The following is a 56412-nucleotide window of genomic DNA, read 5'->3' as shown; positions in this document are numbered from 1 at the left end:
AAAAGCTTAATTAAATTTGAGCTTACTTGAGCCCTGTCTAGTACAGGGCTTTTTTTATACAAGGAATCCCTTATGTTGAAGCCTCAAATAAAGGCTTTCTTTGAGCCAGAAACTTTTACTTACAGCTACTTAGTTTATGATCCACACACTAGACACTGCGCAATTATTGATTCAGTTCTAGACTTTGACCCAGCCTCGGGCAGCACCTCGACTAAAAGTGCTGACCTATTAATTGCAGCTATCAACGAAAAAAATTTAAAACTGGAATGGATTTTAGAAACCCACGTGCATGCCGATCATTTATCTGCTGCGCCCTACCTAAAGACTCAACTTGGTGGAAAAATAGGCATAGGATCAAAAATAGTCCAGGTACAGGAAGTGTTTAGTGAAGTCTTTAATGCTGATTCAAGCTTCGCTACAGATGGTAGTCAGTTTGATCGATTATTTGATGAAGGCGATAGCTTTCAGCTAGGTGAATTAAAAATTGAAGTGCTACATACACCTGGCCACACGCCAGCTTGCCTAACCTACTTAATAGCCGATACCGCTTTTGTTGGCGATACTTTGTTTATGCCAGATTACGGCACAGCCCGTTGTGATTTTCCTGGGGGCGATGCTGCTCTTCTTTACCAATCCATTCAAAAAATATTCGCTTTGCCGCCAGAAACCCGGCTTTTTATGTGCCACGACTACCTAGCCCCTGGGCGAGATGAATACTTAAATGAAACCACCGTAGCAGAGCAGCAACACAAAAATGTGCATGTAGGTGCAGGCAAAAGTGAAGCCGACTTTGTTGCACTCCGCACTAAACGAGATGCCACCTTAAAAATGCCACGACTAATTCTACCTTCTGTACAGGTGAATATGCGTGCAGGACAGTTTCCGCCAGCCGATGATAATGGTGTAAGCTATTTGAAGCTTCCTTTAAACCTATTTAATTAAGGTAATTGAATGATTGATCTCCCCTACAAACGTCAACTAGAAGACGACCTTATTACTTGCGGACAGTTGAATGCCGAGCAAATAAAAGCATTAGCAGAAGCGGGTATAAAAACACTAATATTCAATCGTCCTGATGCTGAAGAACTAGGTCAGCCAGCTACTGCTGAGTTACAAAAACAGGCTGAAGCACTTAATATGCAGTGGATTTTTCAGCCAGTTATCTCTGGTCAGGTAACTGATGAGGAAGGTGTGGAGTTTGGTCAGCTCTATGCAGCAGCAGCCAAGCCAGTGGTTGCTTTTTGTAGAACAGGGGCGCGTTGTGGCTGCTTGTGGGCGCTTAGCCAAAAACAGCACAAAACAGGTGAAGCAATCGTTAATACAATGAAGCAAGCAGGCTTTGATATGCCTGATTTTTTTAAACGCCTTACCGACTAACACTAGGCTTAAAAACTGAGAATGAAATTACCCACGAGTACCGCTCCTGAAAATACTGAGCTGCAAGGTAGAGCTATGCGGCAAGGCTTGTGGGGGCTACTAAAAAGTGGCACCTATAATGCTAGCCTGTTTAGGCAAGATGCAACAGCTGCCTTAATTGTTAGCCTACTGTTGATTCCGCAAAGCTTAGCCTATGCTTTGCTGGCTGGCTTACCCTTACAAACAGGCTTATACGCCAGTATTTTACCCGCCATAGTTTATGCTTTCTTTGGTACGAGCGGTGTACTTGCCGTTGGCCCTGTTGCTATTACTTCTTTATTAACCTTTAGTGCTTTAAGCCCCTTAGCATTGCCAGGTTCAAGCGAGTACCTTTTACTGGCTATTTTATTGGCACTTATGTCGGGTGTTTGTTTGCTATTTATGAGCGTGCTACGCATGGGTTTTTTAGCTAACTTTTTAAGCCACCCAGTGATGTCCGCTTTTGTGAGCGGTGCTGCCATAATGATTTTATTGGGCCAGTTAAAAGGTGTAACGGGTATTCCAGTTACGGGTGCTAACCTGCCAGATCAGTTAGTGAGCTTGTATCATGGCTTAAACCAGCTTCACCTAAAAACGCTCGGGTTAGGTGTGGTTTTTTTAATTTTCCTGTATTGGGCACGCCATTCTCTAGCTAGTTTGTTGGTTAAACTCCATGTCAAAACTTCTAATGCTGCTTTATTAGCACGCATGGCACCTTTAGTTTTGTTGGTTGTTGCCACCTTAGGGGTTATGTTTACTGGGCTAGATCAGCAAGGAATTAAAATTGTAGGCAAGCTACCCCTAGGTTTACCCAAGATAGAATGGCAAGCAATCCAGCTCACCAGCCTGTTAGCGCTCTTACCTATGGCAATGATGATTAGCCTAATAGGTTTTGCCGAGTCAGTGGCTATTGCTAGAACTTTTGCAGCCAAACGTCGTCAGCAAGTGAATAGTAATCGAGAGTTATTAGGCTTGGGTGCTGCTAACCTAGTGGCAGGTTTAAGCGCTAGCCTACCTGTGACTGGTGGGCTTTCACGCACTGTATTAAATAACGATGCTGGCGCTGTTACCCCCATGGCAAGCTTACTTACAGGCCTAGCTATGGGGCTTATCCTGCTCTTTTTCACTGGCTGGTTGCACTACCTGCCTCAAGCTATGTTGTCCGCCGTTATTATCGTTGCGGTTTTATCGCTTATTGAATGGCGACAGCTACCTTACCTTTGGCGCTATAGCCGAGAAGATGCCTGGTCTTGGCTAGTGACTCTTCTAGGAGTGCTCTTTTTGGGGTTAGAACTAGGCTTGTTGTTGGGGGTGCTAGTTTCTTTAGCAGCCTGGTTAGCTAAAAATAGCCGTCCCCACATGGCGGTGGTTGGCTTGGTGCCAGGTACAGAGCATTATCGTAATGTGCAGCGTTATGAGGTTGAAATTCACCCAGCAATACTTTCACTGCGTATAGATGAAAGCCTTATGTTTGCGAACGCACAAGAAGTAGAGCAGCAAATACTTAAAGAGGTAACTCTGCACAGTGAGCTGCGTCATGTCGTGCTTATGGGCTCGGGTATTAACCATATAGATGCTAGCGGTGTGCAAATGCTCGTGCAGTTGAATGACCTATTAAATGAGCAGGGCATTTATTTGCACTTATCAGAAATTAAAGGGCCTGTCTTAGATAAACTCAAGCTAGTGGAATTTATTGAAGCTTTATCTGGCGAGGTTTTTTTAACGCAGCATCAAGCAATGCAAACTTTAATACGTGCCGAGGAAAGTAAAAAAAGCCTGAACTAGGTTCAGGCAAAGTACAGCGGAAAAAAATAGAGTAGTAGAAACTTAATAAACAAATAAAACGTGGTACCAACCAACAACTGCAGTTAAGGCAGGCATAGCCAACAAAACAACTACGCCGGTTGGAATCCATAAAGGGCTACAAGTATCTTTAAATTCTTCATTGGAAGTTGACATAACCTACCTCTTAAAATGTTAATAAATTGACCTGGATCACAGTTATTTCATTCTAAGACTTATTGCAGAATTTGTCACCCATCTATATTAGTACATTAAGGTATAAAGCTTACGACGCGCCTTAACCACTAAAGGATTCCCTTCTCCCAACATGGCAAATACTTCTAGAAGGGTTTTATGGGCAATGCCCTCTTGGTAGCTTCTATCGTCACGTAAAAGATTCAGTAAGCGTTCTAAAGCTTGCTCATGCTCGCCTTGTAGTAAAGCAGCCATAGCTTTTAAATAATTGGCTTCACTGTCTTCACGCTCGCCCAAGGCTGCTAGTTGTTCTGCTGTGGGAGCAACTTCGCTAAATTTTAAGCCTGCCATTAAACCTTTAACATCGGGTCGGGCTTTTTCAGCTTCAGGCAGATTATCTAATACAGCTTTAGCTTCAGAGGCTAAGTTTTTTTGTAACAACACCCGCGCTAAATCAATTTGTAATTCTGTGTCTTCTGGAAGTTGGCTAATGGCCTGCTGGAGCATTTCTTGTGCTTGGTCGAGTTCACCCTCACCAATCAAAACTTTAATTTGTTCTTTAAAGGCTTCTACAGGATTAGTTAAGTGCTGTTTCAAAAAAGCACGTATTTCGCTTTCTGGCTTAACACCATTAAATTGATCAGCTAGTTGGCCTTCTTTAACCAGCATAACGGTTGGCACACTTTTGACCTGAAACTGCTGGGCAAGCTCTGGCTGTTCTTCAATATTGATTTTGGCAAGAATAAACTGCCCTTGAAACTCATCTGCTAATTTATGCAGGCTAGGCAGGAGTGCTTTACAAGGTGCGCACCAGTCAGCCCAAAAGTCGACTAGTACAGGCTGCTGCATGGAGCCTTCTAAAATAACCTGCTGAAAGTTTTCTAAAGTTATATCAATAATATACGGGGAGTTGCTCATGAGGGATCTGGCTCCAACCATTAAAAAGAGTTTGTACTAAGATGGGGTTGGGAGCTGCTAATATCAAGCCCTAGTTAGCTAGGCTATTAGCGCCGCTTCCAAGGTTTGGCGTTAAACTCGCGGGGTGGGGGCTGGTTAGAGTTAGCTGCAACATTGTCTCTAACATCACGAAAATCTTTACCAAAAGTGGCGGCAGGGCGTGGAGGTGCATTCTTTTCAGTGCTCGCCTCTTTATGTCTATCTTCACTACGTTTAGCTGCTGCTATAGCATTGTTAGCGCTGCTTGCGGTAATTCGTTTAGTCAGTGCATAGCCGTGGCTTTCTAATCTATCACAAACCCATTGTTGGCCTTGCATACCCGCCCATAAAGGCAGTACAGCAACCCCAGCAATGGCGCTGAGTGAAAGCATAGGGAATTTAAGAGCCACGCCACCCGCTGCAGCTGCACCCATAAGAATAAAGCCAAAGAATAACAAAAAGGCTTTACCCCATAAGCTATTAGAAGCTGCCCAAATAAAACTCGTAATAAAGGCACTAATACTGAAGCCCATAGGCACAGCTTTATAGCCTTTAACTTTATGTCGGTAAACTCGGAAAACCTGCATCCTTTGCCTTTACGCTCTAGTGGATAGGGCGCAATTATCTATAATTGCAGTCTAGTTATGCTAGTACACTTAAGTAACAGCTTGTAGCTAGCAACCTCCTTGTTGCAAGCTTAAGCATTTTTTAAGCATCTATACGCTTGTACTTCATACGCTTAGGTGTGTCGCTACCTACGCGCTTTTTGTAATCTTCTTCATACTCTTGATAGTTACCCTCAAAGAATACTACTTTTGAGTCACCTTCAAAAGCCATAATATGGGTAGCAATTCTGTCTAAGAACCAACGGTCATGCGATATAACCAGAGCACAACCAGGGAAAGCTAATAATGCTTCTTCAAGGGCTCGTAGGGTTTCAATATCTAAGTCGTTAGAAGGTTCGTCGAGCAATAATACGTTAGCGCCTTGTTTAAGTGTTAAAGCCAAATGCAAACGGCCTCTTTCACCACCCGACAAGTCACCTACACGTTTCTGCTGATCGTTCCCTTTAAAGTTAAAGCGACCTACATAAGCCCGCGAAGGTGTTTCTACATTGCCGACTTTGAGTATATCAGAACCGCCAGAAACAGCTTCCCATACGGTTTTATTATCTTCCAAACCTTCACGCGATTGGTCTACAGTTGCTAATTCTACTGTTTCACCAATAACAACTTCACCACTATCAGGCTGTTCTTTGCCGCTAATCAATTTAAACAGGGTAGATTTACCGGCACCGTTACCACCGACAATACCCACGATCGCACCTTTAGGTACTGAGAAATCTAGGTTTTCGAATAAAACCTTATCGCCAAAAGCTTTGCTCACCTGATTAAATTCAATCACCTTATCGCCTAAGCGTGGGCCAGGTGGAATATAAATTTCATTGGTTTCGTTGCGTGACTGAAATTCTTGACTAGACAGCTCTTCAAACTGCTTTAAGCGTGCCTTAGATTTAGACTGACGACCTTTAGTCCCTTGGCGAACCCACTCTAATTCCTGCTGCACGGCTTTTTGGTGTGAGCTTTCTTGTTTAGACTCTTGCTCTAAACGGGTGTTTTTAGCTTCTAGCCAGCCAGAATAGTTACCCTCAAAAGGAATACCCATGCCACGGTCGAGTTCTAAAATCCAACCCGCTACGTTGTCTAAGAAGTAACGGTCATGTGTGATAGCAACCACTGTGCCTGGGTAATCGTGTAAAAAGCGCTCTAACCAAGCCACCGATTCGGCGTCTAAGTGGTTAGTGGGTTCATCTAGCAGTAGCATATCTGGGTTAGCTAAGAGTAAACGGCACAGGGCAACACGGCGTTTTTCACCCCCTGATAAATGCTCAACCTTGGCATCCCACTCTGGCAAGCGTAGTGCTTCAGCAGCCACTTCTAACTTACGCTCTAGATTGTGCGCGTCAGCGGCTTGAATAATGTTTTCTAAACGGCCTTGTTCCGCCGCAAGCGCATCAAAGTCTGCGTCAGGTTCAGCATAGGCAGCATAAACAGCTTCAAGTTTTTCTTGCGCTTCCTTAACAACCGCTAAAGACTCTTCAACTATTTCACGTACTGTTTTACTAGCATCTAGCTCAGGCTCTTGTGGAAGGTAGCCAATGTTAATGCCTGGCATGGGGCGAGCTTCACCATTAATTTCAGTGTCTACGCCCGCCATAATGCGTAGTAGTGTGGATTTCCCTGAACCATTTAAGCCCAGTACACCAATTTTTGCGCCAGGGAAAAAAGACAGTGAAATGTCTTTTAAAATTTCACGCTTAGGAGGAACGATTTTACCAACCCGGTGCATACTATAAACGTAAGAACCAGTTTGTCCGCTTTTGTTACCTTTAGACATATTTAATACTACCTATAAGTCATATATTGTGTGACTTTAAGTGGCTGACACACAATAAAAAATTGAAAAAGTTATATATTTATGAAGAGGTTAGCTTTGGAGTATTAGCTTATTAAAATTTAGTGCTATGGTGCTAGAAATAAGGCGTTAGTGCAAGAGAACCAAGCTGTTGTACTTTTCATTAAATTACAGCCTGAATAATGTGGCTGCTAGTGAATAAAAATTTTCATGTGAACTGCTTGGCAGACTAAGGTAGAATGCTAGGCTAAATTTTACTTCATTTATTCCCTCTCACCTTTGCCGGGGTAACTATGTTTAGCCGTAAAACCAAACTTGCACAATTTGATGCTGATATCTGGGCTGCTATGCAAGCTGAAGATCAGCGCCAGGAAGAACACATTGAACTGATCGCTTCTGAAAACTATGCCAGCCCAGCTGTTATGGAAGCACAAGGTTCGCAGCTAACCAATAAGTACGCTGAAGGTTATCCGGGCAAGCGCTACTATGGTGGTTGTGAACACGTTGATGTTATTGAACAACTAGCCATTGATCGTGCTTGCGAATTGTTTGGTGCTACCTATGCCAACGTTCAGCCTCACTCAGGTTCACAGGCAAATGCTGCGGTATTCTTAGCTTTAGTCGAGCCAGGTGCCACTGTTTTAGGTATGAGTTTGGCAGAAGGCGGTCACTTAACTCACGGTGCTAAGCCTAACTTTTCGGGTAAACTTTACAATGCTGTTCAGTACGGTCTAAATCCTGAAACAGGTGAAATTGACTATGCCGAAGTTGAGCGTTTAGCAGTAGAGCACAAACCACAAATGATTATTGCGGGCTTCTCTGCTTATTCCAAAATTGTTGACTGGGCTAAGTTCCGTGAAATTGCCGATAAGGTAGGTGCTTACCTCTTTGTTGATATGGCACACGTTGCTGGGCTAGTGGCTGCGGGTGTTTACCCTAACCCTATGAAGCATGCTCACGTTGTTACTACAACTACCCACAAAACCTTGCGCGGCCCACGCGGTGGTTTGATTCTGTCTGCCATTAATGATGAAGCTATTTACAAAAAGCTAAATTCGGCAGTTTTCCCTGGTGGTCAGGGTGGTCCTTTAATGCAGGTGATTGCTGCTAAAGCTGTGTGCTTTAAAGAAGCTATGCTGCCAGAGTTTAAAGAATACCAAGCCCAAGTGGTTAAAAATGCCCAGGCTATGGCTAAAGTAGTGATGGATCGTGGCTATGATGTGGTTTCTAACGGTACTGAAGATCACCTAATTTTAATTAGCTTAATCAGCAAAGGCCTAACGGGTAAAGATGCGGATGCCGCTTTAGGTTTAGCTAACATTACCGTTAATAAAAATGCGGTACCTAAAGACCCACAAAGCCCCTTTGTTACTTCTGGCTTGCGTGTAGGTACCCCTGCTGTTACTACGCGTGGCTTTAAAGAAGCCGAATGTATCGAGTTAGCTGGTTGGATTTGCGACATTCTTGATGATATGAATAACACGCAAGTTATAGAAGATGTTAAACAGAAGGTAACGGCGCTTTGTGCACGTTTCCCTGTTTACCTAGACTAAAACTAACCTTTTAGTTTGAATTAACCGGAGTAAGTTTCTTGCTCCGGTTTTTTTGGTTTCAAGCTAGAGAAGTTAGCGCCTAGGTTATTTTGCAGGTAGAATAACGCACTATTAGACTAAAGATCAGGTTCGGTTGCGATTATGCATTGTCCCTTCTGTAATGCCCAGGAAACGAAAGTAAATGACTCGCGCTTGGTTGCCAATGGTGATCAGGTTAGGCGACGCCGTGAATGTTTAACTTGTGGTGAGCGTTTTACTACCTATGAAACCGTTGAGCTAGTTATGCCAAGGGTGGTTAAGCGTGATGGCTCGCGTGAAGTGTTTGAAGACGATAAGTTACGCGCAGGTTTGCAACAAGCTTTACAAAAACGCCCTGTCGATACTGAAGCTTTAGAAGCTGCTTTAGCCAATATTAGACAACAGTGCCGCGCCAGTGGCGAAAGAGAAGTCGATTCTTTGTTTATTGGTGAACTGGTGATGCAGCAGTTAAAAAAGTTAGATCAAGTTGCCTATATACGTTTTGCTTCTGTCTATCGTCAGTTTAAAGACTTGGAAGAGTTCCGAGCAGAAATTGATCAGTTGGCAAGCGATCCTGCTGCAGCCAAGAAATCAATTTAAGATTTTTATCAGGAGTTTTTCTTGACCCTTCCTGCCACCTCAAGCTCTGCTGCTGAACACATGGCAAGAGCTATCCAGCTTGCTAAACAAGGTTGGTACACTACTCGCACTAATCCGCGGGTAGGCTGTGTGCTGGTGAATGCAGGCCAGCGGGTAGGCGAAGGCGCACATTTAAAACCGGGTGAACCCCACGCTGAAATTCATGCCCTTAACCAAGCAGGCGCATTAGCTAAAGGCGCAGATGCTTACGTTACCCTAGAGCCCTGTAGTCATCAGGGTAAAACACCTCCCTGTGCCGATGCGTTAATTCAAGCTGGCGTTAAACGAGTGTTTGTTGCTCAGCTAGATGCCAACCCTTTAGTGGCTGGGCAGGGTATTAAAAAGCTACAAGCAGCGGGTATTAAAGTGGTGCAAGGCTTGTTAGAGGACGATGCTAAAAACCTTAACTTAGGTTTTAACCAGCGCATGCTAACCGGAATGCCCAGAGTAACGGTTAAGCTAGCCATGAGCATCGATGGTCGCACGGCTATGGCATCGGGCGAGTCGCAATGGATCACTGGTCCAGAAGCTAGGGCCGATGTGCAAAAACTACGCGCTGCAAGTTGCGCTATTATTACCGGTGTTGATTCAGTGCTTATAGACGACAGTCGTTTAACTGTTCGTACTGCTGAGTTCACTAGCCTGTATGGCTTTCAACAGCCGTTAAGAGTTATTACCGATTCACGTTTAAGAATTGAATTAAACCAGTCTATTTTGCAGCAAGAAGGGCAAACTTTACTAGCCACCAGTCAAACCGCTGCTACTGCTAATCCACAAAAAATTGAAGCACTGAAAGCTAAAGGGGTAGAGGTTCTAATTGCACCTTTGTTGAATAACTTTCTAGATTTAACGCAATTACTAAAATTGTTAGCAGACAAAGGCTGTAATCAAATTCTGGTAGAGGCAGGTGCTAGTTTAGCAGGTGCATTTATTCAGGCTAATTTAGTGCAAGAGTTACAGCTTTATATCGCACCCTTATTATTAGGAGATGCTGCTAAGGGTTTAGTGAGTTTACCTAACCTAACTCAGCTAGCCGCAGCACCTCATTGGCAAGTTAATGATCTACGCGCAGTCGGTAAAGATTGGCGCTTTCTACTTAAGCCACTAGCCAGCAGCTAGCGGCAAACTTTATCGAGTTTGAGCAGAGGACAGTATGAATTTAAATAGCATTGAAGAAATTATTGAAGATATACGTCAGGGTAAAATGGTTATTCTGATGGATGACGAAGACCGTGAAAATGAAGGCGACTTAATTATTGCTGCAGAAAAAGTGCGCCCTGAAGACATTAACTTTATGGCGCGTCATGCTTGCGGGTTAATTTGTTTAACGCTGACTTCAGAGCGTTGCGACCAATTAGATTTACCCTTAATGGTTGATAAAAATGGGGCGCAATTTTCAACGAATTTTACTCTTTCAATTGAAGCTACCGAAGGTGTAACTACGGGTATTTCTGCAGCAGACAGAGCGCGTACTGTTCAGGCAGCCGTTGCTCGAAATGCTAAATCAACCGACATAGTTCAGCCTGGGCATATTTTCCCTTTACGTGCCTTAAGTGGTGGTGTTTTACAACGTGCAGGGCATACCGAAGCAGGTTGTGATTTAGCCTGGTTAGCCGGTTATGAGCCAGCATCTGTCATAGTCGAAATTATGAATGAAGATGGCACCATGGCTCGCCGTCCAGATTTAGAAAAATTCGCTAAAAAACATCAAATTAAAATTGGAACCATTGCCGATTTAATTCACTACCGTGTGGTTAATGAAGCCACTGTTCGCCGTGGTGATAGCCATCAGTTATCAACAGACTATGGTGAGTTTACTGCTGTTTCATTCCATGATGATGTTCAGGGTGGTACACACCTAGCGTTAGTTAAGGGGCAACCCAAAAAAGAAACACCTACTCTAGTAAGAGTACACCAGGCTGATACCTTCCGTGACTTAATGGATGCCCGTTCTGAAGATAAAACTAGCTGGAGCCTTCGTAAGGCTATGCAAAAAATAGCTGAAGCAGGTGAGGGAGTGGTCGTATTTTTAGATAACACTCAAGCCAAGCAAAACCTAGATAACCAGTTACGTCAGTTTCTTGGGTTAGAAAGAGAAGTGCGCACCAATGCAACGGATGGCTCGGGTACTTATTTAACCATAGGTACGGGTGCACAAATTTTACGTGATGTAGGCGTAGGTAAAATGCGTCTGCTATCTTCACCTTTAAAGTTTGGTGCTTTATCAGGTTTCGATTTAGAAATTGTTGAAACCTTAACCGCAGAAGACTAATTAATAGATTAAAGAGATAAGTTAACATGCAAGCAATTAAACAAACCGAAGGTTTGCTCCACGCAGCTAAAGGCCAATTTGTATTAGTGGTAGGCCGCTTTAATAGCTTTGTAGTAGAAAGCCTAGTGGCTGGCGCAGTTGATACCTTGCGCCGTCATGGTGTGAGCGCTGAGCAAATAGAAATTGTACGCGCGCCTGGTGCTTGGGAATTACCCCTAGCAGTACAGAAGGTTCTAAAAACTCGCCAGCCAGCTGCTGTTATAGTGCTAGGTGCGGTAATTCGTGGTGGCACACCTCACTTTGAATACATTTCAGGTGAGTGTAATTCAGCTCTAAGCCGTTTAATGATGGAATATGAAATACCTGTAGCTAATGGTGTATTAACAGTGAATACCATTGAGCAAGCCGTTGAGCGCTCTGGTACTAAAATGGGTAATAAGGGTGTTGAAGCAGCCGATGCAGCACTAGAAATGGTTAACCTGCTGACTACTCTGGGGAACTAAAATGAGCTCTGGTCGAACTGGCAAACCTTCTCGAAGTGTTGCCCGCAGCGCTGCTCGACAATTAACGATGCAGGCGCTTTATCAATGGCAGGTAAGCGGTAACGATATGCAGCAAGTAGAGCTACACATACGAGCTGCCTTGCCGGATGATAATTTAGAGCCTTATGAAGACATTACTGAAGTTCTAAAATTAGCAGATTTAGCTTACTTCCATGAAATAACACAGGCGGTGCCCCGCCAAGCCGAAGAGCTAGATGCAAGTTTTGCACCTTTTTTAGACAGGCGTGTTAACGAGCTAGACCCTATAGAGCTAGCTATCTTGCGCCTAGGTGCTTATGAGCTGAGTCAGCGCTTAGATGTGCCCTACCGAGTTATTATTAACGAAGCCGTAGAGCTAGCTAAGCGTTTCGGTGGAACTGCTAGCCATAAATACATCAACGGTATTTTAGACAAGCTTGCACAAAGAGCACGTATTGTTGAAATACAAGCTAGACGAGAAAAACGGACTTAAAATCATGGATGAGTTTGCAATTATTAACAGCTACTTCACTGGCTTAGGGCCAGACTTACCCGAAGTACTTGAAGCGCAGGGTGATGACTGCGCGCTTTTGCAAATAAAACCGGGCGAGTTACTTGCGCTATCGGTTGATACTTCCGTTGTTGACCGTCATTTTCCTGCTCAAGCCGACCCTTGGGCAATTGGCTGGCGCTGTTTAGCTATCGCTCTATCAGACCTAGCCGCTATGGCAGCGCGTCCTTTAGGTTTTACCCTAGCCATAACCCTGCCCGAAGCCGAAGATGCTTGGTTAGCTGAATTTAGTCGCGGTATGCGAGCGCTAGCCGATAAAGCTGCTTGTCCCTTGATAGGTGGCGATACCACACGTGGCTCTTTAAGTATGAGTGTGCAAGTACACGGAGCAGTTAAATCGCAACACCACTGGCGCCGTTCTGGTGCTAGACCTGGGCAAATAATTGTACTACTAGGCAATTTAGGCTTAGCTCACTTAGGGTTGCTTGCCATGCAGGCTGATCCTACCAAAGCACAAGATCGTCAAACGTGGAATCGAGCTGAACAAGCCTATATGTTGCCAGAGCCTTTGGTCACCGAAGCTTTACGACTAGCACAGGGTGTGAAAATTCATGCAGCTATTGATGTGTCTGATGGTTTGTTAGCCGATCTACAACACCTCTTAGCCTCCTCAGCGGTGGGTGCCAAAATAGATTTAAACCGTTTACCTGTTCAAGCGGAATTAAAAGAAAAACTAGGGGCAGAAGCTGCTTTACAAGCAACTCTGCAAGGTGGTGACGATTACGCCCTACTAATGACGCTTGAAGAAAAAGACTTTGAGCTAGCTAGAAGCTTGTGCCCCAACCTGGTTAGTATCGGCGAGTGTGTTGCTGGTGCTGGCATTCGTACTTTAGAAGGCAAGGTGCTAGATCCGCAGGGTTTTAACCATTTCTTACCTCAGGCATTCAATGAATAAAGCTCCTGCCAGTATTTGGCGTAACCCCGTTCACTTTTTAGCCTTTGGTTTAGGTAGTGGCGCCTCACCTTGGGCACCTGGTACTGCTGGTACCCTTGCAGCTGTACCCATTTATTTTTTATTAGCCCAGTTACCCTTAGCCTACTACCTAGCAATGCTGTTATTAACTTTTGTTATGGGTTGTTGGTTGTGTGGTAAAACCTCGAGTGATCTGGGTGTGCATGATCATGGCGGTATTGTTTGGGATGAGTTTGTTGGCTACTGGCTAACCATGTTAGCTTTACCGGTCAGCTGGAGTTGGGCTTTAGCAGGTTTTGTATTGTTTAGGATTTTTGACATTCTAAAACCCTGGCCTATTCGTTGGATAGATAAAAAAGTAGAGGGTGGCTTTGGCATAATGCTAGATGATGTCTTGGCAGCAGTTTATGCTGGTGGACTACTTCACTTGGCCTACTACTGGTTAAACTAAAGGAAATGTTTGCATGAAAAAACTATTAATAATTGGCCTGATTGTACTTTTGGCTGCTGCAGGTGCCAGTGTTATGACGGGTCGTGTATTTGAAGAGCAGCTAGCTAATTTTGAAGCTGAAATGAATAAAGATCCACGCCTAGATGCAGTTAGTCATAGTGTGGATACAGGTTTGTTTAGCTCTTCTGGTTCTATGACTGTTTCTATGTATTTAGAAGATAATCAGCAGCTAATTATAGAAAGCCCTTGGCAAGCCAGTTATTTACCTGGTTGGGTTAACTATCAAGGGGAAACTCTAGTCACTTTGGCAGCAGAGGGTGAGGTAATTAATCTGCTAGAAGAACTAGACCTAGGTGAATTAAAATACCAAGGCAAGGCTGGCTGGAAAAAAGCTACCTTCTCTATGGCTGTACAACCCTTCTTGTTTGAAGATAAGTATGCAAAGCTTGATTTGTCAGGTTTAGACCTAGCCGCTACCTACCACTATTCAGGTCAGCAAGAGGGTAAGCTAATTGCTAAAAACCTAATCTTAGTAGAAAAAAACCAGCAGGTGACTGAGTTAGCGTTTAAAGACTTAGCTTTAACTTGGGATCAGCAAGGTAGCTATCCTTTTGTGCAGGGTGATGCTGAGTTAAAAGCTGATGAGATCAACTTCTCTAGCCCGCAAGGCGTTGTAAATTTAGCTAAGTCTACTTGGAGTCAACAGCTAGTATTTAATGAACAGAATTTTGACTACTCTATGTCGTTAGATTTAGGTGAAATACAAAGTCAGGGTGAAAACCTAGGTACGGGTAAACTCAGCTTAAAAACGGCTAATTTTAATGGCCAAGCAATGGCAGACTTGTTAGAGCTATTAGCTACTAACCCTAACTATGATCAGGGTGAAGAAGCGACCAACCAAGCTGTTATGGCTGCTTTAGATCAGCTATTAGGTGGTTCACCAGCAATAGAGCTAGAAGAGCTTAGCTTGAATATACAAATGCCCTTTGTTTTAGAACAAGATGCTTGGGGTGAACTAAGCTTCGATGGTACTAACCTTCCGGTTAACTATGTACAGCAGCTTGAGATAGGGCGTATAGATTCTGATGATGCGCTTGGGCGTACACGCTTAGAGTTAAACTTCAGCAAAATTGAACCCGGGTTATTGATGCTGATTGGTATTCCACCTTCTATGCTAAATTCAGAAGCCGATGAGCAAAAGCTAGTATTCGAAGCTGGTGTACTTGAACTCAATGGTAACCCTCTACCCTTTTAATGAATTGTTTTTTAAGCTTTTAGGCTTGTAAGTTAAAAGCAAAAAGCCGCCCAGCTATTAAAAAAGTTGGGCGGCTTTTTTGTTAATAAGGTTTAGAAATCCTCATCGTCAATAAAGTCTAAGTCATCTTCTAGTTGTTTACGTAAACGGCGCTCTTCCAGTTTCGCTTCTATCATACGACGCTTAGCAATTGGCGAACCATCACGGTTGGTCATGCTTTCTTTCGTAATCAAATCTTCCTCGTATTCATCGTCATTACTAGCAACATCAAAGACATCGTCATCATCGTAATTGGCTTCTTCACGACTCATATATAAGGCAACTCCAGTAAGTGAATAACTACAGTTGCTATATAGGACTTTTTTGTAGCTTAGACAAGCACTTTTTTAAAAAATGAACAAAAAAAAGAACAGCAGTGGCAAGCTGCTGTTCTTTAGAGTTATTGGCTTGCTTGTTAAGAAACAGCCATCACCTGTAAGGGAAGTTCCTCAGTTTCATCTATTCCTAATAAGGACCTTAAATCGACTGGGTTAGTAATTAAGTTTTGTAAGGTGTACTCATCTATTACCGCCAAAAAAGCTTCTTGGGCTTTTTGCATAATAGGCTTTAAGTCACATGAGCCAGTGACTGGGCAGGTTAACTTTTTACAGTCAATCACATCGAGGGTTGTTTCAAAATCTCTGACTAGGTCACCCAGCTTTACAGTTGAAGGATCACGCTCTAAACGTAGCCCGCCGTATTTTCCTCTAACAGTCTGAATGTATTCTTTTTGTCCTAACCGATGAACAATTTTCATTAGATGGTTACGAGAAATATCGAAGTGGTGGGCAATATCACTAATGGTTACTAGGCGATCATCTTTTTGAATACCTAAAAACATCATGACTCTGATTGCGTAATCAGTTTGACGGGTTAGCTGCATTTTACTTCCTCCGTGGATAAACAGACCCAAAACCTAGATTCCTTTGGTGTTCAGATCAAAAATACACTTGTTGGTACGAAGAACATAATAGCAAGTTAATTACATTTTCTTGTTAGGAATTGGTGGTAAAAGGTTCTTGCTCTTTACACCATGTAACCAACTTGCGGTTATTAATTTTTAAAGTTGATCTAAATTAGAGTTTACTTTACCAGATTGGGCTAATAATGCTAAATATTTGGATTACTCAATACCTCTGCTGCACTACTGACGATGAGTGGATCTGGTTGTGCTACCACATCAGTATTTTTGTTGGTATAGGGCAGGGAGTTAAGTATGAGCTGCATAGAAGCTAAACGGGCTCTTTTTTTGTCATCAGATTTAATGACTGTCCAAGGTGTTAAGCTTTTATGCGTGTGCATCAGCATGGCTTCTTTGGCTCGGCTGTAGTCTTCCCACTTATCTAAGGAAGCTAAGTCAACGGGCGAAAGTTTCCATTGCTTAAGCGGATCATCTTGCCTAGAAGTAAAGCGATGAAACTGCTCTTTACGTGAAACAGAAAACCAGAACTTATATAAACGTATTCCGCTATCGACTAGCATTTGTTCAAAAACAGGGGTTTGATGTAAAAACTGCACGTATTCTTCTTGGCTACAAAAGCCCATAACACGTTCAACGCCAGCGCGGTTATACCAAGAACGGTCGAACAAAACCATTTCACCCGCTGAAGGTAGGTGTTGAATATAGCGTTGAAAGTACCATTGGGTACGCTCTCTTTCAGAAGGTTTTTCTAGTGCTACTACGTGTGCTCCACGTGGATTAAGGTGTTCCATCATGCGCTTAATAGCACCCCCTTTACCCGCAGCATCTCGCCCTTCAAAAATAATGATTATTCGTTCGCCTTCGTCTTTTATCCAGCGCTGAAGCTTCAAAAACTCAATTTGTAACAGGCGTTTTTGAGATTCATATTCCTTACGTGTCATTTTCTTTTTATAAGGATAATTAGGATCACTGAAGCTGTCAGTAGATTTGCTTAGGGGGTTATTGCTGGGGTTATCAATTACAGGCTCAAGATTATCAACGATATTTTCTTGCTGCATGCCGACCTCCAAATGTCATGAGTAATCATTACACCTTAATTCAATAGGGGTTTTAACTCAACCCATAGGTTTTCAAGAATTTTAGGTTGGGCTTCGGCTGTTGGATGCAGCCCATCCTCTTGCATCAAACTGGGTTGGTCGGCCACACCTTCTAATAAAAAGGGCAGTAAAGGCAGCTGGTGTTTTTTAGCTAGTTGGGGATAAGTTTGTTCAAATTTAGCTAGGTAGGCTGGGCCATAATTAGGTGGCAGCAAAATACCAATTAGCATAACCTTAGCACCACTTTCTTCACTTAATGTCAGCATCTTTTCCAGGTTGTTGGTAATCAACTGAGGTGGTAAACCGCGCAAACCATCATTGGCACCTAGTTCAAGAAGAACCAAGCTGGGTTGATGCTGTCTGAGTAGCGCTGGCAAGCGAGTTAGCCCACCGCTGGTTGTTTCTCCGCTAATCGAGGCATTGATAACCTGCCAGTCGGTTCGCTTTTTTAAACGCTCTTCTAGCAAGCTAACCCAGCCAGCAGAGGTGGGAATATTATAGGCAGCACTTAAGCTGTCACCCATGACCAAAATAACGGGTCGTTCAGCTGCCACTAGCGAACTAGAATTTATTATTAACAGAAGCAAAAAAGCAGCCAATTTGCTGATTACTTTGTTTTTCCATGGATAGAACATGACGTCAAACCCCTTAGCAACCAATGTATCTGAGTCTTCTACTGAAACAGCTAGTCTGCTTCAGGCTAAAAACCTAGGTTACAGCGTGGCACAAGATGAGTCACCACTGGTCATTATTCGTAACCTAAATTTAAACATTCATTCGGGTGAGCAGCTTGCCATTTTAGGTCCTTCAGGTGCAGGTAAATCAACGCTTTTAGCTTTGTTGGCTGGCTTAGATACACCCACAGAAGGCGAGCTTTTATGGCGGGGTAAGCCATTTAGCACCTTAGATGAAGATGCTCGTGCTGCTATTAGAGCCCAAGAAGTTGGCTTTATTTTTCAATCCTTTCAGCTTTTGCCAGAACTCAGCGCGTTAGAGAATGTGATGCTGCCTTTAGAATTAAAAGGCGACCCTAAAGCTAAGCAGCAGGCAAGCGAATGGCTAGCTAAGGTGGGGTTAAGTCAAAGAGCCAAGCATAGGCCTAGTCAGCTATCGGGTGGTGAGCAGCAAAGAGTAGCGATTGCTCGGGCATTTGTTGCCCAACCGCAAGTGCTTTTTGCTGATGAGCCAACCGGTAATTTAGACGAAGAAAATGGCCATAAGGTAGCGGATTTACTTTTCGAACTAAAAGCCAATACAGCCCAAGCCATGACACTTATTTTAGTGACTCACGATCGTCAACTGGCTCAGCGTTGCCAGCGCATTTTGCAGCTAGAAGCAGGTCAGCTAGTTGCCGAGACAAGCACATGATGGGGGATTTAAAACTAACCGCTCAGCAAACTTGGCGTAGTGTAAAAGCAGGTGAATACCGTGTACTGCTTGCCGCACTTATTTTAGCCGTTGCCTGTGCCACCTTATTAGGGGTGGTAGGTGAACGTATTCAAGGCGCTTTAACTCAAGAAACCGCCAGAATTTCAGGTGGTGATCTAGTCATTAGTGGTCGTAAGCCTGCTAGTTCTGAATTAAAACAGCGCTTTACCCAAGCAGAATTAAGCTGGTCAGAAAAAGTACAGCTCACCAGCATGGCAAGTTTTGCAGACGAATTTTTGTTAGTTAGTCTTCATGCCGTTGATGAATACTACCCTCTCCTAGGCGAAGTGCGTTTACAAGGTTTAGATAAGCAGGTTTGGAGCCAAGCTAAACCGCCTGCCCTAGATGAAATTTGGATGGAACCAGGTTTGGCCTTGCGTTTGGGTGTAACTATAGGTGATGAGTTAAATGTAGGTGGTGTAAATTTTAAGCTAACAGCCTTGCTATTAGAAACACCCGACCAAACGGGCGGCTTTTCTAGCTTCTCACCCAAAGCTTTGGTGAGCCTAGCTAGTTTAGAAGGTAGCCCACTATTAGGTCCTTTAAGTAGAGCTAGCTGGCGTTTAGGTGTAACGGGTGATGCGTCCCAGCTAAAGCAATTAGCCTTAACCCTGCCAGAAGAATTAGAAGGTCATCAGCGTTTAAGGGACTTTGAAGAAAGTCAGCCAGGTATTGCTAAAGCCATGAACGAAGGTCAGCGCTATTTAGCCATGGCAGGCTTGGTTGCAGTTTTATTGGCAGCACTGGCTGTGGCCTTAGCTACTCAGCGGCAAACTAAACGCCAAGCTAAAGAAGTTGCTCTACTCCGCTGCCTTGGGCAAACCCGAGCTAGAGTCAGAAAATTAATGCTTTTACAATTATTTTGGCTGGGTTTAGCTGCTGGGTTAATAGGCGGTGTATTAGGTTATTTAGGTCATTGGGGCTTAATAGAGTTACTTAGCCCAGTGCTGCCCTTGGCGTTACCCGCTGCAAGTTTAAAACCTATGTTGGCTGCTTTTCTCTTAGCCTTGTGGCTCTTGCTAGGTTTTTCTTTAGCACCTTTATTAAGCCTTGGGCAGGTAAGCCCTTTAGCAGTCTTGCAGGCGCGCCCATGGAAGCTAACAACTTCTGCTTGGCTGGCTTACGGTTTAGCAGCTATAGCAACGCTAGGTTTGGGTTGGTGGTTGTCTGGAGATTGGTTACTAACACTTTGGACCTTGCTCGGGCTAGGTAGCATAGGTTTGCTAGTTGCAGGCATAGGTTGGCTAATTTTGCGCTTAGTTAGAAATAAGCTGGAACGCTTTCCTTGGTATTGGCGACAAGGTTTACGTCGTTTAGGACGCAACTCAACAGAAACCCTCTTGCAGCTCAGCACTTTTACCCTGGCTTTTACAGCTGTGTTATTAGTGGCAAGAGGTGGCGATCAGCTAATGAATGATTGGCAAAACCAGCTACCAGACGAAAGGCCCAATCAGTTTGCAATTGATATTCAACCCTATGAAAAACAAGCTTTTGAAGCTGTGTTAGATGAACAAGGCTTAGACCATAGTCAGCTTTATCCACTTTTAAGAGCACGTTTAACCCAGATAAATGAACAACAAGCGACTGACTATGTGCCAGCTGAAGCAAAAAGTGATAATGCCCTAAGCCGTGAGTTGAATTTAACCTGGAGCGCAGAGCTACCCGAAGGCAATAAACTGGAATCGGGTGTTTGGTGGTCAGACCTACCGCCAGCCGAAAATGCGCTTTTACCTGTTTCAGTTGAATCCAGTGTAGCCAAGCGCCTGGGTTTAAAGCTGGGTGACCAGCTGACCTTTAATCTTGCAGGCAGCCCTTTGCAAACACGCATTGTTAGTTTGCGGGAAGTGCGCTGGGAAAGTTTTAATCCAAATTTTTATGTGATTTTTCCACCCAAGGTGCTAGAAGATAAAGCGCATACTTTTTTAGCTAGTTTTGTTCTACCTAAAGATGAAGCCAGTTTTATGCGCAACTTAACGCAGCAATTTCCAAGCGTGGCCTTTTTAGATGTACGTGCTTTGCTGGCGCAAGCAGAAGGTATTTTAAGACAGCTCAGTTTGGGTGTGCAGTATTTACTTGGGTTTGTTTTGCTAGCTGGTTTATTAGTGACTTGGGCGCTAATGATGGCAAGCCTAGATGCTAGAAAAAGAGAGCAGGTGCTACTTAAAGTGTTGGGAGCATCAAGGCGGAGTTTAGCCAAGCGCCAAGCTTTGGAGTTTATGCTCTTAGGTGGTTTGGCAGGTGTTTTAGCTGCTGTATTGGGCGAGCTACTTTATAGCTTAGTTGCCGGTAAGTTATTAAACCTTCCTTGGTCGCCAGCGCCTTTGTTTTGGTTGCTACCACCCGCTTTTGGTGCATTACTTTTAGCAGGTTTTGCTCACTTAGCTCTTAGGGAATCATTAGAAACACCGCCGCATCAACTACTTAAAGAGCTAAGTTAAAAGCTGTGGTTTAGCGTCTCAGGCACTTGCGGTTCGCCTGTCTGCGTTGCATTATGCAATTCTACTAATGCAACGCAGGTGAACCCTTGTCTCTTATCACTTCATCCAATCGTTTAGTTCTACCTAAACTTCATCCGGCACGCGACTCCCTTTATCACGAGTTGCACGCTAGGCCTTTTCCTGTGATAGGTTGCCCAGTGCGTGTTTCTCACCTTGCACTTTTGTTAGATGAAAATGATAAGCAGGCAGATTTTGATCACCTTTGTGAGCTTTGTCATCGTTATGGTGTTAATCCGCCTTCATCACGAGAAAATAGCTTTTACCAGCAGTTAGGTGATGTAAAGGTTCGTTGGGAAAGGCACTTAGAGTTTGTTACCTACACTTTTATTCGTTCAGGTAAAAGTGAAGAAGCTTTTGCTCAGCCCGCCCTAGCTTTATTGCCTGCAGACTGGCTAGAAGCAATACCTGGGCTTTTAGTGGCAGGTTTACACTTAGAAGTGCAAGCAGCGGAAGACACTCCCCTAGATAGAGAAGCCTTAGCAGATTGTTTTGAAGGTCATAGGTTGGTTAGTGGTCGTCTAATGGAAGGTGCCGCTACCCTATGGAGTGCATTTCGTTTACATGGTGATGGCTGTGGACGTATTTTGCTGCATAACCATGAGCTGAACGACAACCAAACAGGTCGTTTAATACTGCGCGTTTTAGAGCTAGAAACTTACCGTTTAATGGCCTTGTTGGGAGCTCGCCCTGCTAGAGAGTTAGCACCTGTGTTGCGTCAGCTAGATCAACAGCTAGCTGAAATTATAACCAACTTATCAGTCACTGAAGGCTTGGAAGATGAGCGTAAACTCTTGGGTGAACTCACCAGTATGGCAGCCCAAATTGAACGCCTCAGTGCCGACACTATTTCTCGTTTTTCTGCCACCCGTGCTTATTATCAGTTGGTGATGCGTCGATTAGACGAGCTAAAAGAAAGTGAAAATGTACCTAACTTTACTCTTAAAGCTTTTTTTGCAAGACGCTTAACACCTGCTGCCAATACTTGTGAATCTACTAGTCGCCGTTTAGAGGATTTAGCTGCACGTATAGAACGTGCTGGTGATCTTATTCGTACTCGAGTTGACCTTAAATTAGAAGAGCAAAATCGCCGCTTACTAGCCTCTATGAATCGACGCTCTAGAGTACAGTTACGCATGCAAGAAACCGTTGAGGGTTTGTCGATTGCAGCTATAAGCTATTATGGAGTGAGTTTGCTAGGCTATCTATTAGGTGCGTTTGAACCCTTAGGCCTACCCATTAATGTGAATCTTGCAAAAGCATTGGCTGTGCCTTTAGTGGTGGGTAGTGTTTGGTGGGTCACACGCCGTATTAAGAAGTTTATAGTTGAAGCCAGTGACCCAGAAAGAGAAGGTCACCGCTCAGGATTAGAAGAGAGATAAATATTATGGCAAAGGTTGAAGAAGCAATTCGTAGCAAATTAACACAAGCGTTAAACTTGCAGTTGATACAAATAGAAAATGAGAGTGATCAACATTCAGGCCCGCCTGGTCGAGAAAGTCATTTTAAGCTAACTTTGGTCAGCGACGACTTTAATGGACTACTACCTGTAAAACGTCATCAAAAAATTTATGGTTTGCTTGCAGAAGAAATGGCAGGACCTGTTCATGCTTTAGCACTTCACCTGCATACACTAAAAGAGTGGCAGGCTAAGGGTGAACAACGCCCCGACTCACCTAATTGCCTTGGTGTTGGTAGCTAAAGCTAAGAATTTAATAGTGAGGCGGTCTTTCATCTTCAGCCGAGGGTTGATCGCCTTGCTGCTCGTTGGTTGCCTCTAGCTCTTTAAAGCGCTGTGCCATAAGCTGCAATTGTTTTTGCATGAGTAGTAGGTCGTTTTGCTGTAAAATAACCTGCTGATTTAGCTGTTCTATCAAGTCATCTTGAAACGCAAGTTGCGATTCAAGACCTATGAGACGTTTTTCGTATTGCTTCATATCACTTTACCTCTTACCTTGTATAAGCATTTGTCGTCAGACGTGGTTATAATGTGTTCCGGTTAATTGATACCGTTTACTTTTTTTCCTAGTACTTTTGATTTAGAGAAACTATATGTTGAATAATACACTGATAAGAAATGTTCTGGTGAGCCTTCTAGTTGCTTTGCTTGCCCCCATTTTACTGCCTTCGTTACTTGGTTTACCCAGTAATGCTTTTGATACCCCAGCAACAATAAAAATCTACCTGCTAGTTTTTGTGCTTATCTTTTTGGCAGCGACGCTTAATGAGTTTTTACGAGCTAAAGCAAGCCAAGTTAACTATGCGTCAGCCTACGCAGATAATGAAGAGCAAGATAACGATGAAAGTCGTGAAGAAGGCATAGTGAAATGGTTCAATATAAACAAGGGTTACGGCTTTATTATTCGTGACAATGGTGGCGAGGTTTTTGTTCATTTCCGTTCTATACGCGGTACCGGCCATCGTACTCTGCGCGAAGGACAAAAAGTTAAGTTTGCTTCAGTAGAGGGTGAAAAAGGCTTGCAGGCAGAGGATGTGTCTATCCTCAGTCGCTAGGCTTTCAAGCATAAGGATGCTAAAAGTTGAAAAAAATAACACTACTGACTTTAGCTGCCAGCTTTTTGCTGGCAGCAACTGCCAAAGCAGAAGATGATTCTGCGTTGTTTTTAACGCCTTCTTTAGGCTATACACACCTTACTCAGAAATCTAATGATGCTGATTATGAATTAAGCGGCAATATTTATATGCTTAATGCAGATATAGAAGTCATTAGTAATGGTATGGCCTATCATCGCTTAAGCTTAGGGCATAACTTTACGAGTAATGCCACGCAAGAGTATGCAAGCGCTGAACAAGATATAGATGTCGACCATTCTCATGCCTCCTACCGTGTAGGTGTAATGAATCTCACTAGTTTTACTGGTGACTTTTCTTTGTGGACAGGCTTAGGATGGCAAGGCACAAAAATGACGAGAGATGTACCAGGGATCTCAGAATCAGAAATTACGCGTATGCACTATATGTATGTGCCTTTTGGTATTGAGCTAGCTTTACACCATGCAGCCAACAGCTATTGGGTTATAGGTAGTGAGTACCGCTTGGTGATGCGTGGTTGGGAAAAGTATCAAGGTTTAGAGAATAGCCACCCACAGCAAACCGATATGCTTGCTTACTCTGCCTGGCTAGGAATGGACTATATAACGTCTAATAAACGCGCTTTAACAACACGGTTAAGCTTTGATCAGTGGAAGGTTGAATCCGATATGGAGGATGACATTGCGGATGGCAGCTTAAAGCTTATCAATTTTGAACTAGGCGTAAGGTTTTAATTAATTTTTTGTTGGAGAAGTGAGTGCGCCTAGTCGTATTTTTTAGCCTGCTTTGCATGTTTGCACCTAACCTTATTGCCGAAACAAAAATACTGAGTCGTTTTGGTGTGGCTTTTTATTTGCCAGATAATTGGCGCTTGCTAACCCTCGATGAGCTTAATGCTGTGGATGATGCAGATAACTCAAGCAAGGATTTAGCAGAAGTAAACCTTAAGGGGCGCGAGCAGTTATCCAAAACCATGCGTACTGGTGGTCTAGAGCTTATTTTTAATACTAAAAAGGTTAAGAATACCAAAGGTTTCTACGACAATATCACCTTAATTGAAACTCAAGACCTAGTGCCAGAGGCGGCAGCGCAAATAAAGTCGACCTGTTCTGCCTTACCCACTTTATTAAGCCAAACCCTAGGGCGTGAAGTTATATTAGATGTGTGCGAAGGTAGAAATGTGCAAAATTATCCTGCGTTTGTGCTTTCTTATGCGGGCGACCTAGCCAATACAAGGGTTGTGCAGTATATGCTGCAGTTAGAACAAAATCGAAGTTTGGTATTTACCCTAACCTACCATAATGAAAACCTGGCTACGGTCGAGGACTTTGAGTCAGCTTTACAAGGTTTAGTGTTTAACTAAAAGTAAATGCCCTTAGGGTCCTGTAATTTTATTTTGCTTTCTTTTACCTGCTGATCTAGGTGGTTAAAAAAAGGCATTAAAACTTGGGATAGTTCCTCGGCTGCAGATAATTCTGTTTTCAGATAATAAGCTTCATCTTCAACCTGGCTGATTCTACGTTGCGATAAGTTCTCTCTTAAAGCTTTAGCAATGGGCTTGCCACGAAACCTACGCAGTAAACAAGCCATGGCCTCTAAAGAGGCTTCATTTAAGAGTAACTGCCTTTCTCTTACACCCAATAACATCAAACTCTCTAACAAGTTTTGGTAAAACTTATTAACCAATGTTTGAGATGATTGGTCAGAACCATTTAGCTGTTCGTCTAACGCAGCAGCTAAATGCAAGCCTTCAAATAAACTCATTTGTAGGCTTAAGCTAGTATCTAACACTTCTAGCTGGTGATTATTTATTTGAACATCTAGGCTCACTGGCTAGCTCCAAAAAATTGATTGTGTGTACTTGTTTGCATTGTTTATCCTTCTAAGAGTTTTTTCTATTTTCAAGCAGCTTTTTTAACGCTTTAAACTCTTGGTTAAGGCTGGTCATTATTTTGCGTAGTTCAGAGTCACTTAGTTGGTTAGGGCATTGGCTTTCTAGTTTAATAAAAAGCTTTTCTGGCAAGATTGTTTTTAGCTGATCTAAAAACTTAGTAATTTCAAGCATTTTGCAAGCAGAGATAAGCCAGCCAAGCTCTTTGCTATTTAGCTTTTTTAAGATAAGCCTTAAATTTGAAGCGGGTAAACTAGCCAGCAAATTTAAAAAGCTAGCAGCTTTAGTGTTGAAGCTATCACTTAATTTACTGGTTTTGCTGAGTTCTTCGCTTGTGGGTTGTGAATCAAACTTATCCACTAGGGGTTTAAGTGCCTCTAAAGCGGTGATTACTTCTGCTAGGGGTGTGGCTGGCTCCAAGTGCAGCTGGTCTGTAAATTCTTCAAGGCTAATGAATGCGAGTAAGCCAGTTTTACCAATAGTTTTTAATAGGCGTTTAGCTAGTTCAGGTTGTTCTTTGTTGGTAAAGCGCACTAAAGCTAACCAGCTAGGTTGGTGGCTAGCTGTAATAACTTGGGTTAACTCTTCGTCATTTAAGCTTTGTAGGCTGGTGGCAAGGTATTTAAGCTCGGTCAGCTTTGCTGCTAAAGTTTGCCAATAATTAGGTTCTTTTTGTAAGGCATTTAATAGAGTCTCAGTAAGCTGATCTCTTAATGCCTTGGCTTGTGTGTGGTCAAGCTTAGCACGGCAAGCGCCAAGGTTTAGCTCAAGTTCTTCTTCTGAAGCAATAACACTAATATCCATAGGTAACTCTATAGGTAACTTTAAGTTGTTAGCAAGGTAACTACCTCTAGTTTAAAGGCTTGCTGTTAGGATGCTAGCCGCTAGCAGGGTATTTGGGTAAAATAGCACGTTTATTTATATAAATTCATCTTACCCTGTTGGAGCGAGCCTTCCTTATGTTGGAAATAAATCCGCTAGTCTCCCTAATCAAAAACCTGCAAGAACGCGCTGCTGTTCTTAGGGGGTACCTTTGACTATGCCGAGAAAAAAGATCGATTAGAAGAAGTTACCCGTGAATTAGAGCAGCCAGATGTTTGGAATGAGCCGGAGCGGGCTCAAGCCTTAGGTAAAGAAAGGTCAGACCTAGAAAATCTCGTTGAAATTTTCGATAACTTGGCTTCTGGTTTAGTTGATGCAAAAGATTTAATAGAGCTGGCTGGTTTAGAAGACGATGAAGAAACCTACCAGGCCGTTGAAGCAGATTTAGTTGAACTACAAAAACAGCTAGAAAGTTTAGAGTTTCGTCGCATGTTTTCGGGCGAAATGGATGCTAATTCAGCCTACTTAGAAATTCAGGCTGGCTCTGGGGGTACCGAAGCCCAAGACTGGGCAGAAATGCTCTTGCGTATGTACCTACGCTGGGCCGATGCCCATGAATATAAAGCGCAAATTGTCGAAATCTCTGCTGGTGATGTAGCAGGCATTAAGTCTGCCACTATTAGCGTAGAAGGCGGTTATGCTTATGGTTGGTTAAGAACCGAAACCGGTGTGCATCGTTTAGTGCGTAAAAGTCCTTTTGATTCCGGTGGTCGCAGGCACACTTCCTTTACTTCAGTGTTTGTTTCGCCTGAAGTAGACGACAGCTTTGAAATAGACATTAACCCAGCCGATTTACGCATTGATGTTTACCGAGCATCGGGTGCTGGTGGGCAACACGTTAACCGAACCGAATCTGCGGTGCGTATTACCCACTTGCCAACCAATACTGTAGTGGCTTGTCAGGCAGGGCGTTCCCAGCACCAAAACAAAGACTTTGCTATGAAACAGCTAAAGTCACGTTTGTTTGAATTAGAAATGCATAAGCGCAATGCAGAAAAGCAAAAACTAGAAGACTCAAAATCAGACATAGGCTGGGGCAGCCAAATCCGCTCCTATGTTTTAGATGATTCACGTATTAAGGACTTGCGTACCAATATAGAAACACGCAATACCCAGGCCGTGTTAGATGGTGACCTGGATAAATTCATTGAAGCCAGTTTAAAGCAAGGTCTATAAAACTATGACAACCTCTGACACCCCCCAAATACCAGATTTAGAAGAAGACAATAAGTTAATAGCTGAGCGTCGTTCTAAGCTAGCTGCTCGTCGTGAGCAAGGTAATGCTTTTCCTAACACCTTTCGCCGTGATGCCTATGCAGGTGATTTACAAAGCGAATTAGGCGAGAAAACCAAAGAGGAACTGGCCGAGCTTAATAAGCGCGTTAAAGTTGCTGGCCGTATTATGCGTATGCGTGGTCCTTTTATTGTTATTCAAGACGTTAGCGGACAAATACAGCTTTACGTTAATAAAAAAGGCCTAGACGAAGAACAACAGCAAGACATTAAAACTTGGGATATTGGCGACTTGGTGTGTGCCGAAGGTGTGATGCACCTGTCTGGTAAGGGTGACCTGTATGTGTTTATTGAACAAAGCCAATTGCTAACCAAAAGCCTACGTCCACTGCCTGATAAGTTTCATGGTTTGTCAGATACCGAAATTCGCTACCGTCAGCGTTATGTCGATTTAATTGTTAACCCTGAATCACGGGATACTTTTAAAACACGCTCTAAAATTATTAGCGGTATTCGCCGTTTTATGGAAGATCACGCCTTTATGGAAGTTGAAACGCCCATGCTGCAAGCCATACCAGGCGGTGCAACGGCGCGTCCTTTTGTAACCCATCACAATGCGCTAGACCAAGATATGTACCTACGCATTGCGCCTGAACTCTACTTAAAACGCTTGGTAGTAGGTGGTTTTGAGCGAGTGTATGAAATTAACCGCAATTTCCGTAACGAAGGGCTTTCTACGCGTCATAACCCAGAATTTACCATGATTGAATTTTACTGGGCTTATGCAGACTACCAAGAGCTAATGACCTTCACCGAGCAGCTATTAAAAAGCCTAGCTGAACAAGTGCTAGGTACTACGCAAGTCCCTTATCAGGGTGAGGTGTATGATTTTGGTAAGCCTTTTGAACGCTTAACCATGAAAGAAGCCATTATTAAGCACGGTAAGGGTATTAGTGAAGCCGATTTAGCTAGCCGTGAAGCTGCTGCTGCGGTCGCCAAAACCTTAAAAATTGAAGTGCAAGCTATATGGGGTTTAGGCAGAATTATTACCGAGATTTTTGAAGAAGTTGCAGAAACCCAGTTACGTCAGCCAACTTTTATAACTGCCTACCCAGCTGAAGTGTCGCCGCTGGCGCGTCGTAATGATGAAGACCCTGAAGTGACTGATCGTTTTGAGTTCTTTATTGGTGGTCGTGAAATTGCTAACGGTTTTTCTGAGTTAAATGATGCTGAAGACCAGCGCGATCGTTTCTTAGAACAGGTAGCAGAAAAAGAAGCGGGTGATGATGAAGCCATGTTCTACGATGCCGATTATATTCGTGCGCTAGAATATGGTATGCCGCCGACAGCGGGTGAAGGTATAGGTATTGACAGGCTAGTGATGATTTTCACCGATAGCCCGTCAATTCGTGATGTATTGCTCTTCCCTGCGATGCGTCCAGAAGTTGACTAGTTGACCTAATCACCAAAGGAAGCAGGCTAGTTAAAATTTAGCTCTAAGCCTGCTTCTGCTAAGTAATTTGCCTCTGCTTGTAAATCATTCCTTAACAAAGGCTGTTCTTCTAGCCAACCCTCAGCAAAAGTAATTTGCATAGCTTCTTTAGAGTGGCTGTTATCAATGCTAATTCGGAAATCTAAAAATGGTGTTTCTGGGCGGCTAGGATGAAGCAAGACTGCTAAACGCAATAAACGGGCTAAACGCTGTAGCTTGAGCTGATCTTCTGGTGAGAAATGATTAAATTCTGCTAGAGAAAATTTACGGCGATGGCAGCGAATTAAAACAGCCAGCATTTGTTGCTGTGGGCGCGTAAAGCCTGCTAAGTCTGCGTAACCCACCAAATAAGCTCCATGTTTATGATACTGAGTATGCGCAACACTTAAGCCAATTTCATGTAAATTAGCTGCCCATTCAAGCTTGTTACGCCATTTTGGGTTGGCCAAGCCCCAAGTGTAAGCAACTTGATCAAAAGCGTGCAGAGCAGCTGTAGTTACTAGGTGACTTTGTGAGCTATCAATTTGAAAGCGCTCAGACACAGACCTAACCGTACGTACACGCACATCTTCTTCTGTTCCGCTGCCAAGTAGCTCATACAAAACACCTTCCCGCAAGGCACCGTCTGAATAGTCCATGCTGGTAATATCTAAGGCCTCGAATAAAGCCAGGCAAATAGCTAAGCCAGCTGGTACCAAGCTAACTCGTTCAGGGCGAATGCCATAAACCAGCCATTGTTCTGTATTAGCAGTGTCTAAGAGTTCTCTGTGCAGCTGTTTTAAGCCAGCTAAGGTAATGGGCGCAAACTGACCCTTGCCAAGAATAAGCGATAGCGTTTTCATGCTGCCAGAACTGCCATGAGCAAGCTGCCAACCTTTATTACGAAAGCGTCTTTGGATGTGCAATAGCTCACCACCTGCTGCTAGGTAAGCTTTATGAAAGTCATCTGCAGAAATTTCTGGGCTAGTAAAATAGCGGTTAGCATAGCTAACGCAGCCCATGTGTAGGCTTTCTAGTAGAAGCGGGTCTTTGCCTTCACCAATAATAAATTCAGTACTACCACCACCTATATCGATAACTAGGCGTCTTTCTGGAATTTTAGGGTTGGAATTAACAACCCCCACATAAATTAAACGAGCTTCTTCTCGACCAGCAATAATTTGAATTGGAAAACCCAGGATTTCTTCTGCTCTAACAATAAATTCTTGAGCATTCTGTGCTGCTCTTAGGGTGTTGGTAGCTACTAGAGTGACTTGGCTTTCACTCAATCCTTGTAGAAAAGGTGCCATCAGCTTTAAACATTCTAAACCGCGTTGCTGAGCTGCTTCGCTAAGTCGGTTATTAGCATCTAAGCCAGCGGCTAGCTGAACTTTTTCTCCCATACGCTTAATAACACTCAGCTCACCTTTTACTTTGCGTGCCAGTAAAAGGTGAAAGCTATTTGAGCCTAAGTCTAATGAGGCGACTAGGTCTCCTTCAGCTAGGGTATCCAAGTTATTAGTGGGCTTGTTGGTCATAAACAATATCCATAAAGCAGGGAGCAAGAAGGTTAATTGTGGGCAAAGATAACATCAAAAGACTTAAGTTTATATTCTTACGACTTTAGGTGAGCTAAAGAGGGTGGTATGATGCATTAAATTATTTGATGAATAAGTTCCCAATGGAGAACCGATTATGAGTGCTAACATCCTCAATACTAGTGATGCAAACTTTGAAGACGATGTAGTAAAAGCTGAGCTGCCAGTGCTGGTTGATTACTGGGCAGAGTGGTGCGGTCCATGCAAAATGATTGCTCCAGTCTTAGAAGAAATTGCTAGTGAGTATGAAGGTCGCTTAGCTGTATGTAAGCTAAATATAGATGAAAACACGACTACCCCAGCCAACTATGGTATCCGCGGTATTCCTACCCTAATGATTTTTAAAGGTGGTGAAATAGTCGCAACTAAGGTTGGAGCACTATCAAAATCTCAGTTATCTGCCTTTGTAGACGCTAATCTATAATTGCACTAACAACTTCTGCACGCAAAAACTCTAATTAAAGTGTTGCGTGCAGTAGCAGCTTAAGGCAAGATAGACCTCGCTTGGTGCAGCAGCGCAGTTCCAGCACCTAATATTTTCTTTCCGCGGCAAACTCCTACCTAAGTGTAGAAGACGTTAGTTACGGAATAACCGACCTGCCCTTAGTGCTTCAATAGCAACCAATCAGAATGAGCAATAAGCACTCCGCTCAATCTATTAATCTTTTGTGCAAGCTCGGTAATGTATTTTATCCACCGCCTTACACGGACATTATCTTCTAGCAAGATCACCTATAAAAACCCATGAATCTGACCGAACTCAAGCAGAAATCCGTTACTGAACTAATGGACATAGCCAACGAGATGGGCATCGAACACGTTGCGCGTACTCGTAAACAAGACATCATCTTTGGAATTCTTAAGCGCCATGCTAAAAGTGGTGAAGATATCTACGGTGATGGCGTACTGGAAATTTTGCAGGATGGCTTCGGCTTTCTGCGCTCATCAGACTCCTCTTACTTAGCTGGGCCCGATGATATTTATGTTTCGCCCAGTCAAATTCGTCGCTTCAATTTACGCAAGGGCGATAGTATAGCGGGTAAAATACGTCCTCCTAAAGATGGTGAGCGCTATTTTGCACTATTGAAAGTTGACTCCATTAACTTTGACCGCCCAGACAACGCTAAGCATAAAATCCTCTTTGAAAACCTAACCCCTTTATTTCCAGATGAACGCATGATTATGGAAGTGGGTAATGGTTCTAGTGAAGATTTAACTGCGCGTATCATTGATTTAGTATCCCCCATAGGTAAAGGGCAGCGTGGCTTAATTGTTTCGCCACCTAAAGCGGGTAAAACCTTAATGCTACAAAATGTAGCTAATTCAATTAAGCGTAATAACCCTGAATGCCATTTAATTGTTTTATTAATAGATGAGCGCCCAGAAGAAGTGACCGAAATGAAGCGCACTGTGCGCGGCGAAGTGGTTGCTTCTACCTTTGATGAGCCACCTGCGCGTCACGTTCAAGTTGCTGAAATGGTGATCGAAAAAGCTAAGCGTTTAGTGGAACATAAACTAGACGTTATAGTGCTATTAGATTCGATCACTCGTTTAGCTCGTGCTTATAACACGGTTATTCCTAGCTCGGGTAAAGTTTTAACGGGTGGTGTAGATGCTCACGCTCTTGAAAAGCCTAAGCGTTTCTTTGGTGCAGCTCGTAATATAGAAGAAGGTGGTAGTTTAACTATTGTTGCTACAGCTTTGGTAGACACCGGCTCTAAGATGGATGAAGTTATTTTTGAAGAGTTTAAGGGTACGGGTAATATGGAAGTACACTTAGACCGTAAAGTGGCTGAGAAGCGTATTTATCCTGCTATCAATATCCGACGCTCGGGTACACGCCGTGAAGATTTGTTAGCCACTGAAGAAGAGCTGCAGCGTATGTGGATTCTTCGTAAATTGCTGAATCCTATGGAAGATGTGGCTGCTACTGAATTTTTGGTTGATCGCTTAAAGAGCACCAAAACTAATATGGAGTTCTTTGAGGCAATGAAGCGCAAATAGTGGCTTCGAGGCACAAGCTTTTGCTTTTACAGGTCGCTTAAAATATCCCTATGCGCTCTGGCTGCTGCTCCCGGCAGCAGACAGCCTGAAAAGCATAGAAGCTTATGCCAACTTATGGCACCAAATTTAACAAGAGTAGTGCCTGCGCTTAGTCACTAGCTCAATACTTTTTAAGGCAAGCCTTCTGGCTTGCCTTTTGCACATTAAGAGGTTTTAAATCCAGATGATTTATAAGGATTTGCGCGATTTTATTCAGCAATTAGAAGAGCGAGGCTTGTTGAAGCGGGTTCAGCAAGAGGTGGATCCTTATCTGGAAATAACCGAAATTGCTGACCGTACTTTGCGTGCGGGTGGCCCCGCTATTTTATTTGAAAACCCTAAAGGCCACACTATGCCTGTTTTGGCTAACTTGTTTGGTACGACTGAACGAGTGGCATTAGGCATGGGTGCTGAATCGACTGATGCACTGCGTGAAATTGGCAAACTTTTAGCTTATTTAAAAGAACCCGATCCACCCAAGGGCTTAAAAGATGCTTGGGAAAAGCTCCCCATCTTTAAAAAAGTATTAACCATGAGCCCCAAGGTGCTAAAAAAAGCACCCTGCCAAGAAGTGGTTCTTGAAGGCGATGAGGTTGATCTATACAAGTTACCTATTCAGCATTGCTGGCCAGGTGATGTTGCGCCTTTAGTCACTTGGCCTTTAGTCATTACTCAAAGTCAGAAAGATGGCCGTGAAAATCTGGGTATTTACCGTCAGCAGTTGTTAGCTAAAAACAAACTGATAATGCGCTGGCTGGCTCACCGTGGTGGTGCTTTAGATTATCAAAAATTTTGTCGAGAAAACCCGGGTAAACGCTTTCCTGTTTGCGTGGCCTTAGGTGCAGACCCAGCGACTATTTTAGGTGCAGTAACCCCTGTTCCTGATACCTTGTCTGAATATGCCTTTGCTGGCTTATTACGCGGTACTAAAACTGAGCTGGTTAAATCCATTGGTTATGATTTACGTGTACCTGCTTCTGCCGAAATTATTTTAGAAGGTTATATTGAGCCAGGTGAACTAGCTCCGGAAGGGCCTTTTGGTGACCATACCGGTTATTACAATGAGGTCGATAACTTCCCTGTATTCACTGTGGAACGTATTACCCGCCGTAAAGATGCTCTTTACCATTCTACTTATACGGGTCGTCCACCCGATGAGCCAGCCATTTTAGGTGTAGCTTTAAACGAAGTCTTTGTGCCTATTCTACAAAAACAATTCCCAGAAATTACTGATTTTTACCTGCCGCCGGAAGGTTGTTCTTACCGCATGGCAGTGGTCACCATTAAAAAACAATATCCAGGTCATGCCAAACGCGTGATGTTAGGTGTATGGAGTTTTTTAAGACAGTTTATGTACACCAAATTTGTGATAGTCACAGACGATGATATTAATGCGCGCGACTGGAAAGATGTGATTTGGGCGATCACTACCCGTATGGATCCAACCCGCGACACAGTGTTAATCGATAATACGCCTATCGACTATTTAGACTTTGCTTCCCCAGTTTCTGGTTTAGGTTCAAAAATGGGTATGGATGCCACCAACAAATGGCCGGGTGAAACTGACCGAGAATGGGGCACTTGCATCACCATGACCGATGAAGTTAAAGCCCGTGTAGATAGTATTTGGGATGAGTTAGGTTTAGATAGTTAGTTTTTAAAAGGAAGATCAATGAACAAAGTTGTAAACAATGAGCCAGTTACTTGTAGCGCTCAGGTGCAGAAACTCGAAGAATTAACAGATAACGTTTATCGGGTTAGTTTGCAGTTAGAAAAGACTGCAGTTTTTCAGCCAGGTCAGTACATAGAGATTCAAGTAGTTGAAAATCATTGGCAGGCTTTTTCTTTAGCTTGCTTGCCAGGTAAAAAAGAAGTTGAACTGCATATTCAATACCTGCCTGAACGAGAAAACTCTGTAGCATTATTTAAGCAGCTTAATTCCGGTAATAGCCTTAAAGTTCGTTTGGCCTCGGGCAACTGTGTATTAAAAGGGGAAGATAGGCCACTAACCCTAGTGGCAGCGGGTACAGGTTTTGCACAAATAAAAGCCCTAGTTGAAAGCCTTATAGAAAAAAACTGGCAATCACCCGTTAATTTTTACTGGGCTGCTAAAAATCCAGCGGGGCTTTATGACTTAGAAACTGCTTTTGCCTGGCAAAAAAAATTAGCTGACTTCACTCTGATTCCTATTATTGAAGAAACTGTAGAAAATTGGCAGGGCGAAGTAGGCATGGTAACCGATGTGTTGGCTAGCGACTATGATGAGGCTAATTCAGCCGCCAGCTTGGAAGGCTTTATTTGTGGCTCCCCTAATATGGTTTACGCTGTAGAAGATTTACTAATGGAGCAAGGTATGCAACCTAAGGCCTTGTTAAGTGATGCTCACGCCTACGCACCAAGACAGTATTAATGTCTAGCCAACAAGCAGTGCCAGCGCCACCTATTTTAATTACCGGTGCTGCACAACGTAGTGGTTATAGCCTAGCTAAGCATTGGTTAGCTAAAGGGCAAGCAGTTATTTTCAGTTATCGAACCTTCAAGCCAGGCGTTAACGAACTCACCGCCTTAGGTGCTGTGGCAATTCAAGCCGACTTTGCTACCGATGAAGGTATTTTTAACTTTATAAATCAAGTCAAAGCACAAACGCCGAGTTTAAGGGCGGTGATTCATAATGCTTCAGATTGGGCTACCGATGAGAAACAGCCTGAAGCAGCAGCCGCTATTTTTAAGCAGATGTTTCAAGTTCATCAGCAGGCGCCTTTTTTAATTAACCTAGGGTTAGAGTCTTTGCTTTTGACTGGTGCAGAACAAACCGGGCAGATGACCGACATTATTCATCTAACCGATGATGCGGTACGCCGTGGTTCAAGTAAGCATAGCGCTTATGTGGCAAGTAAAGCAGCCCTAGAAAACCTAACCCTATCTTTTGCAAGTCGTTTTGCCCCGCAGATTAAAGTGAATGCAATCGCTCCTGCACTCTTAGCTTTTAATAAGGGTGATACCGCCGATTATCAAAAAAAAGCTTTAGCTAAATCGCTCTTAGGAATAGAGCCTGGTTTTATTGCCTTAACCCAAACAGTCGAATTTTTACTTAAGCAGCCTTATATGACGGGTGCAATTTTGCCGCTCAATGGCGGCCGCCATTTACAAGTATAAAGTTATTATTTTGGATTGCTGTTGACCCTGCAGAAGTGTACATTTGAACCAGTTTTTTACTTAACTTTTAGAGTTTTTTAGATGAATACAGACTACGATCAGCAAGACATGGACTCCAGTCAAACAGAAAGCACAGCACAAATTTATGAAAGTATTGCCAACCGAATGAATGGCTTTCTTTACCGTAGCCGACGAGATGAAAGCTTCACTATGCTTAACCTAGCGGGTGTAGTTAAAAAAGTAACCGGCTACTCAGACAAAGACCTGCTAAATAATAGTCGACTTTCTTATATGTCGCTTATTCATCAAGATGATACTGAACGTTTAGAAGCAGTAATAAAACAAGGCATTAAAAACAAAGCTAACTGGAATGTCGACTACCGTATTAAACGAGCTGATGGTGTTATTCAGTGGGTTAACGAGCATGGTGGCCCAGTATTTGATGACTTAGGTGAAGTGGCTTTTATTGAAGGCGTAATAGCCGATATAAGCCAACGCAAAACCGAAGAAGACGAACGCCATGAGAAAATGGAAGATGTGGGCGATACAAGTAGCCAAATTATCAATCAAACCCAAAAAATTCTACAAGTATTAAAAACCCTAAAAATGCTCAGTTTAAATGCCAGTATAGAAGCGGCACGCGCTGGTGAAGCTGGCCGTGGTTTTGCGGTAGTGGCAGATCAAGTTAAAGAACTAGCCGATGAAACAGGTAAATCTGCTCAGTCTATTACTCAGCTAATGGGTGAGTTAGAAGCTAAATTGGCTGAGGCAAGCGAGTAGATTGGACCACTTGCCACAGCTCTATAAGGCCCTGCTACTGCAGGGCTTTTTCTATGACTTCAAATAAATCAGCACTTAGCTTTTCTTGTTTAATGCGCTCTAACTCAATTTTCATTAAGTTCTGCCTAACCTTGTCCATACGCTTAAAGCGGGTTAAAGGAATCACTAAGCGAGAAGCTATCTGGGGGTTTAGCTGATTAAGCTCGATTACCTTGTCTGCCAAGAACTGGTAACCACTGGCATCTTTAGCATGAAAGTTAACCCGATTTTGATTCACAAAAGCACTGATTAGTGCTCTAACCTTGTTAGGGTTTTTCATCGAAAAAGCACTATGAGCTTGCAAAGTCTTTACCTTGTCTAAAGCATCAGGATAAGGGCGTGATGCCTGCACGCTGAACCAGCTATCCATGACTAACGCATCTTGCGACCACTGCTTAACAAAAGCTTCTAATGCTTCTTTTCCTACTGAAGCGTCTTTAGCGTGAGCTAGGCAGGTTAGTGCGGCTAGCTGGTCGGTCATATTGTTAGCTTGCTTAAACTGCTGCTCTGCTAGCTGTAACGCCTCGGGTTTTTCTGTGGCGACTAGCCAAGTTAAACACACATTTTTTAAACGCCTTGCTGCAACGGCTGAAGCTTCTGGCGACCAGTCTGCGCTGCTGTGGTGGTCTTGGTATAAGCGTAAAAACTCAGCATATAAAGCCTTGGCTAAGCTAGTGCGTGCAAATTCACTTGCTTGATGAATGGCATCTATATCCACCTGTTCATACTGTTCAGCAAGGTAAGCTTCAGAGGGTAATAAAAGCATTTCAGCCAAAATTGCAGGGTCAGAGACAGGCGCTTTAAGTAGCTTTTCATAGGCGCTAGTTAGGGCTGGATCTAGCTCTAGTGTTTCACCTGCTTGCTGTTGGGCTACTAAGCTTTGTATGGCTAGCAGTGCAAGGCGCTGGCCTGCGTCCCAACGGTTAAAACCATCGCTATCATTTGTCATTAAAAAGGCTAGTTGTTCGCGGCTGTAATCAAAACTTAGTTTTACGGGTGCCGAAAAACCACGCAGCAAAGAAGGCACAGGTTCAGCTTCTAAATGGTGAAAAGTAAAGCTTTGTTCAGCTTCTTTCAGTTGTACAACCCTTTCAGTGCTCCAAAATTCGCCATTCACTTCCATAGGAATATTCACCCCAGCAGCGCCTACTAAACCCATTTTTATTGGGATTAACAGTGGCTGTTTAACTGGCTGACCGGGTGTGGCGGGGGTGCGTTGTTTTAGGGTTAGGGTGTAGGTTTTTTCTGTTGGGTTATATACACCGCTAGCAGCTACTTCTGGCGTACCCGCTTGGCTGTACCAAAGCATAAACTGGCTTAAATCTAGCCCAGATACTTCTGCCATGCAGGCAACAAAATCATCCACGGTAACCGCTTGGCCATCAAAGCGTGCAAAGTATAAATCTGCACCCTTGCGAAAAGTTTCTTTGCCCAACAGTTCGCTGAGCATACGCACCACTTCGGCACCCTTTTCATAAATAGTCAGGGTATAAAAGTTATTAATTTCTATGTAGCTTTCAGGGCGAACTGGGTGGGCTGTTGGGCCTGCATCTTCAGCAAATTGGGCGGTGCGTAACATGCTAACTTGTTGAATGCGCTCGACTGCTGCTGAGTTCATATCGGCGCTAAACTGCTGGTCACGCAGTACCGTAAAGCCTTCTTTTAAAGATAGCTGAAACCAGTCACGGCAAGTAACCCGGTTGCCCGACCAGTTATGAAAATATTCATGGGCTACAACGCTTTCAACACGATTAAAAGCAGCATCCGTTTCACTTTTAGGTTCAGCTAAAACACAGGCCGAGTTAAAAACGTTTAAGCCTTTGTTTTCCATCGCGCCCATATTAAAGTCATCAACCGCCACAATCATATAAATGTCTAAATCGTACTCACGGCCATAGTTTTCTTCGTCCCATTGCATGGCCGCTTTAAGCGAGCGTAGTGCGTGCTCACATTTATGCAGGTTTTGTTCTTCTACCCATAGTTCTAACGCTACTTGTCTACCGCTACAGGTGGTAAAAGAGTCTTTCACCGCGTGTAAATTACCAGCGACTAGGGCAAATAAGTAAGCGGGTTTAGGGAAGGGGTCTTGCCATTCTGCAAAGTGTTTGCCGTTATCTAAATCGCCTTGTGCAATTAAGTTACCGTTCGACAGCAACACTGGAAAGCGGCTTTTGTCAGCTTCAATACGAGTCGTAAATTTAGACAAGATATCAGGGCGGTCGGGGTAAAAAGTAATGCGTCTAAAACCTTCGGCTTCACACTGGGTACAAAAGTTACCGCTAGATTGGTACAAGCCTTCTAACGCAGTGTTATTTAAAGGGTCTATTTCTACTTCAATTTCTAATACAAAGCTATCAGGCACTTGCGGTAAAATTAACTGCTGTTCAGTTAACTGATAGTCAGCTTCAGTAAGGCACTGGCCATTTAGCTGAAGGTTAATAATTTTTAAGTTCTGTCCATCTAGCTCTAGTGGTAGGTTAGCCTGAGTAGAGGCAGGGTTACGCTCTAGCTCTAAGCGGCTAATAACCCGAGTTTGAGTGGAGTCGAGTAAGAAATTAAGGTGAACCTGCTGCACTAAAAAGGCAGGTGGTAAGTAATTTTTTAAAAAAATGGGTTGAGGTTGAGGTGTCGTTATTGCTGTTTGTGCTGGGTTCATCACAGGTTCGCCTTAGAATAGATCTTTTGAAATGAGTGTAAGAATGCTATTTTTAGTAAAGTTAAATTTAAGACTAAGCTAATTGAAATTAATTGTTGATTGAGGGTTATTATATGTCAAAAAAATATCGGTTAGTCACGCGTAGTGACTTCGACGGTTTGGTTTGTGCTGCACTGCTAAAGCATCTAGATTTAATTGATGATATCCAATTTGTGCACCCAAAAGATATGCAAGATGGAAGCATTGAAATTGGTGCTAATGATATCACTACTAACCTGCCTTACGTGGCTGGCTGTTATTTGTCTTTTGACCACCATTTAAGTGAAACAGTTAGAAATGAAGTGCTTGCTGATAATCATATTATTGATGCAGAAGCACCTTCAGCAGCACGCGTGGTTTGGCAATATTATGGCGGTCATAAAGCTTTTCCAGAAGCTTGGGATGAAATGATGGCAGCTGTAGATAAAGGTGACGCTGCCCAGTTTAATGAAGATGAAGTCTTAAATCCTGATGATTGGGTACTGCTTAACTTTATTATGGATGCGCGTACTGGTTTAGGTCGCTTCCGTGATTTCCGTATTTCAAACTACCAGCTAATGATGCAGCTTATCGACTACTGCCGTAATCATAGCATTAAGCAAATTCTTGAGCTTCCCGATGTAAAAGAACGTACTGACCTTTACTTTGAGCATGACAGTAAGGCGCGTCAGCAAATTCAAAAATGTGCCAAGGTTTATAACAATTTAGTGGTGTTAGATTTACGTAACGAAGAAACTATTTTTGCCACTAACCGCTTTACGCTTTATGCACTTTACCCTAACACTAATATCTCTATCCATGTTATGTGGGGTTTAAAGCAGCAGAACACTGTATTTGCCGTGGGCAAATCAATACTTAACCGTAGCTCCAATACCAACGTGGGTGAACTCTGCCTTAAATACAATGGGGGTGGTCATTTGAATGCGGGCACTTGTCAGGTTGCTAATGACGATGCAGAAGCAACCTTACAAGCGCTAATTGAAAAAATTAACGCTGATGGTTAAGCACTTATTTGCTAACACCCTAACGGTGTAACTCACCTGCCGCTTCTGGTTGATAAAGAATTTCATCTACAATCAAAGCGGCATCTTTACCACTTGGAAGCTGCCAATGCACTTCTTGCCCTACACTAGCACCGAGTAAAGCCGCTCCCAAAGGGGCAAGTACAGAAATTTGATCGGTCGCTTCTGGGTTTAAGTTATGTGGATAAACTAGCTCTTTTTCAAAGACTAGGTCAGCTTTTAAATCGCGGAATTTTACCCGACTATGCATACTCACTAAATCAGCGGGTACTTCTTCTGGTAATACCACATCTGCATTATCTAACCGCTCTGCCAAAGCTTCAGCAACGGGCATTTTAGAATACTTATCTTCATCAATTAGCTTTTCTAGGCGTGCATGATCTAGTTCATTCATTAATAAGTGTAATTTTGCAATCATTGTTTCTACCTTTAAAAAAGCACACCCCCACAACCTGAGTTGTGGGGGTGTGCTGGAATAATATGTTGTTTATAGGTTAGTGGTTAAAAGCTTCGTCCACAACCTTGCATTTTTTTGTTTAAATAATGTATCTCTACACGGTGTGGGAAAGGTTCTCCAGTGTTTATTTCAATGCAAAGTATGTTTTCTACCTTGTACTTTAGCAGGTTGCCATCGGGATCTTTAGCTTGGCTGAGTGTTTTTATTAAATCCTGCTCAATAACCTTGGAATCTTTAAACGTTATACGTTGTGTACCAAAGTTTTGCAAGAGGACTAGCTGACCATTTTGTTTGGCTTCTAGTGTCCAGCCGGGGTTATGACCGCTAGCTTTTAAAACCACAGCATCGGGTGAAGTATTGGTGCCTGCCACTAGCTTAGGTTTTTCTAATTCGCCAGGTTTTCCTGAAGCAGTACGTTGGCAGTTTTGCCAAGTTATTTCAGGCGTCGCTATTCTGGAACGATGGCCTTTATTCCAAACGGAAGTGCCTTCATTATTAGAATAACGTGCCCCTGAAGCAGCTCTTTGTTGCGGTAAAGCTAGCCAATGGGTTGAAGCAGGCAGCTGTAACCAGAGCTGCTCTTTACCTAAGCGAGTTTCTATTAAGCTGCCGTCTTCACACAACCAAAAGTCTGCCTGAGTCGCTTGCTCTAGTTTTGGAATAGAGGTACAAGCGACTAGCAGACCAGTGGCCAACAAACAGGCAAGGCGGGCTAGTTTAGCCCAGCCTGTTTTATTCGAGCTTGCTTTAATCCAACTTACTAAGGTCACGCACTGCACCCTTGTCCGCAGAAGTGGCTAGCATGGCATAGGCTTTAAGCGCAGCAGAAACCTTACGTTCACGCGGTTTAGCAGGTTTCCAGCCTTTAGCATCTTGGGCGGCACGGCGCTTAGCCATTTCTTCATCACTAATTTCAACATTAATGGTACGGTTAGGAATGTCGATTAAAATGGAATCGCCATCTTCCACCAAGCCAATTGCACCACCAGCGGCTGCTTCGGGTGAGGCATGACCAATCGACAAACCTGAAGTACCACCTGAAAAACGCCCATCAGTTAACAGCGCGCAAACCTCACCTAAACCTTTGGATTTTATGTAACTGGTGGGGTAAAGCATTTCTTGCATACCCGGGCCACCTTTCGGGCCTTCGTAACGCACTATTACCACATCGCCCGCTTTTACTTTATCGCTTAATACGTTAGCAACCGCTTCATCCTGGGATTCAGTAACGTGTGCTTTACCACGGAAAACTAAAATTTCTTCAGCAACACCCGCCGTTTTAACTACGCAACCATCTTCAGCTAAGTTGCCGTAAAGCACCGCTAAACCACCGTCTAATGAATAGGCATTTTCTAGGTTGCGAATACAGCCACTTTCACGGTCAGCGTCTAAATTATTCCAGCGAGTATCTTGGCTAAAAGCTTCTTGGGTAGGAATGCCCGCCGGCCCAGCACGGTAAAACTTTTGCACTTCAGGCGAAGAGTTACGCACTATATCCCAAGTATCTATCGCTTCAGCCAAAGTTTTACTATGAATGGTTGGTAAGCTGGTATCTAACAAACCAGCACGGTCTAACTCGCCTAAAATACCAAAAATGCCCCCAGCGCGGTGAACATCTTCAACATGATAAGCAGGGTTATTGGGTGCAACTTGGCACAGCTGAGGCACTTTTTTAGATAGTTGGTCGATATCTGCTAGGGTGAAATCGACTTCAGCTTCTTGAGCCAAAGCTAGCAGGTGCAAAATAGTGTTAGTAGAGCCACCCATAGTAATATCTAAGGTCATGGCATTATTGAAGGCTGCTTTATTAGCGATAGAGCGTGGCAGCACAGAATAATCATCTTCTTCATAGTGCTGGCGTGTAATGCTAACAATTTGCTCGCCGGCTTGTTCAAACAAGGTGCGACGATCAGCATGAGTTGCCAACATAGTGCCATTACCAGGTAAGGATAAGCCTAAAGCTTCAGTTAGACAGTTCATCGAGTTAGCCGTAAACATACCGGAACAAGAACCACAGGTAGGGCAAGCCGAGCGCTCATATTCAGTTACATCATCATCTGAAGCATCAGATGCCGCAATCACCATAGCATCGACTAAATCTAGATTATGCTCAGAAAGCTTGGTTTTACCCGCCTCCATAGGGCCGCCTGAAACAAAAATAACTGGAATATTCAGGCGCATAGCAGCCATAAGCATTCCGGGAGTAATTTTGTCACAGTTAGAAATGCACACCATGGCATCAGCGCAGTGCGCATTCACCATATATTCAACGGAATCAGCGATTAAATCGCGGCTAGGCAGTGAATAAAGCATACCATCGTGACCCATCGCAATACCGTCATCGACAGCTATGGTGTTAAATTCTTTAGCAACGCCACCGGCTTTTTCAATTTGGCGTGCAACCAATTGCCCCATATCTTTTAAATGCACATGGCCAGGTACAAACTGAGTAAAAGAATTGACCACAGCAATAATGGGCTTTTGGAAATCATCATCTTTCATGCCCGTGGCACGCCACAAAGCACGAGCACCAGCCATATTGCGGCCAGCAGTAGTAGTACGAGAACGATAAACAGGCATGGGAAAACCTCAGTAAATAGCTAGGTAAAAAAGTAATCTTAACATTCTACTTTTTTATGGCAGGGTTTTATAGTAGCAGGCGCCACTCGAACGATTAATTTACAAGCGTTGTACACCCTATCAAAAAATTGACGTATCGTTTACGCGTTTATAAATTTTTTTATAATAATTAGTGCAAGCCGTAAAGCTACTAAGAAATGTATGGAGGTAGGTAGTGACAAAAGTTAATTTAGATATAGAAGAGCAAGAGCTACTAGATGCTTATGAATCGGATGAGTATCAATCAGACCTAGATGCCAATCGTAAAGGCTACCGTACAAAATGGCAGAAGAAACATTAAAAAAGCTAACATTACCCGTAGAGCAGTGTTAGCTTTTTAATTAGCTAGAATTACTTATCAAGTGAAACCAAATCACCTTCTACTTCGTAGCAGTTTTTATGATAAAACGGTACATTAAATGAAGACATATTGATGCGCACATTCACCAGTAAGTCGCCAGAGCTTACGTTTTTGCGACCCTTTTGAATAGCATCATCCATAGCACGTTGTAGGCGGTCATCAGTATTGCCTAAAGTGAAAAAAGTGATCGTTTGGAAGCAAGACTCACCTTTAACATGTGCCTCTGTTTGGTTCTCAATACTATAGTCCATGTTGCGCACGTTCATAGAAGAAGCTGCAGTGAACTGGCCTAATCGAGCATTGGTTGAGCATCCAGCAAATACAAGCAAGGCTGCAAGCACTAAGACTGTTTTTAAAGTTTTCATAAAAATCCTTATTTAAATATTTTACTCAGGTGTTAGTTTGATAATTTTGCTTGATTGATATTACTAAATGTTTTTTATTTTGCAAGGCTTTTTCTTGTGTTTTAGATGTATTTTACTTACTTAAAACTTATATGCTAAGCCAACGCCAGCGCTAATAATGCTGCTACTCATTGAAGTAGTTTCTGTATAGCAGTAAGAGCTGTAATAGGTGTAGTTACAAATGTATTCTTCAACATCTTGCCAAACAATGCCTTGAAACTGTAATTGTAAATCTAACTCTAGATTTTCAGTTAGGTCAATTTTAGCACCACCCATTGCTTGAAAAGAAACACCCGATTGTTTTTCATCGGGTACTAGTGGAGCCTCTTTAAGGCTATACACACCAAAACCTAATCCCCAGTAGGGTTTTACTTTTTCTTCTGTGTAAACAAACTGCCAATCAAGACGAAAGCCAGTTGCTTTTGAAGAGTAGTTACCTACATCAACCTTCATATTATCAAAAGTAACTAGAAAGCGATTATTTTTATTGTTTTTAGTACCAATATAGAAAGAGGTGGTGCTGGTATCTAAGTCTAAACTTATAGAGTCCCAATCATTCTCTAAGTCTAAATCTGCACTTAGGCTTTTGCTTATATTTGCGCCAATAATAAGATCTGCATGGCTAGTTACTGGTAAAGCGACAACAAAAAAAATAGCGGTTAGTAATACTCTTTTAATCACAGTTAGTCCCTTTTATTTAATTGCAAAAATGCAAAGGTATTTTATTCCAGTATTTTTTTTTGTCAAAAAAAATGCCTATCATTTAGTCTAGTAACTAAGTGATAGGCAAAGTTGTTAGGAATACCTTGATCTAGATTGGTTTTAACTAAGATTTACTTAAAATAATAAGTTACACCTGCAAACAAGCCTAGATCGCCATCTTGGATATCTAGTTCGCCTTTAAAATCTAAGTTTTCAGCTAAAAAATAACGAGCATGGCCGTTAATACCAACATAGTCGAAGTCACCAGTCACTAAGCGTAGTGTTCCACCTAGCTCTAACTCATCATTTAGCTGGTGTCTTGCTCCACCGCGCAAAGCAAGGCCAGTGTCATTTGCGCTACCACAGCCAAAACCTGAAAAACAAATCTCAACTTTCTGGTATTCAATATTACCACCCGCCCAAAGGTCGGTTTTATCATCAATACCAAAACGGTAGCCAGCACCTAAGTGGAAGTTGGTGTAGTCAATATCATCAGTTAAAAAACGCAAGCCACCATAAGCAAATACATTTTCATTAATAGCAAAAGAGCCACGAACATCTGGGCCAATTAGAGTTTGGCTATCGGGGCTCCATAAGCCCAAACCACCCTCTAGATAGTTGTAGTTTAAGTCTGCTTGGGCAGTTCCAGCAACAACTAGGCTAGCAACAGCTAGGCTAAGTAGTTTCTTTTTCATGTAAAAACCTCTTTAGTTTTATTAAAGTTTTAGTGGCTTAATCAATAACAAAGTAAAGTTTATAAAATTAGTGACTCATTTGAAACCATGTTTATTTTTTACAACTTTACACTCTTAGCCTCTTCTTTAAACCTTGCTGCTTCCAGCCCATGTTTATTTAATAACTTATAAAAATCCGTTCTGTTTCTGCCTGCTAATTCAGCGGCTTTGGTTACCTTGCCTTCAGCCAGGCGAAGCACTTTAATTAAATAAGCTTTTTCAAACTCAGCTCGGGCATCGCTTAGGTGGGGTAGGTCGGTTGTTTCATCGGTTAAAATTCGGTTTACTAATTCCGCAGTAATCATTGGCTGGTTGGTTAAACCAGCGCACTGTTCAATAACACCCTGTAGCTGGCGCACACTACCTGGCCAGGGGGTTTTGGCTAGCAGCTCTAAGGCTTCAGGTGCAAAGCCGTTGGCTTGGCTTTCTAGGCGGTTGGCTGCTTCATTAAGTAGCTGTTTGGCCATTAGTTGCACTAATAAAGGGCTGCGGTTAAGTACATCTGGGTAGTCTTTGTTGCTGGTATCAACAGGTCGTGTACCTTTTAGCTCATCTATTAAGCTGAAGAGTTGATTTTTATCTACCGGTTTAGTTAAAAAGCCTGCTACACCACAGCGGGTGGCTTGTACTGCATCAGGAATAGTGCCGTGGGCGGTAAGAATAATAACCGGCAAACCTGGGTAGCTTTGTTGAATTTCTTCAAACAAAGCCAAGCCATCCATTTCATCCATACGCAAATCTGAAAGAACCAAGTCTGGCGTAAACTGTTTTAAAATTTCTAGTGCTTCTGGCCCACTTTCTGCGGTAACTACCTGGTGCCCGGCACTTTCTAAACGTAATGAAAGCAATTTAAGCAGGCTTAGGTCATCGTCTACCAATAATAGCTGCGCTGGGTGTTCGCTTACTTTTGTTTCTGGAAGAAGTTTCATAATTAATTACTCTGGCGTTGCTTACGTTCGTGCAAACTTCGCTCTATTGCAGTTAGGGCATCTAACTTGGCTTTTAGCTGATCGCGCTCTACTTCAAGTTGGTGCAGCTGCTTTTTAGCCAGCCCTAGTTCAGTTTTTAAAACTTCCATGTCTTGCTGCAAGGCTAAGCGTTGTTCTTCATCACACGCGCAAGTGTTATTCTCACTGCTGGAAGGTGCAGTATTTTTCTGGGGTAAAAATTCACAACCTGCTAGGAGTGTAAGCATCAAAGCATAAAGAAAAAAATGTTGGTATTTGGACACACGCTTATTCCTGTATTGTACTTGTTGGCCAGTTTAACCTAAAAACGATGCAGTTTTTTTGCGAAGTTTTTAGCACTAATTGGCCGCCATGAGCCTTCATGCAATCTGCAGCTATAGATAAGCCTAAACCAGACCCCTTAACCGCGCCCTTGCGGCGGCTGCTGCCTTGGTAAAAGGGTTCAAATAATCTAGCCTGCTCTTGGGGCGGAATAGCCTCCCCAGCATTTTCGACTTCTATCCACTGGTTGCTAGCAGTAATACCAGCGCGAAGGTGAATGGGTTGACTCGTATCACCATAGTGTAAAGCGTTGGTTAATAAGTTATCTAACGCACTGCGCAATAATGAAATATCACCCGTTAGTTTTAACTTCTCTTCAGGTAATACTAGCTGCTGTTTTCGCTTTTCTAACAAAGGTTGCCAAGGTTCTAATAATTGCCCAACCAGTTGCTGTAATTTTATTGGTGCACTAGCTAGCTGCTTTTTACCTTGTAGCAGGTTGTAGTCGAGTAGTTGTTCTATAAGTTGTTGTAAGCGTCGGCTATTTTGTTCTAAAAGCCCTGTTACTTCCTTTTGTGAAGGGGTAAGCCCACCCAATACTTCTTCATGTAATAAATCACCTGCCTCACGAATACTGGCTAAAGGTGTTTTTAACTCATGTGAAATATGCCGTAAAAACTGAGCTTTTTGTTGTTCAATTTCATTAAGTTGTTCTTCTAACCAATTTAAGCGAAGGTCTAGCTGTATTAATTCAGTGGGCCCTTTTTGTAAAGGCTGCGTTTTTTTATTGTTATGCGAATTAGCTAAAGAACCTATGCGTTTTTGTAGGTAATCAATGGGGCGCAATAACCGCCAAGTAAAATAAATAACCAATAAAAGCGATAAGCTAACCAGCAATAAAAATTGCCAAATTAACTGTTCTTGTAAAGCTTCTAGTTGTTGTTGCATGGCTTGTAAGCGTTTATCTACGCTTTGTTGTGTTTGGCTGGTTAGGCTATCGGTTAAATCGACTAGCTGAGAAAAATACGCAAAGCCAGAAAAAACTTCAGGTTGTTCATTTAACAAGGCTTCAAGCGATTCTTGTGCAGAAGTAACAGGAAAGAGTAGGTAAGGCTGTTTTACTAGCTGTTCAAAGCTGCTGAGTTGGCTAGTCAGTAGCTCTAGCAGGGTAGGGTCTTCAACAACCAAGTATTGGCGGCTAAGGCGTTCCATATCTAAGGCAAGGGTTTGTAATGACTGAGAGCGGCGAGTAAAGGCAACGGCTTCTCGGGCTGTTAAACCAGCTTGGGTAGAAAGTTCACGGTAAGCGCTGGTTGCTTGCACCACCAGTAACACTAAAGGCAAAACCACCCCAGCAAAACCTAATAAGACTAGCTGCATTAGGGAAAGGTTAGCGGGGCGTAGCAGTTTCATTTTATCTAGCCTTGCAGTTTATAGCGCCTTGCAGAATACCTGTGAGTTACGCTGCCAGTTATAAAGTGCTTGGCGAGCTGCGGGTAGTTGTTCTACCTGTGCTGGGGCAAAGCCTCTTTCTAAAAACCAGTGGGCGGTATGGGTTGTTAGTACAAAAAGCTGGTTAATGCCAGCCGCACGGGCTTGTTTTTCAATGCTCTCTAATAGCCTGTCGCCACGTTGGCTATGGCGGTATTCAGGATGAACCACCACACAAGCTAATTCCGCTTGGTGAACTTCAGGGTAAGGGTAGAGGGCAGCGCAGGCGATTATACTGCCATCTAAGTCAATAACAGTAAAACGCTCTATTTCAGCTTCTAGCAGTTCACGAGAACGTCTAACTAAAACGCCAGACTCCTCTAAAGGGCGCAATAAGGCCAACAAACCACCCACATCTTCAATTTTAGCCCCACGCAGGGTTTCATAGCTGAGTTGGGTAATCAGCGTACCATCACCATCACGGGTAAATAAGTCGAGAAGTAACGCACCATTTCGCTTGTAACTAAGCAGGTGAGTTCTAGCGACCCCTTGTCGGCTAGCAATGCAGGCGGCTTGTAAGTGCCTTTTTAGCAGGGGTTGGTCGGTTAAGTCAGCTAACAAGGTTTCGGCAGCTTCAGGGTTAAGGTCGCGTATTAGCTGTCCTTTAGAATCTTTTAAACCCTCAGCACTGCCAAATAAAATTAACTTGTCTGCATTAAGCTGGGTCGCCACCGCTGTTGCCACCTGTTCAGCGTCTAGATCAAAGGCTTCGCCAGTAGGTGAATAACCCAAAGGTGGCAGCAACACCAACATGCCTTGGTCTAGTAAAGCCTGAATACTCTTAACCTGCACCTTGCGAACTTCACCGCAAAAATGCATATCTATACCTGCTCTAATACCTAAGGGGCGAGCAGTAATTAAATTGCCACTCATCACCCTTAAACCAGCGCCATGCATGGGTGAATTAGCTAAACCCATAGATAGCTTAGCTTCTAGTTCGGCACGCAAACTACCCACACAAGACAAAATAGTAGGTAGGCGTTGTTTATCAACCACTAAGCGCCCTTGATGCTCCTGCCAAGCAATATCACCGCTAGTTAAAGCTTCACGCACTTGAGAGCGAGCGCCAAAGGTAATAACCAGGCGCACCCCCAAAGAGTTAAGCAAAGCTATATCGGTAATTAGTTCACGCAAACTAGCTGAACTCAGTGCGTCACCATCTAGGTGAAGAACAAAAGTACGCCCACGATGGGCGTTAATGTAAGGTGACGCATTACGAAACCAGCTTACTTGCTGATCTAGGTTGAGCTTAGCCAAAAGAAGCCTTCAATATAAAGAAGATAATCACCGATAAAATGGCACCCGCAGGCAGAGTCACTAGCCAAGATGCAAAAATACTCCCGACTACACGCATATTAATAGCGGCTAAACCGCGTGCTAAACCCACGCCTAAAACAGCGCCTACTAGCGTGTGAGTAGTCGAAATAGGCATACCTATACCCGAAGCAACCACCACTGTACTAGCCGTTGCTAAGGTAGCAGCAAAACCACGGCTGGGGGTTAGTTCAGTAATGTTAGTACCTACGGTAGCAATAACACGGTGACCATACATCACCAAACCCGCCACTATACCGCCACCACCTATTAGCAGTACCCAAGACGGCGTGTTGACCTTATCTAACACCTCACCACCCGCTTGAATAACCCCAATAATGGCCGCTACTGGGCCGATGGCATTAGCGACATCGTTAGAACCATGCGCAAAAGCCATAGCACAGGCAGTGAACACCATTAATAAAGCAAATACTTTTTCTACATTCTCAATTTGCAGCTTGCCCTTGTTGGCATCTGGTTGAATGCTTTTTTTCATATAAACACTTACCAGTGCCAAGGCAAAGCCAGCAATAATGGAATAAAGCAGGGCTTCCATTGAAGAAATATCTAAACCTAAATGTTTGAAGCCTTTGGTGAAGGTGACTAGGGCAACAATAAAACCCACGATAAAGGTATAAAAAGGAACGTACCTTTTAGCGGCTGAGAAGGGGTCTTTGGCTTCAAAAATAAGTTTTTGTAAACTTTTAAATAGCAAAAACCCTAAAGTACCCGCCATTAAAGGCGAAGTAACCCAGCTCATAGCTATACCAGCCACGCCACTCCAATACACCGCATCAACCGAAATACCCACTGCGGCAAAGCCCACTATGGCACCGACGATGGAATGGGTAGTAGACACAGGCCAGCCTTTATAGCTAGCCAACAATAACCAAATGCCCGCTGCTAACAAAGAAGCCAACATGCCATACACCAATAACTCTGGCCTATCTGCAAAGCTGCTGGTATCCACTATGCCTTTGCGTATGGTGGAAGTAACTTCACCTCCTGCCAACCAAGCACCCGCAAACTCAAAAATAATGGCAATAATTATGGCTTGCTTAATGGTAATGGCTTTAGAGCCAACCGAAGTACCCATAGCATTAGCTACGTCGTTAGCACCTATACCCCAAGCCATAAAAAAACCAAACAAACAGGCTAAAAGTAAAAAGCTATTGCCGTGTTCAAGAATAATAGACATAAAAAACCTTAAAGCTGGGTTAACGAGCCATCATAATTTGTAAACGACCACCTACGCGTTGCGCACGGTCTGCTAAATCACCCACCCAATCAATTACCTTGTAAAGAAAAATAACATCAACGGGGGGCCACTCTTGTTCTAGTTTAAATAACTGTGCGCGCACTTTTATTTCTAGCTCATCAGTAACCTGCTCTAACTTGTCTAGAGTTTTTATCATTTTGGTTAGCAGCTCAGTCACCTGGCGACCAAAACCAGAGCCTAAAAGCTTGTCTATTTCATTAATGGTACGCTGGGCTTGTTCAACCGCTTCTATGCCACTGTTAATAAAGCCAATCATAGGTTCAGCCATAGATTCAGGAATTTGCATTTTACGGCCCAGCATTAAGCCAGCAATATCCTTAGCCTTATTGGCAATTTTATCTTGTTGCGCAACCAGCTCTAATAGGTCACTACGCGAAACAGGCATAAATAAACTATTCGGCAAGCCCAAACGAATTTCACGCTTTAAGTCGTCTGCCTCTTGTTCTAATTTACTGATACGCTTACGTATTGCCTTGGCTTCTACCCAATCATTAGCAAGCACAGCCACCATAAAAGGTTTAAGTAGCTGGGTGGCTGCATAAGTTTTGTCTATATGCTCTTGTAATGGACCAAAAGGAGAGCGTCCAAAAAGCATCGAAAGGGGGTTGTTGGTTGTCATACATGAGTACCTTAAAGTGAGTACCTTAAAATAAGAATCGGAATGCAATTGCCAGGCATTATAAAAGTTGCCCTAGGCTAATGTCACAGTCTTTTAACATAAATATGCACTAAGGAGGGCTTATGGCAAAAGAAATTGAATTAAAGCTGCTGGTTAGGCAAGCAGACTTTAAGCTATTAGAAGCACAAATGCAGCAGTTAAACGCCCAACCTCAAGATGTAAGGCGGCTAGAAAACACCTATTTTGATACACCCGACCTACAGCTAAACCAAGCCAAGGCAGCGTTACGCTTAAGGTTTAACGCCCATAGCTGGGTGCAAACTTTAAAAACCAGTGGTAGCAGTCTGGGTGCATTAAGTCAGCGGGGCGAATGGGAGATGCCCTTAGACCAGGGTGAACTTAACCTAGCCCTTTTTCCTGAAGGCTTGATTAACCCCGCTTGGCAAAACCAGCTAACAGCCCAATTTAGCACCAACTTTACCCGCCAAACCTGGCTAGTTAGCGACGCGGATAACCCCAGCACACTAATAGAAGCAGCAGCAGACCTGGGTGAAGTCACCCTGCCTAACCAACAAAATTCAGTTATAACCGCGGCAGACAGCCTTTGCGAGCTAGAGCTAGAATTAAAACAGGGTGAACCCGCCAGTCTATTCAAACTCGCCCATCAGCTAGCCGCAAACCTGCCCCTGCATTTGGGTGTGCTGAGTAAAGCCGAAAGGGGTTTAAGGTTATTAAAAGGCACAGACCAGGTTAGACAAAAACCACCACCCGCCCTAGAAAAAGCAGCGGTGAGTTTTACCGACTTAATTCACCTAGCCATAGAAGAAGTAAACCAATGGGTGCTGGCGCATGAAAACTGGGCATTTAATGCTAATGAAGGCGAGCTATTACTCGCCCACAGAGCCTTGCTACGCCTACATGCCTTATTAGTGCTAGCGCAGCGTTTATGTTCAGAGGCACAACTACAAGCGGCGATAGCTTCAGTTAAACAATTAACCGATGCGTTTTTACCCTGGGTTAATAGCTGTTGGCAAGATAAAGCACTGCAAAAACTATCCTTAACTGCATCTGATGCTGAGTGGCGATCATTAAACACAGGCTATGCCCAGCGCCGCAGTGAATACCGACGCTTATGGCATAAAAACTGGGTAGGCCAAGCTAGCTTACAGATTATTGAAAGCTTGTTTACTAGCCAAAACTTACAAGCCTGTAGCCAACAAAATAAAGCCGAGCAACTCTTAAACCAAGCCATTGCCAAGTTAGGTTTGCCACAACAGCCCATGCAAATAAATGTTTGGTTAGACCGCTACCCTTCTTTAGTAAGGGTAGAGCTATTATTGGCAGCAGTAAAACCCCAAGCCAAAGAAAACTTGCAGCTAATCAAACAAATGCAACAAGCCATAGAGCTATTAAAAGGCTACCAACAGCTATTGGAACTAAAAAAATTACCAGAAAATATAAGAAAAAAAGTTTTAGCAGAACAACCCAGCGTTTTGCTCTACCTAGGTAGGTTGGCGCAAGCCCTTTGGGTAGAAACCTAGCAAGACCCACCAACAAAAATAGGTTTACTAGTGGTAAATAACTCAATAAAAAGTTTTTTAGGTTATATCAGCTTTTGCGGTTAGATAAAAATAAGTAAATGATATAAATCAATTGTTACAAAAGGACTAAACATAGCTTTTTAAGCCTAATACTTTAGTCTAGTAAAGCTTTGCCAAGTGATTGACAAGCCCTAAATAAGCATGAGAATCTGCATCTCGGCGGCAAGGAGTAACACCAAGCCGCAAGTTGAACCCAAAACTATAGTTTTTGATTTAATAATAAATAAAAGGTAAATACGCTATGAAACTGCGCACTAAAATTGCAGGTACCCTTGCACTTCCCCTAGCACTCGCTGTTGCTTCCGCTGCAAATGCAGCAACTGTTGTAGACAATGATGATCACACTTTAAAAATTGGTGGCTTTGTTGCAGCCCAAGCTGTATGGGAAATGCCAGATGCGGGTGATGCTAACTATGTTATGGATTTAGGTACGTCTCGTTTGAACGTTGCTTACACCAAAAAAACCTCTGCTGGTGATGTAACTGTTTTGTATGAAAATGACTGGAGTGATGGTGATGCAGCAGCAGGTGACTACCGTTTACGTCATGCGGCCATTATGTATGATGGCTGGGTAGCAGGCCAAACTTGGTCTTTCTTTGCTAACCTGAATGGTTTAGGTGAAACCCTAGATGCTAACGGTAATGCCATCACTTCTTCTTGGGCTAACCGTAACGCTGTGTTAGGTAAAAATATTAGCCTAGGCGATGATATGTCGGTAGGTATTGCACTAGAAGACCGTAGTCAGAACAGTGGTAATGCTATTGTGAACGAAAAGGGCGTAGCATTAGATGATAAGGGTAGAGTTCCCGATGGTAATGGAGGTTACACCGCTGTAACTGATGGCAATAAGAATTCTAACACCAGCGCTGTTCCCGATATCACTGCTAACTTTAAAGCTAAAGTGGGTGGTGTAGGTCTATTCGCTGCTGCTCAATATTACCAAGTTAACGATCTCAGTGATGATAAAAAATCTGAAGGTAAAGTACGTTTTACCGCCAGCGCTGCAGTACCTATCGCTGATGTAGCAACTGCTAAAGTAGCTTTCAACTCAGACCAAGATAAATACAACGCAGTTTCTTTAGCGGGTCAGTTTAAAATTAATGATCAAATCCGTACCAACCTAGTGGTTGAGCAGTACATGGATGATGGCGATGACAAAGACTATACCCAGTTCTGGGTAAACGCTATTTACAAAATGGACGCTGGCCTAGAATGGGGTGCAGAAGTTCATATGGTAAGTGCTGATGATGCTGCTGAGCCTGCTGCTCCTTATGGTGGTGCTGCTGCAGATAAAGACATGACTTTCCGTCTACAAGCACGTTACGCTTTCTAAGCATTGGTTTAATCCAGTCGCTTTCGCATAGCGTTAGTCAAAAAACCCCCGCCCGTAAAAAGGTGGGGGTTTTATTTTGCCTAAAAATTATTGCTGCTAGCCTACGAGCTTTTTCCTGTTATTACGGGCTTTCCGCCGTCATTACAAGCTTCCCTTCTCCGTCATTACGAGCGCAGCGAAGTAATCTACAGCCTGCCGAGGCTTTCAGCTTCATAGTGACTCGGGTGTATATCAGTGTAATCCGTGGCTCAAAAATGTAGGTTGGTCTTCAGGCCGACTAGCGAAAACCCCACCCAGCTGCTAAGTTTCAATAACGCGAAAAAACTGGGAGGGAGCCTTAATGAATGACAACAACCAAAACAAACAACCAGCCACCAAAACCGACCACGATAGCCCTTGGAAGAAAGCCTTAGAAAAGTATTTTAAAGAATTTCTGCAACTATTATTTACTGATATTCACGACAAAATTGACTGGACTAAAGGCCACAGCTTTTTAGATAAAGAGCTGCAACAAATTACCGCCGATGCCCAAGTAGGCCGCCGCTATGCTGATCAACTCATCAAGGTTTATGCTAAAGACGGCAGTGAAGAATGGGTATTAATTCACGTTGAAGTACAAGGCAGTACAGACAAAGCCTTTGCCGAGCGAATGCTAACTTATTGGTCACGCATTAAAGATCGCCACAAAATGAAGGTTCTAAGCCTAGCAGTTTTAGCGGATACCAACCGCAACTATCAGCCAGATACTTTTAACTTTCACCATTGGGGGCTTAAACTATTATTTTCTTACCCAGTCGCTAAACTCATCGACTGGGAAGCCGATTGGCAAAGCTTGGAAACCAGCGATAATGTGTTTGCTCATATCGTAATGGCACAAATTAAAGCCAAGCGGGTCAAAGATAGTGAATTGCTGCTCAGCAGCAAACTCGGTTTAATTCGAACCCTTTATGAACGTGGCTATAGCCGAGAACAAGTTGTAGAATTATTTAACATCATTGACTGGATGATAAAACTGCCAGCACCACTAGAAATGCAGTTTAAAAGCTTGGTTGACCAAATCCAAGAGGAGAAGAAAATGCCATACATTAATACATTTGACCGCTTAGCTATGCAACATGGTCGTCAAGAAGGCCGTCAAGAAGGACTTGAAAAAGGCCTCGTGAAAGGTCTCGAGAAAGGTCGTCAAGAAGCTGAAGAACGTGCCTTGCAAGAAAAACTAGCTTCTGCTCGTCAGTTGTTATTGTTAGGTGTGCTTAGCAAGGAACAAATAGCTGAAGTATTAAACTTGCCACTAGAAAAAGTTACTCAACTAGCTAGTGAATAAAAAACTACCACCTCCACCCTTCCGTGTTTATCCGCTGTAATCACCCAGTACAGCAGCTATACTTTTTAAGTAGCTTAATTTAAGGAGTTAAAAATGATTATTGATACTCAAAAAATAGAAGCGCTTCCATTAAGTGAGCAGATTGAGTTGATGGAAGTTGTGATGAGCGCTCTAATTAAAAATCAAGATAGCTTTCAACCACCTGAGTGGCACCTTAAAGTATTAGATGCCCGTGAAAATGAGGTTAACGAACCTGAATGCTGGCGTAGCTACGAGGAAGTACGTAGCTCTCTTAAGTTATGAGCTATACAATTTGCTTTACACCTGAAGCAGAGAAAGACTTACTTAATGCAAAATATTTTTACTCAAAAACCAACTTAGCATTAGGGCAATACTGTGTTGATAGCTTAATGCTAGACATTGGCCGTTTGCAGTTTTTCGCAGGTGTTCATCCTCAGTTTAATAATCGCTACCGAATGGTTGCACGTAAATTTCCCTACTCTATTTACTACCAGATATTTGGCAGCCAAGTTTTGATACTAGCTGTATTAGATAACCGTCAAAATCCAAAACTTTTGGGTTAAATCCGCAAACTGCCAGCACCACTAGAAATGCAGTTTAAAAGCTTGGTTGACCAAATCCAAGAGGAGAAGAAAATGCCATACATTAATACATTTGACCGCTT

59 protein-coding genes and 2 pseudogenes (1 of these 61 cut by a window edge) are annotated in these 56412 nt (G+C 43.1%); 36 read left to right on the top strand and 25 right to left on the bottom strand.

Annotated elements, in window-relative coordinates; translation table 11 throughout:
* From BP27_RS0114130 to BP27_RS0114115, 4 genes are all read left to right on the top strand, one after another.
* Nucleotides 1-10, top strand: partial view of a hypothetical protein gene (locus BP27_RS0114130; RefSeq protein ID WP_027852083.1) — the 3' end only. 326 nt of this gene lie to the left of the window's left edge; 10 of the gene's 336 nt are visible here — the last part of the coding sequence; the start codon falls outside the window, past its left edge; its stop codon occupies nucleotides 8-10.
* Between the two features lie 62 nt (nucleotides 11-72).
* A complete protein-coding gene (locus tag BP27_RS0114125) occupies nucleotides 73-942 on the top strand; it encodes an MBL fold metallo-hydrolase (RefSeq protein ID WP_027852082.1) in 870 nt (289 codons plus the stop codon).
* 9 nt (nucleotides 943-951) lie between these two features.
* Nucleotides 952-1377, top strand: coding sequence for a protein tyrosine phosphatase family protein (locus tag BP27_RS0114120; RefSeq protein ID WP_027852081.1), 426 nt, complete (start codon nucleotides 952-954; stop codon nucleotides 1375-1377).
* A gap of 21 nt (nucleotides 1378-1398) precedes the next feature.
* Complete coding sequence (locus BP27_RS0114115; protein WP_150112083.1) at nucleotides 1399-3180, top strand: SulP family inorganic anion transporter; 1782 nt, start codon at nucleotides 1399-1401, stop codon at nucleotides 3178-3180.
* Nucleotides 3181-3222: 42 nt separating this feature from the next.
* On the opposite strand, the gene BP27_RS17545 is transcribed toward BP27_RS0114115, so the two are convergent.
* The 4 genes from BP27_RS17545 to ettA form a co-directional block, all read right to left on the bottom strand.
* Entirely contained in the window at nucleotides 3223-3354 is a 132-nt protein-coding gene (locus tag BP27_RS17545) for a hypothetical protein (RefSeq protein ID WP_281172158.1), read from the bottom strand.
* A gap of 87 nt (nucleotides 3355-3441) precedes the next feature.
* Nucleotides 3442-4290 (bottom strand): thioredoxin, encoded by an 849-nt coding sequence (trxA, locus tag BP27_RS0114105; RefSeq protein WP_027852079.1) that lies wholly within the window; start codon nucleotides 4288-4290, stop codon nucleotides 3442-3444.
* A gap of 86 nt (nucleotides 4291-4376) precedes the next feature.
* The gene (locus BP27_RS0114100; protein WP_027852078.1) at nucleotides 4377-4895 is read right to left on the bottom strand and encodes a hypothetical protein; all 519 of its coding nucleotides are present in this window, start codon (nucleotides 4893-4895) and stop codon (nucleotides 4377-4379) included.
* Between the two features lie 121 nt (nucleotides 4896-5016).
* Entirely contained in the window at nucleotides 5017-6705 is a 1689-nt protein-coding gene (gene ettA / locus BP27_RS0114095) for an energy-dependent translational throttle protein EttA (protein WP_027852077.1), read from the bottom strand.
* A 311-nt stretch (nucleotides 6706-7016) separates the two neighbouring features.
* On the opposite strand from ettA, the gene glyA reads away from it, so the two are divergent.
* The 9 genes from glyA to BP27_RS0114050 all read left to right on the top strand — a co-directional run bounded on the left by glyA (nucleotide 7017) and on the right by BP27_RS0114050 (nucleotide 14916).
* Entirely contained in the window at nucleotides 7017-8276 is a 1260-nt protein-coding gene (glyA, locus tag BP27_RS0114090; RefSeq protein WP_027852076.1) for a serine hydroxymethyltransferase, read from the top strand.
* Between the two features lie 141 nt (nucleotides 8277-8417).
* Nucleotides 8418-8894, top strand: coding sequence for a transcriptional regulator NrdR (gene nrdR / locus BP27_RS0114085; RefSeq protein ID WP_027852075.1), 477 nt, complete (start codon nucleotides 8418-8420; stop codon nucleotides 8892-8894).
* A gap of 21 nt (nucleotides 8895-8915) precedes the next feature.
* Complete coding sequence (gene ribD, locus BP27_RS0114080) at nucleotides 8916-10052, top strand: bifunctional diaminohydroxyphosphoribosylaminopyrimidine deaminase/5-amino-6-(5-phosphoribosylamino)uracil reductase RibD (RefSeq protein ID WP_245597855.1); 1137 nt, start codon at nucleotides 8916-8918, stop codon at nucleotides 10050-10052.
* A 34-nt stretch (nucleotides 10053-10086) separates the two neighbouring features.
* Complete coding sequence (gene ribBA / locus BP27_RS0114075) at nucleotides 10087-11205, top strand: bifunctional 3,4-dihydroxy-2-butanone-4-phosphate synthase/GTP cyclohydrolase II (RefSeq protein WP_027852073.1); 1119 nt, start codon at nucleotides 10087-10089, stop codon at nucleotides 11203-11205.
* A gap of 26 nt (nucleotides 11206-11231) precedes the next feature.
* The gene (gene ribH, locus BP27_RS0114070) at nucleotides 11232-11708 is read left to right on the top strand and encodes a 6,7-dimethyl-8-ribityllumazine synthase (protein WP_027852072.1); all 477 of its coding nucleotides are present in this window, start codon (nucleotides 11232-11234) and stop codon (nucleotides 11706-11708) included.
* A gap of 1 nt (nucleotide 11709) precedes the next feature.
* Complete coding sequence (nusB, locus tag BP27_RS0114065) at nucleotides 11710-12219, top strand: transcription antitermination factor NusB (RefSeq protein WP_027852071.1); 510 nt, start codon at nucleotides 11710-11712, stop codon at nucleotides 12217-12219.
* A gap of 4 nt (nucleotides 12220-12223) precedes the next feature.
* Nucleotides 12224-13192, top strand: coding sequence for a thiamine-phosphate kinase (thiL, locus tag BP27_RS16510; protein WP_036240534.1), 969 nt, complete (start codon nucleotides 12224-12226; stop codon nucleotides 13190-13192).
* Complete coding sequence (locus BP27_RS0114055) at nucleotides 13185-13661, top strand: phosphatidylglycerophosphatase A family protein (RefSeq protein WP_027852070.1); 477 nt, start codon at nucleotides 13185-13187, stop codon at nucleotides 13659-13661. The genes thiL and BP27_RS0114055 overlap by 8 nt, the downstream gene beginning before the upstream one ends.
* Before the next feature lie 13 nt (nucleotides 13662-13674).
* On the top strand, nucleotides 13675-14916 hold the full coding sequence (locus BP27_RS0114050) for a DUF945 family protein (protein ID WP_027852069.1): 1242 nt from the start codon (nucleotides 13675-13677) through the stop codon (nucleotides 14914-14916).
* Between the two features lie 92 nt (nucleotides 14917-15008).
* Here the strand turns inward: BP27_RS0114050 and BP27_RS0114045 are convergent, their stop codons facing one another.
* From BP27_RS0114045 to BP27_RS0114030, 4 genes are all read right to left on the bottom strand, one after another.
* Nucleotides 15009-15227 (bottom strand): PA3496 family putative envelope integrity protein, encoded by a 219-nt coding sequence (locus tag BP27_RS0114045; RefSeq protein ID WP_027852068.1) that lies wholly within the window; start codon nucleotides 15225-15227, stop codon nucleotides 15009-15011.
* Nucleotides 15228-15370: 143 nt separating this feature from the next.
* The gene (locus tag BP27_RS0114040; protein WP_027852067.1) at nucleotides 15371-15838 is read right to left on the bottom strand and encodes an RrF2 family transcriptional regulator; all 468 of its coding nucleotides are present in this window, start codon (nucleotides 15836-15838) and stop codon (nucleotides 15371-15373) included.
* A gap of 227 nt (nucleotides 15839-16065) precedes the next feature.
* Nucleotides 16066-16935: a polyphosphate kinase 2 gene (ppk2, locus tag BP27_RS0114035; RefSeq protein ID WP_036240532.1), complete on the bottom strand. Its 870-nt coding sequence runs from the start codon at nucleotides 16933-16935 to the stop codon at nucleotides 16066-16068.
* Nucleotides 16936-16970: 35 nt separating this feature from the next.
* Nucleotides 16971-17609, bottom strand: a complete 639-nt coding sequence (locus tag BP27_RS0114030; protein ID WP_036240529.1) for an arylesterase — start codon at nucleotides 17607-17609, stop codon at nucleotides 16971-16973.
* On the opposite strand from BP27_RS0114030, the gene BP27_RS0114025 reads away from it, so the two are divergent.
* The 4 genes from BP27_RS0114025 to BP27_RS0114010 all read left to right on the top strand — a co-directional run bounded on the left by BP27_RS0114025 (nucleotide 17608) and on the right by BP27_RS0114010 (nucleotide 22599).
* Complete coding sequence (locus BP27_RS0114025; RefSeq protein ID WP_051610604.1) at nucleotides 17608-18342, top strand: ABC transporter ATP-binding protein; 735 nt, start codon at nucleotides 17608-17610, stop codon at nucleotides 18340-18342. The genes BP27_RS0114030 and BP27_RS0114025 overlap by 2 nt on opposite strands.
* Nucleotides 18339-20840, top strand: coding sequence for an ABC transporter permease (locus BP27_RS0114020; RefSeq protein WP_027852063.1), 2502 nt, complete (start codon nucleotides 18339-18341; stop codon nucleotides 20838-20840). Before BP27_RS0114025 ends, BP27_RS0114020 begins: the two co-directional genes overlap by 4 nt.
* Before the next feature lie 86 nt (nucleotides 20841-20926).
* The gene (locus tag BP27_RS0114015; RefSeq protein WP_084324625.1) at nucleotides 20927-22279 is read left to right on the top strand and encodes a DUF3422 family protein; all 1353 of its coding nucleotides are present in this window, start codon (nucleotides 20927-20929) and stop codon (nucleotides 22277-22279) included.
* Nucleotides 22280-22284: 5 nt separating this feature from the next.
* The gene (locus BP27_RS0114010; protein WP_036240527.1) at nucleotides 22285-22599 is read left to right on the top strand and encodes a BolA family protein; all 315 of its coding nucleotides are present in this window, start codon (nucleotides 22285-22287) and stop codon (nucleotides 22597-22599) included.
* A gap of 10 nt (nucleotides 22600-22609) precedes the next feature.
* Here BP27_RS0114010 and BP27_RS0114005 read toward each other — a convergent pair whose 3' ends face one another.
* Nucleotides 22610-22834: a SlyX family protein gene (locus BP27_RS0114005; RefSeq protein WP_027852060.1), complete on the bottom strand. Its 225-nt coding sequence runs from the start codon at nucleotides 22832-22834 to the stop codon at nucleotides 22610-22612.
* A 115-nt stretch (nucleotides 22835-22949) separates the two neighbouring features.
* Here BP27_RS0114005 and BP27_RS17540 point away from each other — a divergent pair, with 115 nt between their 5' ends.
* Genes BP27_RS17540 through BP27_RS0113990 form a run of 3 tightly spaced genes read left to right on the top strand, consistent with a single transcriptional unit; the run spans nucleotide 22950 to nucleotide 24813 of the window.
* Nucleotides 22950-23411, top strand: coding sequence for a cold-shock protein (locus BP27_RS17540; protein WP_027852059.1), 462 nt, complete (start codon nucleotides 22950-22952; stop codon nucleotides 23409-23411).
* A 26-nt stretch (nucleotides 23412-23437) separates the two neighbouring features.
* On the top strand, nucleotides 23438-24184 hold the full coding sequence (locus tag BP27_RS0113995; RefSeq protein ID WP_027852058.1) for a hypothetical protein: 747 nt from the start codon (nucleotides 23438-23440) through the stop codon (nucleotides 24182-24184).
* Between the two features lie 23 nt (nucleotides 24185-24207).
* Complete coding sequence (locus BP27_RS0113990; RefSeq protein ID WP_027852057.1) at nucleotides 24208-24813, top strand: hypothetical protein; 606 nt, start codon at nucleotides 24208-24210, stop codon at nucleotides 24811-24813.
* Here BP27_RS0113990 and BP27_RS0113985 read toward each other — a convergent pair.
* Together BP27_RS0113985 and BP27_RS0113980 are read right to left on the bottom strand one after the other, a co-directional pair.
* The gene (locus tag BP27_RS0113985; protein ID WP_027852056.1) at nucleotides 24810-25280 is read right to left on the bottom strand and encodes a hypothetical protein; all 471 of its coding nucleotides are present in this window, start codon (nucleotides 25278-25280) and stop codon (nucleotides 24810-24812) included. The two genes, BP27_RS0113990 and BP27_RS0113985, sit on opposite strands and share 4 nt — an antisense overlap.
* Nucleotides 25281-25332: 52 nt before the next feature.
* Nucleotides 25333-26145, bottom strand: a complete 813-nt coding sequence (locus tag BP27_RS0113980) for a hypothetical protein (protein ID WP_027852055.1) — start codon at nucleotides 26143-26145, stop codon at nucleotides 25333-25335.
* Between the two features lie 155 nt (nucleotides 26146-26300).
* Here BP27_RS0113980 and prfB point away from each other — a divergent pair.
* Nucleotides 26301-27399 (top strand): peptide chain release factor 2 gene (prfB, locus tag BP27_RS0113975; RefSeq protein ID WP_150112082.1). Its coding sequence is split into 2 segments (ribosomal slippage): nucleotides 26301-26375 and nucleotides 26377-27399, totalling 1098 coding nucleotides; the frame shifts between segments, so codons are not numbered across the junction.
* A 4-nt stretch (nucleotides 27400-27403) separates the two neighbouring features.
* The gene (gene lysS / locus BP27_RS0113970) at nucleotides 27404-28909 is read left to right on the top strand and encodes a lysine--tRNA ligase (RefSeq protein WP_036240524.1); all 1506 of its coding nucleotides are present in this window, start codon (nucleotides 27404-27406) and stop codon (nucleotides 28907-28909) included.
* A 26-nt stretch (nucleotides 28910-28935) separates the two neighbouring features.
* Here lysS and BP27_RS0113965 read toward each other — a convergent pair whose 3' ends face one another.
* Nucleotides 28936-30465: a Ppx/GppA phosphatase family protein gene (locus BP27_RS0113965; protein ID WP_051610600.1), complete on the bottom strand. Its 1530-nt coding sequence runs from the start codon at nucleotides 30463-30465 to the stop codon at nucleotides 28936-28938.
* 157 nt (nucleotides 30466-30622) lie between these two features.
* Here BP27_RS0113965 and trxA (BP27_RS0113960) point away from each other — a divergent pair, with 157 nt between their 5' ends.
* From trxA (BP27_RS0113960) to BP27_RS17625, 7 genes and pseudogenes are all read left to right on the top strand, one after another.
* A complete protein-coding gene (gene trxA / locus BP27_RS0113960; RefSeq protein ID WP_027852051.1) occupies nucleotides 30623-30949 on the top strand; it encodes a thioredoxin TrxA in 327 nt (108 codons plus the stop codon).
* A gap of 320 nt (nucleotides 30950-31269) precedes the next feature.
* A complete protein-coding gene (rho, locus tag BP27_RS0113955; RefSeq protein WP_027852050.1) occupies nucleotides 31270-32529 on the top strand; it encodes a transcription termination factor Rho in 1260 nt (419 codons plus the stop codon).
* A 223-nt stretch (nucleotides 32530-32752) separates the two neighbouring features.
* On the top strand, nucleotides 32753-34222 hold the full coding sequence (gene ubiD, locus BP27_RS0113950) for a 4-hydroxy-3-polyprenylbenzoate decarboxylase (protein WP_027852049.1): 1470 nt from the start codon (nucleotides 32753-32755) through the stop codon (nucleotides 34220-34222).
* 18 nt (nucleotides 34223-34240) lie between these two features.
* Nucleotides 34241-34978, top strand: a complete 738-nt coding sequence (locus BP27_RS0113945; protein ID WP_027852048.1) for a ferredoxin reductase domain-containing protein — start codon at nucleotides 34241-34243, stop codon at nucleotides 34976-34978.
* On the top strand, nucleotides 34978-35724 hold the full coding sequence (gene folM, locus BP27_RS0113940) for a dihydromonapterin reductase (protein WP_027852047.1): 747 nt from the start codon (nucleotides 34978-34980) through the stop codon (nucleotides 35722-35724). Before BP27_RS0113945 ends, folM begins: the two co-directional genes overlap by 1 nt.
* Before the next feature lie 81 nt (nucleotides 35725-35805).
* Nucleotides 35806-36228 (top strand): annotated as a pseudogene (locus BP27_RS17630) (PAS domain-containing protein); the annotation flags it as partial.
* A 24-nt stretch (nucleotides 36229-36252) separates the two neighbouring features.
* Nucleotides 36253-36433: pseudogene (locus tag BP27_RS17625) on the top strand (methyl-accepting chemotaxis protein); the annotation flags it as partial.
* 105 nt (nucleotides 36434-36538) lie between these two features.
* On the opposite strand, the gene pepN reads toward BP27_RS17625, so the two are convergent.
* Nucleotides 36539-39199 carry an aminopeptidase N gene (gene pepN / locus BP27_RS0113930; RefSeq protein ID WP_051610599.1) on the bottom strand — a complete coding sequence of 887 codons (2661 nt, stop codon included), beginning with the start codon at nucleotides 39197-39199 and terminating at the stop codon, nucleotides 36539-36541.
* A gap of 113 nt (nucleotides 39200-39312) precedes the next feature.
* Between pepN and BP27_RS0113925 the strand changes: the two genes are divergently transcribed.
* A complete protein-coding gene (locus BP27_RS0113925; RefSeq protein WP_027852044.1) occupies nucleotides 39313-40242 on the top strand; it encodes a DHH family phosphoesterase in 930 nt (309 codons plus the stop codon).
* Nucleotides 40243-40261: 19 nt separating this feature from the next.
* Here the strand turns inward: BP27_RS0113925 and rnk are convergent, their stop codons facing one another.
* The 3 genes from rnk to ilvD all read right to left on the bottom strand — a co-directional run bounded on the left by rnk (nucleotide 40262) and on the right by ilvD (nucleotide 43297).
* Nucleotides 40262-40678, bottom strand: coding sequence for a nucleoside diphosphate kinase regulator (gene rnk / locus BP27_RS0113920; protein ID WP_211251321.1), 417 nt, complete (start codon nucleotides 40676-40678; stop codon nucleotides 40262-40264).
* An 83-nt stretch (nucleotides 40679-40761) separates the two neighbouring features.
* Nucleotides 40762-41487: an MliC family protein gene (locus BP27_RS0113915; RefSeq protein ID WP_027852042.1), complete on the bottom strand. Its 726-nt coding sequence runs from the start codon at nucleotides 41485-41487 to the stop codon at nucleotides 40762-40764.
* Nucleotides 41465-43297: a dihydroxy-acid dehydratase gene (gene ilvD, locus BP27_RS0113910; RefSeq protein WP_027852041.1), complete on the bottom strand. Its 1833-nt coding sequence runs from the start codon at nucleotides 43295-43297 to the stop codon at nucleotides 41465-41467. The genes BP27_RS0113915 and ilvD overlap by 23 nt, the downstream gene beginning before the upstream one ends.
* Nucleotides 43298-43511: 214 nt before the next feature.
* Here ilvD and BP27_RS17530 point away from each other — a divergent pair, with 214 nt between their 5' ends.
* Nucleotides 43512-43637, top strand: a complete 126-nt coding sequence (locus BP27_RS17530; protein WP_281172157.1) for a hypothetical protein — start codon at nucleotides 43512-43514, stop codon at nucleotides 43635-43637.
* Between the two features lie 50 nt (nucleotides 43638-43687).
* On the opposite strand, the gene BP27_RS0113900 is transcribed toward BP27_RS17530, so the two are convergent.
* From BP27_RS0113900 to BP27_RS0113860, 9 genes are all read right to left on the bottom strand, one after another.
* Nucleotides 43688-44062, bottom strand: a complete 375-nt coding sequence (locus BP27_RS0113900; RefSeq protein WP_027852040.1) for a hypothetical protein — start codon at nucleotides 44060-44062, stop codon at nucleotides 43688-43690.
* A 120-nt stretch (nucleotides 44063-44182) separates the two neighbouring features.
* Nucleotides 44183-44782 carry a hypothetical protein gene (locus tag BP27_RS0113895; RefSeq protein ID WP_027852039.1) on the bottom strand — a complete coding sequence of 200 codons (600 nt, stop codon included), beginning with the start codon at nucleotides 44780-44782 and terminating at the stop codon, nucleotides 44183-44185.
* A gap of 152 nt (nucleotides 44783-44934) precedes the next feature.
* The gene (locus BP27_RS0113890; protein ID WP_027852038.1) at nucleotides 44935-45498 is read right to left on the bottom strand and encodes an outer membrane beta-barrel protein; all 564 of its coding nucleotides are present in this window, start codon (nucleotides 45496-45498) and stop codon (nucleotides 44935-44937) included.
* 98 nt (nucleotides 45499-45596) lie between these two features.
* Complete coding sequence (locus tag BP27_RS0113885; protein ID WP_027852037.1) at nucleotides 45597-46466, bottom strand: response regulator; 870 nt, start codon at nucleotides 46464-46466, stop codon at nucleotides 45597-45599.
* A gap of 2 nt (nucleotides 46467-46468) precedes the next feature.
* Nucleotides 46469-46768, bottom strand: coding sequence for a hypothetical protein (locus tag BP27_RS0113880; RefSeq protein WP_027852036.1), 300 nt, complete (start codon nucleotides 46766-46768; stop codon nucleotides 46469-46471).
* 4 nt (nucleotides 46769-46772) lie between these two features.
* A complete protein-coding gene (locus BP27_RS16505; RefSeq protein ID WP_036240521.1) occupies nucleotides 46773-48179 on the bottom strand; it encodes a sensor histidine kinase in 1407 nt (468 codons plus the stop codon).
* Nucleotides 48180-48197: 18 nt separating this feature from the next.
* Nucleotides 48198-49514 (bottom strand): amino-acid N-acetyltransferase, encoded by a 1317-nt coding sequence (gene argA / locus BP27_RS0113870; protein WP_027852035.1) that lies wholly within the window; start codon nucleotides 49512-49514, stop codon nucleotides 48198-48200.
* Nucleotides 49507-50769 (bottom strand): inorganic phosphate transporter, encoded by a 1263-nt coding sequence (locus tag BP27_RS0113865; RefSeq protein WP_027852034.1) that lies wholly within the window; start codon nucleotides 50767-50769, stop codon nucleotides 49507-49509. Before BP27_RS0113865 ends, argA begins: the two co-directional genes overlap by 8 nt.
* Nucleotides 50770-50788: 19 nt before the next feature.
* Nucleotides 50789-51469, bottom strand: a complete 681-nt coding sequence (locus BP27_RS0113860; protein ID WP_027852033.1) for a TIGR00153 family protein — start codon at nucleotides 51467-51469, stop codon at nucleotides 50789-50791.
* Between the two features lie 122 nt (nucleotides 51470-51591).
* On the opposite strand from BP27_RS0113860, the gene BP27_RS16890 reads away from it, so the two are divergent.
* The 5 genes from BP27_RS16890 (at nucleotide 51592) to BP27_RS0113835 (ending at nucleotide 56311) form a co-directional block, all read left to right on the top strand.
* Complete coding sequence (locus BP27_RS16890; protein ID WP_051610598.1) at nucleotides 51592-53010, top strand: CYTH domain-containing protein; 1419 nt, start codon at nucleotides 51592-51594, stop codon at nucleotides 53008-53010.
* A 301-nt stretch (nucleotides 53011-53311) separates the two neighbouring features.
* Nucleotides 53312-54403: a DcaP family trimeric outer membrane transporter gene (locus BP27_RS0113850; protein ID WP_027852032.1), complete on the top strand. Its 1092-nt coding sequence runs from the start codon at nucleotides 53312-53314 to the stop codon at nucleotides 54401-54403.
* 340 nt (nucleotides 54404-54743) lie between these two features.
* A complete protein-coding gene (locus tag BP27_RS16495) occupies nucleotides 54744-55727 on the top strand; it encodes an RpnC/YadD family protein (RefSeq protein ID WP_211251320.1) in 984 nt (327 codons plus the stop codon).
* 93 nt (nucleotides 55728-55820) lie between these two features.
* The gene (locus tag BP27_RS0113840; RefSeq protein WP_027852031.1) at nucleotides 55821-56030 is read left to right on the top strand and encodes an addiction module protein; all 210 of its coding nucleotides are present in this window, start codon (nucleotides 55821-55823) and stop codon (nucleotides 56028-56030) included.
* A complete protein-coding gene (locus BP27_RS0113835; RefSeq protein WP_036240518.1) occupies nucleotides 56027-56311 on the top strand; it encodes a type II toxin-antitoxin system RelE/ParE family toxin in 285 nt (94 codons plus the stop codon). The genes BP27_RS0113840 and BP27_RS0113835 overlap by 4 nt, the downstream gene beginning before the upstream one ends.
* The last annotated feature ends 101 nt before the right edge of the window (nucleotides 56312-56412 follow it).

The organism is Marinospirillum insulare DSM 21763 (genome assembly GCF_000686905.1).
GTDB lineage: Bacteria > Pseudomonadota > Gammaproteobacteria > Pseudomonadales > Halomonadaceae > Marinospirillum > Marinospirillum insulare.
Note: the sequence above shows the minus strand (reverse complement) of the source record. Positions and strands in the feature narration are given on the sequence as shown.

Excerpts from the sequence above, each read along its gene's own strand:
- BP27_RS0114115 (WP_150112083.1), top strand. The coding sequence starts at position 1,399 with ATGAAATTACCCACGAGTACCGCTCCTGAAAATACTGAGCTGCAAGGT.
- BP27_RS0113860 (WP_027852033.1), bottom strand. The coding sequence starts at position 51,469 with ATGACAACCAACAACCCCCTTTCGATGCTTTTTGGACGCTCTCCTTTT.
- pepN (WP_051610599.1), bottom strand. The coding sequence starts at position 39,199 with ATGAACCCAGCACAAACAGCAATAACGACACCTCAACCTCAACCCATT.
- BP27_RS17545 (WP_281172158.1), bottom strand. The coding sequence starts at position 3,354 with ATGTCAACTTCCAATGAAGAATTTAAAGATACTTGTAGCCCTTTATGG.
- BP27_RS0114050 (WP_027852069.1), top strand. The coding sequence starts at position 13,675 with ATGAAAAAACTATTAATAATTGGCCTGATTGTACTTTTGGCTGCTGCA.
- ribBA (WP_027852073.1), top strand. The coding sequence starts at position 10,087 with ATGAATTTAAATAGCATTGAAGAAATTATTGAAGATATACGTCAGGGT.
- BP27_RS16495 (WP_211251320.1), top strand. The coding sequence starts at position 54,744 with ATGAATGACAACAACCAAAACAAACAACCAGCCACCAAAACCGACCAC.
- BP27_RS0114040 (WP_027852067.1), bottom strand. The coding sequence starts at position 15,838 with ATGCAGCTAACCCGTCAAACTGATTACGCAATCAGAGTCATGATGTTT.
- ubiD (WP_027852049.1), top strand. The coding sequence starts at position 32,753 with ATGATTTATAAGGATTTGCGCGATTTTATTCAGCAATTAGAAGAGCGA.
- BP27_RS0113865 (WP_027852034.1), bottom strand. The coding sequence starts at position 50,769 with ATGTCTATTATTCTTGAACACGGCAATAGCTTTTTACTTTTAGCCTGT.
- BP27_RS0114120 (WP_027852081.1), top strand. The coding sequence starts at position 952 with ATGATTGATCTCCCCTACAAACGTCAACTAGAAGACGACCTTATTACT.
- ppk2 (WP_036240532.1), bottom strand. The coding sequence starts at position 16,935 with ATGCAGCAAGAAAATATCGTTGATAATCTTGAGCCTGTAATTGATAAC.
- BP27_RS0113835 (WP_036240518.1), top strand. The coding sequence starts at position 56,027 with ATGAGCTATACAATTTGCTTTACACCTGAAGCAGAGAAAGACTTACTT.
- BP27_RS0114010 (WP_036240527.1), top strand. The coding sequence starts at position 22,285 with ATGGCAAAGGTTGAAGAAGCAATTCGTAGCAAATTAACACAAGCGTTA.
- folM (WP_027852047.1), top strand. The coding sequence starts at position 34,978 with ATGTCTAGCCAACAAGCAGTGCCAGCGCCACCTATTTTAATTACCGGT.
- BP27_RS0113900 (WP_027852040.1), bottom strand. The coding sequence starts at position 44,062 with ATGAAAACTTTAAAAACAGTCTTAGTGCTTGCAGCCTTGCTTGTATTT.
- BP27_RS0114025 (WP_051610604.1), top strand. The coding sequence starts at position 17,608 with ATGACGTCAAACCCCTTAGCAACCAATGTATCTGAGTCTTCTACTGAA.
- BP27_RS0113965 (WP_051610600.1), bottom strand. The coding sequence starts at position 30,465 with ATGACCAACAAGCCCACTAATAACTTGGATACCCTAGCTGAAGGAGAC.
- BP27_RS0113840 (WP_027852031.1), top strand. The coding sequence starts at position 55,821 with ATGATTATTGATACTCAAAAAATAGAAGCGCTTCCATTAAGTGAGCAG.
- BP27_RS0114030 (WP_036240529.1), bottom strand. The coding sequence starts at position 17,609 with ATGTTCTATCCATGGAAAAACAAAGTAATCAGCAAATTGGCTGCTTTT.
- rnk (WP_211251321.1), bottom strand. The coding sequence starts at position 40,678 with ATGATTGCAAAATTACACTTATTAATGAATGAACTAGATCATGCACGC.
- thiL (WP_036240534.1), top strand. The coding sequence starts at position 12,224 with ATGGATGAGTTTGCAATTATTAACAGCTACTTCACTGGCTTAGGGCCA.
- BP27_RS17540 (WP_027852059.1), top strand. The coding sequence starts at position 22,950 with ATGTTGAATAATACACTGATAAGAAATGTTCTGGTGAGCCTTCTAGTT.
- BP27_RS0114125 (WP_027852082.1), top strand. The coding sequence starts at position 73 with ATGTTGAAGCCTCAAATAAAGGCTTTCTTTGAGCCAGAAACTTTTACT.
- nusB (WP_027852071.1), top strand. The coding sequence starts at position 11,710 with ATGAGCTCTGGTCGAACTGGCAAACCTTCTCGAAGTGTTGCCCGCAGC.
- BP27_RS16890 (WP_051610598.1), top strand. The coding sequence starts at position 51,592 with ATGGCAAAAGAAATTGAATTAAAGCTGCTGGTTAGGCAAGCAGACTTT.
- BP27_RS16505 (WP_036240521.1), bottom strand. The coding sequence starts at position 48,179 with ATGAAACTGCTACGCCCCGCTAACCTTTCCCTAATGCAGCTAGTCTTA.
- ilvD (WP_027852041.1), bottom strand. The coding sequence starts at position 43,297 with ATGCCTGTTTATCGTTCTCGTACTACTACTGCTGGCCGCAATATGGCT.
- BP27_RS0113850 (WP_027852032.1), top strand. The coding sequence starts at position 53,312 with ATGAAACTGCGCACTAAAATTGCAGGTACCCTTGCACTTCCCCTAGCA.
- rho (WP_027852050.1), top strand. The coding sequence starts at position 31,270 with ATGAATCTGACCGAACTCAAGCAGAAATCCGTTACTGAACTAATGGAC.
- ribH (WP_027852072.1), top strand. The coding sequence starts at position 11,232 with ATGCAAGCAATTAAACAAACCGAAGGTTTGCTCCACGCAGCTAAAGGC.
- BP27_RS0113885 (WP_027852037.1), bottom strand. The coding sequence starts at position 46,466 with ATGAAACTTCTTCCAGAAACAAAAGTAAGCGAACACCCAGCGCAGCTA.
- BP27_RS0114045 (WP_027852068.1), bottom strand. The coding sequence starts at position 15,227 with ATGAGTCGTGAAGAAGCCAATTACGATGATGACGATGTCTTTGATGTT.
- BP27_RS0113945 (WP_027852048.1), top strand. The coding sequence starts at position 34,241 with ATGAACAAAGTTGTAAACAATGAGCCAGTTACTTGTAGCGCTCAGGTG.
- glyA (WP_027852076.1), top strand. The coding sequence starts at position 7,017 with ATGTTTAGCCGTAAAACCAAACTTGCACAATTTGATGCTGATATCTGG.
- BP27_RS0114020 (WP_027852063.1), top strand. The coding sequence starts at position 18,339 with ATGATGGGGGATTTAAAACTAACCGCTCAGCAAACTTGGCGTAGTGTA.
- trxA (WP_027852051.1), top strand. The coding sequence starts at position 30,623 with ATGAGTGCTAACATCCTCAATACTAGTGATGCAAACTTTGAAGACGAT.
- BP27_RS0114005 (WP_027852060.1), bottom strand. The coding sequence starts at position 22,834 with ATGAAGCAATACGAAAAACGTCTCATAGGTCTTGAATCGCAACTTGCG.
- nrdR (WP_027852075.1), top strand. The coding sequence starts at position 8,418 with ATGCATTGTCCCTTCTGTAATGCCCAGGAAACGAAAGTAAATGACTCG.
- BP27_RS0113890 (WP_027852038.1), bottom strand. The coding sequence starts at position 45,498 with ATGAAAAAGAAACTACTTAGCCTAGCTGTTGCTAGCCTAGTTGTTGCT.
- BP27_RS0113925 (WP_027852044.1), top strand. The coding sequence starts at position 39,313 with ATGTCAAAAAAATATCGGTTAGTCACGCGTAGTGACTTCGACGGTTTG.
- BP27_RS0113980 (WP_027852055.1), bottom strand. The coding sequence starts at position 26,145 with ATGGATATTAGTGTTATTGCTTCAGAAGAAGAACTTGAGCTAAACCTT.
- ettA (WP_027852077.1), bottom strand. The coding sequence starts at position 6,705 with ATGTCTAAAGGTAACAAAAGCGGACAAACTGGTTCTTACGTTTATAGT.
- BP27_RS0114100 (WP_027852078.1), bottom strand. The coding sequence starts at position 4,895 with ATGCAGGTTTTCCGAGTTTACCGACATAAAGTTAAAGGCTATAAAGCT.
- lysS (WP_036240524.1), top strand. The coding sequence starts at position 27,404 with ATGACAACCTCTGACACCCCCCAAATACCAGATTTAGAAGAAGACAAT.
- trxA (WP_027852079.1), bottom strand. The coding sequence starts at position 4,290 with ATGAGCAACTCCCCGTATATTATTGATATAACTTTAGAAAACTTTCAG.
- BP27_RS0114055 (WP_027852070.1), top strand. The coding sequence starts at position 13,185 with ATGAATAAAGCTCCTGCCAGTATTTGGCGTAACCCCGTTCACTTTTTA.